Raw genomic sequence first — 57,671 nt, forward strand, 5'->3', positions numbered from 1 at the left:
CAGATGCCCGTTATTACTTCACCGATCACTACTTTCGCCAGTTTCAGGATGGGCAGCTCCCGGCCGAGTTATTAGTCGCTGAGCGGGACGGGATCATCATCGCCGGCTGTATCGTCTTGTACGGTCAACAGTTTGCGCACTATCATCTCGGTGCATCTGATCCGGCGGAACTAGGTGCCCGTCCGAATCATCTTCTGTTCGCTGAAATGATTCGTCGTGCCAAGGCACTCGGAAAAACAGCCCTTCATCTCGGGGGCGGGACGACGCGGAACGAGGACGACAGCCTGCTCGCCTACAAACGTTCCTTCAGCCATCGCCAGACATCGTTTACGCTCGGAACATCGGTGCTCCATCCTTTACTGTACCGCCAGTTATCCGAACAGCACCTCGCACACAACGTCCCGTCGTCGCAGGACTGGTTTCCGGCATACCGGACACCTGTCCGTCAACTGTCACCAAGGGGGGAGCAGTCATCATGAAACACATCCCGTTATCGATCCCGCATCTCAGTGGTCAGGAAATACGTTATGTTACGGAAGCTTTGGAAACGAACTGGGTCGCGCCGCTCGGACCAAACGTCGAAGCATTCGAGGCGGCAATGAAAGCATATAGCGGTGCAGCAGCAACACTTGCAACGAGCAGCGGGACCGCAGCCATTCATTTAGCCTTGGCGACGCTCGGCGTCACGGCAGGGGACGATGTCTTTTGCCAGTCCTTGACTTTTATCGCCTCGACGAACCCGATCCGCTATGTCGGCGCCCGACCGGTCCTGATCGATTCCGAACCTGAGACGTGGAACATGTCACCGGTCGCCTTGCGCCGGGCGATGATTCAAGCTGCGACACGGGGACGATTGCCGAAAGCCGTCATCGTCGTCCATCTGTACGGGGTCGTCGCGAAAATCGAGGAAATCGCCGCCATCTGTGAGGAGTATGATGTGCCGTTGATCGAGGATGCGGCAGAATCGCTCGGATCAACCGTCAACGCTCGGATGACAGGCACGTTCGGTACGTTTGGCATCTATTCGTTTAACGGCAACAAAATCATCACGACGTCGGGTGGCGGCATGTTGGTCTCGAATGACATCAGCTTGATTGAACGGGCCTTTTACCTTGCGACACAAGCGCGTCAGCCCGTCTTACATTATGAGCATACGGAAGTCGGCTTTAATTACCGGATGAGTAATGTCTCCGCCGGCATCGGGCGCGGACAGCTGGAAGTCATCGAAGACCGGGTCGAGGCACGGCGGACAATCTTTAATCGATACGTCCGGGCATTCGAGACGGTCGATGCTTCGCATTATCAACAGGAAATCGAAGGAAGCCGCGCAAACCGCTGGCTGACGGCACTGACGTTACCGGGTGGCATGGAACAACGGGACATGTTGATTCAACAGTTGCAGCAAAAAAACATCGAGGCGCGTCCGGCCTGGAAACCGATGCATCTGCAACCCGTCTACCGGGATGTACCTTATGTCACGGCGAATGAAGAAGATGTCAGCCGTCGTCTGTTCGAGGAAGGGATTTGTTTACCGTCCGCTTCGCAAATGAGCTTTACGGATCAGGCACTCGTCATTCGTTTTGTTCGCCAAGGACTCGTTGAAGATGTTCGACGAAATGTTCAGTTATGAATGTGTGGGAGGGAGACATCGTGATGAGCGATTTGGAGGAAGCGATTGAAGCACTCCGTCTCGCTGCGAACGGGAAAAATGAACTGACGGCAAATACCTACTTTCGCTGGCAACTGAATACCCAGTATCCAAGCGTCGCGGAAATCCTGATTTTATTCGGATCATGGCAAATCGCTCTCGAACGGGCCGGTATCGGTCATGTCCGGGTAGCCTTCACCAAGTCGGATATCATCGAGGCCTTACGAGCTGCGAAGGAGGAACTGGAACCCTTCACGAGTGCGACGTATCGTGAATGGGCTCAGCAACATCAGGCGCCGAGCTTGACCGATATCGTCCATCAATTCAACTCGTGGCAGCAGGCATTATCGGAAGCGGAAATCTTAAAAGAACGGGTGCAGGAGATGGAGCGCCGGATTATCGAATCGTTACTTGAAGCACAAGAGACGTTATCCGTCTTGACGAGCCAGACCTACACGAAATGGGCAGTCGGAAAAAACCGGCCGACGGTGGCCACGATTGCAAGACGGTACGGATCGTGGAGCAATGCCCTGGAAATCATCGGGATTGAACAACCGCGTAAACGTTGGACGGAAGAGGAAGTGTTACGTATTTTACGGGAAGCGGCAGCTGAAATGGATGGCTTGACGATTGCACATTATCAACGATTCAGTGCAGGACGGGATACGCCGAGTATTGGTGTCATTACTGCCTTATTCGGCAGTTGGAGCAATGCGGTGATGATTGTCTCCGACCAGCAATCGTAAATCGACTTGATCCGAAGGAGAAGGGGAAATCATGATGAAAAAATGGACGTGGCTGATCGTAACAATGGTTGGTATCGGGTTGCTCGTTTTTTTCGGATCAGGTGGGTACATCCAGCAGGCAGATCATCAGACGAGTAAGCAGGCGGAAGTTCCGGATCAGACACATGTCGAGGCGACGACGCCGTCTCAACCGGAAAAAGCCTCGAAGAGCAAACCGGCTAATCAACAAAAGGCGTTGTCGTTCTTATTGCTTGGGGTCGATCAACGTGGGAGTGAGGCCGGACGGAGTGATACGATCATCGTCGTGACGGTCAATCCGACAACCGGCGAAAGCAAGATGCTCAGCATCCCGCGGGATTTAAAGACGGAAATCATCGGCGTCGGTTCCAACGATAAAATCAATCATGCCTATGCCTTCGGAGGTCCGGAAATGGCACGGGATACGGTCGAGCATCTACTCGATCTGCGAATCGATTACTTTGCTGAAATCAATCTCAAAGGGTTCACCGATCTAGTCGATGCCGTTGACGGAGTGACGGTTGAAAATGATATTAATTTTTCCTACTATGAGATGCAGTTCCCGAAAGGTCCAGTTTCACTGAACGGGAAGGAAGCTCTCGCCTATGCCCGGATGCGTCACGATGATCCGCGGGGTGACTTTGGACGGCAGATTCGGCAACGGCAAGTCGTTCAGGCCGTCGCGGATAAACTGACGGCTGATTTTTCCTTGACGCGTTTTAATGATGTCTTGACGGCACTCGGTAAAAATGTCAAAACGGATATTCCGTTCCCTGTCGTCCGGAAGCTTGCGACCGATTACCGGGACAGTCTGAAACAGGTCGAGACGTTGTCGCTTGAAGGAAGCGGCGGCATCGAATCGGATCACATCTATTACTGGCATCCGACAGCCGCTTCTCTGAAACAGGTCCAGACTGAGTTACAAAAGGAACTGAAGTGATATTTTAGCTACTGAAAAGAAGCTGACTCAAAAAGGAATCACTCTTTCTTTCACGCACTTTCCTCAGGCGAGACACAAGCCAGTTTTCCTGCCTCATTCAGGCAGGAAAGCGGGTCTTGTTTGTCTCTGGCAGCGCAAAAATGCGCTTTTTCCTGTAGGAGTTGCGTGTAGCGAGTGATTCTTTTTTTACGAGATAAGGGCGGCAGATTAAAATCCGCCGCCCTTTTTTCATATTCATGCCCGACGTTGAAGCCAGGATGGATTGTTATCTTTAGTTTTTCGAACGGACAATCGTGCGGATGGGCAGGAACTTAACAGCCGCATAGATGAAATACAAGACCGTCATGATGGCGGCTGCACTCCAGATAAGCTGGTAGTTGGCACCGGTCGTCCCGAACCGGAGTCCGACGAGGGCCGGAACAATCAACGTCAGCCAACTGAGCACGATGGCGACACGTGCCGTCAAAGCATCAAGACTTATATTTAATCCCATCCCGAGGAAAAACAATCCCCAAAGGATGACCCAGAATAACCAGGTCGCACCACCGATGATATCACCGGTGCTGAAGTTGACTCCCGCATAAAACAGCGCGGAGATGGCGACGAACAGGGAGAACCAACCGACGCCGCTACCATCAAGACCGAATAAAAAGGTGATGCCGACATACAGGTACGTAAACGCAAATAAATAGATGCTCGCATAGCCGAACGTCAATGCCGGATCTCCGGCTGCCCCGATGACGAGCCAAGTCGCGATGAACGTCTGAAGTAACCCGGTTAACAGACTGAAGACACCCGCACTCTTCAAGTCGACTTTACCAAACAGCGACAGACTATTTAAAAAGAGGGCGACGCCTCCGAATAACAAACTTACATTTCCCACGTGAATTCCTCCATTAAGACGTCAGACGTCTGATTGTTATATCCACCATATGATGAATTCGCTTCCATTGCAAGTGAAATTTTTAAGGTGAAATCAACAAAAAAAGACTCTTGATTCCACTTTCCGAAGAAAGCGAATCCGAGAGTCTGTTCTTAACGATTGAGGACGGAGCGTAACGTCGTTTCCGTTTGTGGAAGGGTCCCTTTTAACGTGACCAGACCGTAACGTGTTGAACCTTTTTTGATGAAGAAGACCCGTGTATAAGCAGATTCCGGAGTGTAACCGGTTTTGCTTGCATAGACACGTGTGTCGCCCGGAAGTGATGTATTCGTGTGATACCACGTCAACGTCCGCGCATAAGGTCCTTTGACGGCCGTCTGATAGGACTTGCGTCCACTGACTGTCATCAAATAACTGTACTTGGCGTATGTGTTAGCAAGCTTCTGCATATCCGCCGCGGTCGTATAGTGGCTTGGGTGATAGAAGCCGTGCGGATTCATGAAATGACTGGACGACATGCCGATGCGGCTCGCACGGCTGTTCATGAGGGAGACGAAATTTCCTTCCGAGCCGGCTGTCCGGACTGCGATTGCTTTCGCGGCATCATTGCCGGAGCGGATCAACATACCGTTTAACAGTTGGCGCATCGTGACTTTATCACCTGAACGGAAACCGGCGGTGCTGCTGCCGGAAGGGACAGATAACATCGAATATGTCAGTGTAAACGTCTGATCGAGTGTTCCTTTTTGTGCAGCAGCGTCGTAGGCGACGACTGCCGTCAATAACTTCGTCGTACTGGCCGGATAACGGCGGGCAAAACTTTCTTTCGTCAGTTCATAACCGGATGAACCGAGTTTGAAGTAACGCATCGAGGCGACCGGATAACTGCCGCCCGTTGGAGCCGGGGAACTCGTCGTCAGTTTTTTGGCGACTTGATTCGAGACATAATAGTAGTTCGTTTTCCCTTTGACCTTGTACCAGCCATTCGAATAGGAAACAGCGTTGAACTTTGATTTGTATGTAGCATGCCGTTTGATATTTTTAGAGGAGGCTGTACTTGGTGACGTGCGGACGTTTGCGCCTGCCGTCGAGTAAACGATGATCTTATATGTCTTGACGGAACTTGACCCGACTTTTTTCGCGACCTGATTCGACAGATAACGGTAGGCGCCTCCATCTTTAATTTTGTACCAACCGTTCGAATAAGACACAGCGGTAAACGTAGCTTTATACGGGGCACGACGGGTAATGGTTGCAGATGAGCTCGTACTTGGCTTCGACCGGATGTTCGCCCCAATCGTCGACGTGACGATGACTTGGTAGCTCGCTGCTTGAGCAGGTAAGGCCGGGAGACATAAGGTAAGAAGCAGGACGAGTGTCAAACCAATCCTGAATAATGATTTCATAAAAAAACTCATTCCCTCCTTTTGCAAAATATGTTCTTATCATAAAACAAAAAAAGGAAATTATCTTCTTTTTCAAAAAAATACTTTCACTACACGAACGGCATGAAACCGGCTAACATAGGGAATGAGAGCAAAAGACGTGTTCAAGGAGGAAATCAGATGAAGATTGCAATAATTGGTTTAGGGGATATCGCCCAAAAGGCGTATTTACCAGTCTATGCGGAGCGGACAGACTTAGAAGTCTATCTCGTTTCGACGGATCAAGAAAAAGCAGAACGCTTGCGGAATGCCTATCGCTTTGCTGGAACATTATCTTCACTGGAAGACGTGATTAAAGAGGGGATTCAAGTCGCGATGATCCATTCGGCGACGAAAGTCCATGCTGAACAAGCGAAACAGCTTCTTGCAGCCGGCGTCCATCTCTACATTGATAAACCGGTCTCGCTCGAAGTCGAGGAAGTTCGGGCCTTAACAGAACAGGCGGAAGAACAAGGTCTGCATTTCATCACGGGCTTCAATCGCCGTTTCGCGTCAGCACATCGGACTTTACTTGAAGTCGAAGAACCGAACCTGATCGTCATGCAAAAAAACCGGACGTCCTTTATCGAAGATGCGAAGACCTTCATCTTTGATGATTTCGTCCACGTCGCGGATACCCTTCGTTTCCTGACGGGGCGAGGCGAAATCGAACAGTTGCAGGTCCGCGGCAAAAAAGTCGACGGATTGTTGCATCACGTGACGATTCAATTCGAATCGAACGGCATCACTGCGATCGGCATCATGAACCGAAACAACGGCGTGACGGAAGAACGCGTCGAAGTGATGGGTCCGAACGAAAAACGGATTGCGACAGATGTGACGTCGGTGGAACGACTGACAAAAGCCGGCACATTACGTCTTCCGCTCGATAACTGGGAGCCGACACTAAAACGCCGCGGATTCGTCGAGATGGTCGATGCTTTCATCGAGACTGTCCATGGAAATCCTTCGGCGTCCGTCACGGGGAAAGACAGCCTGGCGACGCATGAGTTGTGCGCAGAAATCGTTAAACGATTAGACACGTTGTAAATCTTTGATACATCCAAAAAAACGACCGTTTTCTCTTCAATGATTGAGAGGGAACGGTCGTTTTTTCGGACATTAATCAGCTTTTTTTAATTGATAGATTCGTTTGCCACCCGGACCTTCGAAGGTTAAGGTCAGACCCGCACGGCTGAAAACATAACTGACGAGCCCTTCGGAGAAAGAGAGGCGGGCCGATAAATCCGGTTCGAAGCGGACGGTCTCCGTATCACTCCGGAGCGCATCGGTCGTTCCGAACTGCTGATACTGAACCGTCGCCATCAACGTCTGCGGTTTACCGAATGACACCTTGAGTTGACCTGTGGCCGGGAAGGGTTTTTCCTCCTGACCATCATCGAGAATACTGCGCTCGATTTGGTAAGTACCCGTTGCTTGTGTTAAGCGGTCCATCATCGCTTCGGCACTGAGCTGAATCGACTTGGCACGCAAGCGAACCGGATTATCTTGTGTCAATGGTAACTGTTCAATCATTCGGGCAGTAATAATGGTGTCATCAAAACGATAACTCGCAAATTGTGTTTCCAGGCGAACCATCAACCGAGCTGCATCATCCATCGGGTCCTGACGGATTGATTGGTCGACGGCTTTCGTGTATTGTCCCAAATCCAGTTCGTCCTGGATACGTGACGGTTCCTGGGCACATCCCATCAGCAGACTACATAAAAGAAGCAGGGAAACCATTCTCATGCGTGCACCTCCGTCCGGATGATGTGCGTGATTTGCAGGTGATCCGTATGTAACCGAACGTTGTAGCGGACATCATACGTGACGAGCTGTTGATCGGCAGGGAGCTGATAGGTTTCGACCGTCCTCACCTGATAGGAATCTCCTTTTGAGACGAACCGCTTAAAATCAACCGTTTGGAGACGCGGCGGAATCGGACTGTCGGAAGCCGCATGAATCGTCCCTAACGCATCGACTTCTGATTGGAAGGCATCTAAGGTCGCAAACTGGATGGCAGAGAAAGTTTCCAGTGTATCTGTCGCTTTTGAATAATTAGCCGTTTCCGGAACCGTTTGTGTATATTGACGGACAAACTTCAAGATATCGTAAGAGGCCGGAGGGTTTTCCGACGAATAGGTTTGATTATAGGCGGATGTTTCATCGGACCAATCCGACAGGGGTAAGGCCTGGACCGGCGCAACCAGTGTCGTATGGGTCGAGTCGGTTTGTGTCAAGGCATACCACGTTCCGATGGCTCCAATGGTAATCACGAAAACGATAATGAAAGATAAGACATAACGGCTCGAATTTACGGGTTTGACAGGTAGTTCCTCATCGAATTGCCGTTTTTTGAGGACAGGATGTTTGCAGTAGGAACATGCTGTCGCTTCAGTTTCTAATGGTGTTCCGCAAAGTGAACAACGTTCCATGAATCATCCCTCCTGAGTAAAATGACATACTATTTTTTGTGGCAGATAATATTTTTGAAATTCTAATTTAGAATAACATTAATTGGAAATCAAATCAAAACGTGATTGGCTGGATCCAGTGGTTGTTCGGCTGAACAGAAAAAAAGATCCTCTCCACGGGTGTGGAAAGAATCCTTGTTCATGTGAAATAAACACGTTTTTAGACGGAATAACTGCCGTCTGGTTGCTCGGTTAACTCGAGTGTGTCTTTCGCAAAATAGCTGTCGACGACACGTGAAGCCGCCAAGCCATCTTCCATCGCACAATAGGCTTCCCGGAAGGCGTCGAGTCGTGACTGGTAGTCGTTCGTCAATTGCGGAATGTTGGCCAAGGCCTCAATAAAGGCATCTTCAGTCTCGAGAATCGGTCCCGGTAAGTCCTTGTAGTAGTCAAGATAGAAACCGCGTAATGTATCGCGGTATAAATCAAGATCGTAGGCATAAAAGAACATCGGGCGGTTCATGTTCGCAAAATCAAAGAAAACAGACGAATAGTCGGTAATCAATAAATCCGTGATCAAGTAGAGTTCCTGAATATCCGGATAACTCGTGACATCGATGAAACGTTCCCGGTGTTCAGCAGGAATCCGCGGTTTCTTCGTCACAAGGACATGTGTCCGGATCAAGAAGACATATTCATCACCGAGCGCTTCCGCGACACGGTCGAAATCAAACGGATAGTCAAAGAAGAACTTTCCGTTGCCGAGCGACTGATGATCGCGGAAAGTCGGCGCATACAAAATAACTTTCTTATCATCCGACAATTGGAGCTTCGTCCGGATCGACTCGATGGTTTTCGGTTGATTGTTCGAGAAGAACAAGTCATTGCGCGGATAACCGGATTCGAAAATCGGTCCTTCGTATCGGAAGGCACTTTTGAAAATCGTCGAGGCATAAGCACTCGGAGACAACAGGACGCTCCACTGCTTGATCGAGTTCGTGACCCGGTCGATGTACCCTTCGTCCCGTCCATGAATCTCGTCCAGGTCGAACAGCATCTTCTTGAGCGGTGTCCCGTGCCAGGTCTGAATGTAGGTCGTCTCTTTCCGGCGTGTGAAGTAATGCGGGAAGTTTTGGTTGTTGACCCAGAACTTCGCCGTCGCCAAGTAATAGAAGTACGCCGGTGACAGACGTTTGATGACTTTGGCGTTCGGATCCCCGAGATAGAGGCGCTTATGGTAAACCCAGACGACCTTATAATCGAGATTACGTCGTTTTAATTCTTCATAGATATAGCGCGGACTGTCAGAATACTGTTTGCCGAGTCCACTTTCAAACACAACGAGTTTCGGGTCGACCGGTAACCGTTGCATTAAACGATAGGCCAGTTTCATTGATGGGAAGTAGAACCGGCTCCGACGATAGAGACGGAAAAGAATATTGGCGGCTTCCGCCGTCTGGATTTGTTCGATCCAATTCCGTTCCTTCTTAAAATCGATGATTGTTTGAAGAATTTTTTCCGAATACGAGGACTCGACCGGTTGCAAAAAGGCAGCGGCACGGGTTTGATATTCCGGCGCCATCGCGAACGACCGAGCAGCCGTCGCGTCGAGATCATTAAACAACTCATCGAGTGTCGATGAGATCGGTCCCGGTAGTTCCTGTGCCAGATCCAGATAAGAACCCTTTGGTCCGATGAAGCGGACCGGGTCAAACTGGAAGTAGTGAACCGGACGATTCAAGAAACTGAAGTCGAACGCGACACTTGAATAATCGGTCACAAGGAGCAGACTTTCCTTCATCAATCCCTGTACGTCCCGTTCACCCTGATGGATGACCGTGATCGGTAAGTCCTCGAAGTGACTCGTATATTGTTGCATGTTCGGATGCAGACAAAAAACGATTTCGAGCTGGTGTTCGGCCGCAAATTGGTGTAAGCGTTCACTCGTCAGCAACGTTTGATACTGGCGGTAATATTCCGATTCAAAGAATTGGAGCGGCGTCTGTAACCAAGAACGCCACGTCGGGATGATCAACATTTGTCGTTTGACTTCGACGTCTTTGGCAAGCAAAGCATCGAAGCGGGACAGACCGGTAATCCGGACTTCCCGTTCCGGATACCCCATGTCCTGAGTTACAAGACGTTTTTCCCGTTCTGAACTGACGAGGAACAAATCTGTATCGAACGCCGGTGCGAACTTGCCGTACTGGTCGTCCATGTTTTTCGTTCCGAGGACACCGTGCTGGATAAAGACGCGATCAGCCTTCATCTTCCGTTTGAACGCTTCCGAGCGAAGCGGATAAAGGTATTCAGCATGGTGCGTCCCGATGACTTTTTTCGCCATGAGTGAATGATAAATATGTTCCTTTGATTTAAACGGCAACGCATGTCCCAACTGTTCAACCTGAGGATATTCGTTGGACTCAGGATCAATCACGTAATAGACAGGACGGTCGGGATACGTCTCGCGCATGTATTTAAAGAAATGATAACCGTTGTCTTGTGCTTTATAAGGACGTTCGCCGACGAGCCATGTATTCTTTTCGGCAAACAGGCGATAGAGCGGAGCAAACTTCATCATATGATTCAAATAGGCATAGTTGTCATTCGTGAATTCCGTCATTTCAAATGACAGATTCCGATGTCCGACCGTAAAGTACGGGATGATATGCATTGTCGTCGCGTCTCCTTGACCCCGTGTTTCGGGTGTCAATTGACGGGTGATGTAACGTGCCCGACCAAGACGAAGCAACGTCGGGACAGAACGATGGTAATAGTCAAGAGCGACGAAAGCATCATAAATGCCTTCTTGTAAGGCTTTGTGTTCACGGTGCAGACGTGTCCAATCGATGACTGTCCGGTACGTATACCGGTAGAGACCGAATTTTTCGGCACTCCGGGCATTGTCGTATACCCAGTCAATCGGGACCGGAATTTGCTCACCCGTCTCGCGGTGTACGAGTTGTAACGTTCCTTTTCGGATAAAAGCATGCCGGGTAAAGATTTTCCCTTTGATTTCCGTTTGATCGGCGATTGGAGAATCAATCGCATCAATTTGCATCTTCGGTTTAACCTTTGGTTCCTTATTTAACAAGAGGCGAAGATTGCCTTTTAAATCCGTGTACAGATGGGCAACATGTTGGAAGTCCGCATCAAGCAGTGGTTTTAAAGGCACGGCAATCCGGGTTTCCGAGAACCGTCCGAGAATGATTTCCCGCGTGAAACGATCCGCTGTCAGTGTAGCGCGACTCGGTAATCCGTTTGTTTCCCATTTTTCGAGCGTCTCGGGTTTGAAATCAGCAACGTTTTTTGAGAATTTGAGCCAAAGCGAGAAGCGTCCGGAAGGGAGTTCTGTTTCCTCTTCAGTCGTATCGTCAGCAGCATCTGTCTCTAAGTTCACCAGCATGTCGTCAGCGATCTCCGGAAGTGGCGGCTGTTCTTGTTCGGTCAGTTCCTGATTTTCAAGGACACGATCGACGAGGGCAGGAAGTATGTCGTGCGTCAACGAAAAGGAAAACTGATGTCCTCCTGAACTGTGCGTATTAGGTAATGTAATGACCTCGTTCAAAAGACGGTCGCGAACGAGTAAGGCTTCGACCGTCACTGTAGTATCAGAAAGCTCTCCTGAAAAGGTCTGTTCCTGGAATGTCGAATCCAGTTGCATGAATTGTTTGAACTTAGGGCGTGATGAACTGTTTTTTTTCGGTGTTGGCAAAATCGTTTTTCCGAATCGTGCCATCCGTAATAATGTCTTTGAAAGACTCACGGGATAGAACCTCCTCATAAAAAATCGTCTGTTTTCAACGGGAAAACAAACAAAACGTGTCGTGTGCATGACAATTATCATATCATATTTTACTTTTTTTAGATGGTCAAAAAAAAGACAAGTCACAGGAGGCAATCAAGATGCATCATTTTATCGGTATCGACAGCTTCAAAGGCTGCATCAGCTCGTCGGATGCAGCACGTGCTATCAAGACTGGAATCTTACATGCCGATCCTGACGCGACAATCGATTGGAGTCCTGTCGCGGACGGAGGCGAAGGTACGATTGACGTGTTATCCGCCAACGGATTTGAAAAAATCATTACTCCGACAATCGATTTCGCCGGTCGTCCAATCGAAGTGCCCTATGCTCAAAAAGACCGGATTGCGGTGGTCGAAGTGGCGATGATTTGCGGACTGCACTTGAAACGTCCGGAGGATGATGCGTTTTCGTTACATACACGGGGTGTCGGGCGTCTCGTCCGACACGTGTTGGCGACTGATGCATCTGATATCTTTCTTGCCCTGGGCGGTACGGCGACGACCGATGGCGGACTTGGTTTTTTGGCGGAACTGGGGGCTGACTTGTTGACGCAAACAGGCAGACCGATTTCGTGGCAAACGAATCCGTTGATGGAAACAAAGCAACTTCGTCTGCCGAAAACAGGCATGTCCTTATATGTCTTAGCAGATGTCACGGCTTCATATGCCGGTGAACAAGGAGCTGCGTGTGTCTTTGGACCTCAAAAAGGATTGAACGCATCCGACATCAATTTACTCGATGGCCGGTTAACAGAGATTGGACGCCGGCTTCAAATCGAACACATCAAAGGGGCGGGGGCTGCCGGAGGACTTGGTGGAGCGGCATACGCGCTCGGTGCTTCGATCGAATCGGGAGCATCGTTCATCCTAAGGATGATTCATGCGAAGGAACGAATCGAACGGGCAGATTATGTCTGGACGGGGGAAGGGCGGGTGGACCGACAAACCGCGATGGGAAAGCTTCCTTCACAAGTCAGTGCATTAGCTGATCGTGCGGGTATTCCTTGTATCTTACTGGCAGGAGAAGTCACGGAACGGCTGGAACAGGCGTGGATCTGCGAAGCGATTCATGATCCGGATGAAGTGAAGACACTCGATCCGTTCGTCACGAAACAGCGGCTGGCGCGACGGGCAGAGCAAATCGTCCGACGTTTAAACCCGAAATGACTTTTCTAATTTAGGGAAATGGTTGACTGGAAAAGGAATGAAGCGACAGCGCTTAGGGTAAAAGAAACTATATTACTCTATCAATTGGAAGGCAGGTCACCATCATGATCAATCAGTCGATTCAACTGTCATTTCGACAAGTCCGGGCACTCGTCGAACATACATTATTGTTATTCAAGGAGCTCGATCAACAACTCGCCAATCGGGGTTACGAACCGATTTTACCGGACGTCGTCCAAACGGAACACGGTATCAGCATTCATCAGACGAAAGACAGCGCGGAGTCGCTTGTTCCGCATTTTTTGACTCGGTCTTACACACGTCAAAATGAGAAAGTCTCGAATCATGCGCTGATTGTTTCCGTTCAATACACACATCCGCTCCACGAACGATTTGATCCAGTCGTCCTGGTCGGAGACGTCATGTTCAAAAACCCGAAACAGACGACAAAACTGTTGCTCGATAAACCATGGTTGCTAAAGTATGCCGCCTTCGAATCCACGGCTGCCGGATCATTTGAACCGACCGGAAAACGTTTCCGGACCCAGCCGATCGAAGAAATCGAATCGCTCGATGTATGGGGGCATCCGTTTACAGACATGCGGGATGTCGAGGATGTGAAAGTGTTGGCGGAAGAAATGATCAAAGGGCATTTGGATCCGGGGACACCGTGAGTTGTTTTGTATCAGCAAAAAGAAATAGAAAGAAAACAGGGGGACGGATGTTAAATCCGCTCCCCCGTTTGTCTGATGGAAAGATGTGCTTCGTACGAAGCGATGTTAAACCGGAACGACAATCCGTTCAATGGCTGCGACAAGATCCGTCGGATTAGTTTTCGGTGCGAATCGTGTGACTTCCCCGTCACGCGTCACTAAAAATTTCGTGAAGTTCCATTCGACGTCCTGCTCGCCCGTCGTGTTCGGGGCAAGTGCTTTCAATTCTGCGAACAAAGGATGTGTACCTTCCCCGTTGACTTCGATTTTTGAGAAGACAGGGAACGTCACGCCGTAGTTCATTTGGCAAAAGCTCTGGATTTCTTCGTCCGTTCCCGGATCTTGTCCGGCAAACTGATTACACGGGAAACCGAGGACGACGAGTCCTTGTTTCCGGTAGTCCTGATGAAGTTGTTCCAGTCCTTCAAACTGTGGTGTCAAACCGCATTTACTCGCTGTGTTGACGATCAGCCAAGCCTGTCCCGGATAATCTTTTAATGTTGCTTCCGTACCATCGATCCGTTGAAATGTCTGCTCCTGTAACATGTTTAAATTCCCCCTTATGGTCTTAATCCCAGTGTAGCAAATGCCTCCGGCTTTCGCCTGAAAAACGGTTGTCGTCAGATGACAATCCCTTCACAATCCGGTGTCAGCCGCTCTGAATCGTGCCGATATTTGATAAAATATAAAAGACTTTGGAAGGAAAGGAGAGATGCCACATGAGAAAGATGTTGAAACAATCGCGTTTTGTCATGATCGCGACGCTTTGTCTCGTCTTGGTCGCAAGCTGTATTACATTGCTGACCCTCGGATTCGAACGCGATATTGTGATTCTTGTTTCTGGAGTGGTCGCCCTGTGGGTGACGATGCTAGCTCCTTTGACGGTCCAGGCCAAACTGAATGAGCAATCATAACCGATGTTGATTCAAAAAAACCGCAGTCCGATTTCCTGCTGAAGGATGTTTTCCATTCAGATGAAGGAATCGGTTCCTGCGGTTTTTTTTCTTCTATAGCATACATGTTAAAAACACTATTTTTATAAAATAAGTCATCAAAAAGTCTGATTATATTTTTTTTAGAAATTCTATTTACAAGCTTGAATAATCGGAGTAATATCCATCTCATCAACGAACACTAACATGTTAATGCTTCGATCTCAAAGTACGCCGAATTCATGATTGAAGCGGGGGACCCAACCGTCACGATACGTGACACGGGGTGAATCTTCTCGAAATGAGAAGTAGGGCGAAATCCTAGGTATGCCCGAATCCGACAGCTAACCCCGCAGGCGTTTTTAGGAGGGAACGACTCTTATTCAGTGATGCCAATTTTTTAAGGCGATGCTGGGGCCGTTACTGCCTTGCATCGTCTTTTTGTCGTGTTTAATTGTAAAAATATTGAATAATATGGAGGTAATTTCAAAATGGGGGATCTTTGGAGTGTTTTGTTATTTGTTTTCTTTTTCGGAACGTCATTTTTGATGATTGGTCTGATTGAACGGATTCAATGGCGGGCAGGTGACCGGAAATGACATGGTTTTTACTCGCTGCCGGTTGCCTTGTCTTTTTGTATCTGAGTTATTGTTTGATTTATCCAGAAAAATTCTAATCGCATAGGAGAAACAAATCATGTGGACTCAATTTTTAATCCAGTTTTGGATATTGCTCATCATTGCACTCGGAGCAGCCGTCTTGCTCGGCCGTTACATCGGAACCTATTTTGCACCTGTCGAAGACCGGAAAATGGATTCGTTCGGTAAAATTGAACGGCGATTTTTACTTGTACTTGGTGTGGATGAACGAAAACAAGACCAGTCGTGGGTCGGTTATGCGAAAAGTCTGTTACTCGTCAACTTGTTATTTTTTGTCGGAGGGTATCTGTTGCTGCGTTTTCAGGGAAGTTTGCCTCTGAATCCGAACGGTGCCGCTAATCTTGACTGGTCGACCGCACTGCATACGACAATCAGCTTCATGACCAATACCGATCAACAGCACTATTCAGGTGAAGCGTTATCGTATCTGTCGCAGACATTTGTCCTCGGAACGATGCTGTTCGTCGCACCGACGATGGCGTTCACCGTTTGTATGGCAGTCATTCGCGGACTTGCCAACAAACGGCTCGGAAATTTTTATGCCGACTTTGTCCGTTTCATCGTCCGGATCCTGTTACCGGTTTCGTTTGTGTTTGGATTGTTGATGATTCTGTTTGGTGTGCCGCAGACGTTCGGTGGTGCCGTCAACGTCACGACGCTCGAAGGCGCGAAGCAGTTGATTTACCGCGGACCGGTCGCTGCCTTTGAAGTCATTAAACAGCTCGGGAACAACGGCGGTGGTTTCTTCGGAGCCAACGGAGCGCATCCGTTTGAAAACCCGAACCAATACGTCAACTTCATCCAGATGTTTTTGATGCTGTTGATTCCGATGTCACTTCCGGTGGCTTATGGAAAAATCATCGGTTCAGCGAAGCAGGGCCGTCTGTTCCTCGGTGTGATGACGATCCTGTTTGTCATGATGACGTTCGGAATGGCCGGCAGTTTGTTTGCGAATCCGACCGCACACGGTCAGGAACTCCGGTTCGGTCAAGTCGGAACCGCCTTGTACAGTTCCATTACGACAGCCGCTGAAACCGGTGCCGTCAATGCGATGCATGACTCGCTTCATCCGCTTGCCGGACTGATTCAGCTCGGAAACATGATGCTGAATGTCGTCTACGGTGGAACGGGTGCCGGTTTCCTGAACGTACTGCTGTACGCGTTCGTTGCCGTCTTCCTGACGGGACTGTTGATCGGCCGGACACCGACCTTCCTCGGCAAGAAGCTGGAGACGTTTGAGGTCAAACTAATGGCAATCACGTTACTGGTCCCGCCGTTTCTGATTCTGGTCGGAACAGCGATTTCGATGTACGTTGCACCAGGTGTCGGGGCAATTTCCAATCCCGGGTACCATGGCCTGTCACAAGTCTTGTATGAGTTCACCTCAGCGACGGCTAACAACGGCTCCGGTTTTGAGGGACTCGGCGATGCGAACGTCTACTGGAATGTTTCGACTTCGTTTGCCCTATTCTTCGGTCGTTACATTCCTTTGATCCTGATGCTTGCGATTGCCGGATCACTGAAAGCAAAACCGGCTGTTCCGCAAGATGAATTTTCGTTTAAAACAGATACCCCACTTTTCGGTACAGTTTTCCTCGGTACGGTCGTACTCGTCGGTGCACTCACATTCTTGCCGGTGCTCGTACTTGGACCTATCGCGGATTGGCTGACGATGTGAACAGGAGATAATGAAATATGATGGAACCAATCAAACATCAATCCGTTGAGCAGGAACCGAACGTTCCGGAAAAAGCGTCAACATCAGCCGTCAATCCGTCGATTGCGAAACAAGCGACACTTGATGCCTTGAAAAAACTAAATCCGGCACATATGGTCAAACAACCGATCATGTTCGTCGTCTGGATCGGTTGCCTGCTGGCAATCGGTTATACGATTTTCATCGATGAGATGCGCGGCTTTAACTTAGCCGTCAACATCATTCTGTTCCTGACCGTCTTATTCGCGAATTTCGCTGAATCGATTGCGGAAGGACGCGGGAAAGCGCAGGCAGATTCATTGAAAGCCTCGAAAGCTGATGTCATGGCACGCAAACGAGTCGGTCAAATGATCGAGAACGTGTCCTCGGCAACACTGCGTAAAGGCGACATCGTTTTCGTCCGGACCGGTGAATATGTACCGGGGGACGGGGAAATCATCAAAGGTCTGGCATCGATTGATGAATCCGCGATTACCGGAGAATCGGCACCGGTCATCAAAGAAGCAGGGGGCGACTTTTCGTCTGTCATCGGCGGCACGTTAGTCGTCAGTGATGAAATCGAAGTCCGGATCACAAGCAATCCCGGCGAGTCGTTCCTCGATCAGATGATTGCGCTCGTCGAAGGGGCAAGCCGGCAAAAAACACCAAACGAGTTGGCGCTGTCGACCTTGCTGACGAGCTTGACACTAATCTTTTTACTCGTTGTCATGACACTGCCTGTCTTTACGAATTATTTAGGATTCAGCTTGTCGGGTCCGATCTTGATTGCACTGCTCGTCTGTTTGATTCCGACGACAATCGGCGGATTGTTATCGGCAATCGGAATTGCCGGGATGGACCGAGTGACCCGTTTTAACGTCATTGCGATGAGTGGAAAGGCGGTCGAAGCGGCAGGAGACATCCAAACGATCATTCTCGATAAGACCGGTACGATTACGTTCGGGAACCGGATGGCGTCCGATATTCTACCGGTCGGTGACGCGACGACGGAAGCCGTCTTTGCCGGCGCAACGCTTTCGTCACTTGCCGATGAGACACCGGAAGGACGTTCGGTCCTAGAACTTGCTGAACTACGAAACATGCCGATTGAACAAAAACAGTTGGACGGGGCGGAAATCATTCCGTTTCGGGCGGAAACGCGGATGTCGGGACTTGATTTAGCAGACGGTCGCCGCGTTCGGAAAGGGGCCGGTCAAGCGATTCAACAGTGGGTTGCAGATCAAGGAGGAGACATTCCTAGCAATCTGCAGGAAACGGTCGAGCAGATTTCCCGTCTCGGCGGCACTCCGCTCGTCGTTGCCATCGATTCGACGATCTTAGGTGTCATTTACTTGAAAGATACGGTCAAACCAGGCATGCGGGAACGTTTTGACCGCCTGCGGGAGATGGGTATTAAAACCGTCATGTGTACCGGTGACAATCCATTGACGGCAGCGACGATCGCCCGGGAAGCCGGAGTCGATGACTTCGTCGCCGAATGTACACCGGAAGATAAAATCCGGGTCATCAAACGCGAGCAGGACGCCGGACACTTGGTCGCGATGACGGGGGACGGAACGAACGATGCGCCGGCGCTCGCCCAAGCCGACGTCGGTCTTGCGATGAACAGCGGGACACAGGCAGCAAAAGAAGCAGCCAACATGATTGATCTCGATTCCAATCCGACGAAGATCATCGAAGTCGTCGAAATCGGGAAACAGTTGCTGATGACACGCGGCGCGTTGACGACGTTCTCGATTGCCAATGATGTCGCGAAATACTTTGCGATCATTCCGGCAATCTTCATGGTGGCGATTCCTCAGATGGAACTGCTGAACATCATGCGACTCGATTCCCCGACGACGGCCATCCTGTCGGCACTGATCTTTAACGCGATCATCATCCCGATGCTAATTCCGCTGGCGATGAAAGGTGTCTCGTATAAACCGATGACGGCAGATCAACTGCTCGGCCGGAATTTACTCATCTATGGTCTTGGCGGCGTCATCGTCCCGTTCATCGGCATTAAAATCATTGATGTCTTGCTTGCAAGCATCCTATAAGGAGAACAGAATCATGAAACAGGCCATTCGTGTGACGGTTTTCGTCACAGCGTTGTGCGGGATTGTTTTTCCCGCTTTGCTGACCTTATTCGGTCAGTTACTTGTCCCGGACAAAGCAGCCGGTTCACTGGTGCAGGAAAACGGAAAATTCATCGGATCGGAATTGATCGCACAACCCTTTACGTCCAAACAGTACTTCCATGGACGTCCGTCAGCAGTCGATCAATTAGCGGGATCATCTGCTGGGGATAACCTGGCAGCATCGAACCCGGAGCTTGGCAAGAAGATGGCGGAATTCGAGAAACAGAACCAAGTGGACGGCGCTTCGCTTCCGGACGATGCCCGCGTGACATCCGGTTCTGGCTTCGATCCGCACATCTCGCTCGACTATGCACGGGCACAGGTGAAACGTATTGCAACCGAACGAAATCTGTCGCCTGATACGGTTCGACGATTGATTGACAAGGAAGCAGGGAATAATCAATACGTGAACGTTCTGATGTTGAATCTGAAGCTTGATCGGAGTCAATCATGACACGCGGGAAGCTGAAGCTGTACATCGGCTCGGCTCCCGGTGTCGGAAAGACGTATAAGATGCTCGCGGATGCACATGCGTTAGTCGGGGAAGGAAAGGACGTCGTCATCGGTTTGATTGAGACACACGGCCGACGCGATACGGCAGAGATGATTGGACGGCTCGAGCAGGTTCCGTTACTCGAAGTGCACTATAAAGAGAAGGTTTTTCTTGAGGTGAACGTCGAAGCGATCGTTGCCCGGAAGCCGGATATCGTTTTGATTGATGAACTGGCGCACACGAATGCTCCCGGATCAGTTCGAAAAAAACGGTATCAGGATGTCTCCGTCCTGCTTGAAGCGGGAATCAATGTCTATTCGGCCGTCAACATCCAACATTTCGAAAGCTTATTGTTTAAGGTGAAAGAAATGACGGGGGTAGAAGTACGTGAACGGATTCCGGATCCCTTCCTCGGTGAGGCGGACGAGATTTTACTGGTCGACGTGACACCGCAAACCTTGCGCGAGCGATTGGAACATGGAAAAATCTATAAAAAAGAGAAAATCGAACAGAGCTTGAATTCTTTTTTCTCCTTACAAAATTTAGCGAGCTTACGGGAGTTATCGCTCCGGCAAGTCGCAGATGAAGTCGACGATCAAGTGTATCAAGCCCGTCTGCTGATTGAAAAAGATCCGACATTACTACAGGAACGAATTTTGGTTTGCGTCCAGTTGAATGAAAATGCGCGAAAGTTGATTTATCGTGGATTTCGGATGGCGAGCCGGATGAAAGCGGATCTCTATATCTTGACGATTCTACCCAAACCGGAAAATCAGCTAGCGGCATCTCAAAAAGAAATACTGGCGATGTTACGCGAAAGTGGTGCCTTGTTTGACGCAGAAGTCTTAATTCGGATTCAAGGGGAACGTTCGATTGCGGAAACCATCACGGCGGCCGCAAAACATCACCGCATCACACAAATCGTGCTCGGTCAATCCGCACGGACCCGTTGGCAGGAGATCCGGCGCGGCTCGATCGTTACTCAAATCATGCGTCAAAACCGGGGCATTGATTTGCAAATCGTCTCGGATGACCAAGTCTGACAGGGTGTCTCTTCCGCGTAAATGCAGGAGACGTCTTCCGTCAGATGGCGACGATTAAAGCACACAAAAAATCCAGACAACGAATCATTTGATTCAATGTCTGGATTTTTTTGTATTCCTTAACGTGCGAAGACTGGAATATCAAAGACAGCCGTATAGCTATCCATTTGTTCATAGAGCTTATAGATCTGGGTTGTTTGTTTGACCGCCCAGCCCATATCCGTCGCATACTGGTGAACACCAGGACGCATCGGGCTCCAACGCATTTTGTAGAGTGTGTTTTGATCGTACGCATTATGGATGTATGTCGTACTGATGAATTCAGCACCACCGACGATGGCGGCTTCCGGTGTGAACCACCCTTTGCTGTACGCATACGCAGCACCTGTATTGATGGCATCGTAGTCATACGCGCCGATTCCGTACATGTTGTAGACAGTCCGTCCGTTCCAGATGACACCCGTCGCAAGTTTCGACGTCCCGTTACCGGTCTCAAGTAAAGCATGTGAGATCAGGTAGGCTTCGTTGACCGAATATTTTGCGCCTGCATCGATGAAGGCTTGTCCGCAACTGCCTGTCGTACATTTACCGAAGATTCCTTTAGTCGCGAGGATGTTATTCAACGTCGCTGCTGAAGCACCTGTTGATTTGGATAAGTCAAGGAACTGATAATAGGCAGATGATTGACGGTCGACTTTTAACGGATCAGCCGCATCACGGACATCGGATTCAAGGGCATTCAACCAATAGATTGTTGAATATCTTGTCGTCGATGTATAGACACGCGGATACGTCGTGTAGAATCCGCTGACGTTTTGATAGACCTTAATCATCGCATTTGGTTTGAACTGACCGTAAACGTGACTGGCAGTCGTCGCACCAGAGCGGATGTTAAGCGGTGTCGTTGCCGTGACAGTGGCAATCGTTCCATTGACAGGATCAAGTGCACCGCCGAGGCGAACGTAATCTGCACTGATGTACATCAGCTTGGAAGCATATAAATCAGTTTGTGGTGCCGGATTCAGTTTCATTTGGGCACTGATGAAGCTGTCAAACGTATACGGAGTCGCAACCGAATTATAGACGTTCAGTTTGGCAGATGTCATGACCATTGTTCCGTTGTACGCATAAAGCGTCTTCCCTTCATAAGAAACTTCATACCAGCTGCCGATTTTTCCAGTGACCGGTAAAACCGTGTTCGCGGGAATGGAAGCGACGAGTTGATAGGCATCCCCGACGTAAGACCGGAGTGAAGTCGTCCCGGTTGCCAGAACAAACGATTTTTCAATCGGCTCATAAGCGATTGGTGAAGTCGATTGACCGAGTTTGATGTAACCTGTTTTTCCGTTGATGATGACTTGATGCCACTGTCCGTTGGCAGATGTCGTAACAAGTGTTTTCGTCGTATAGACATTGCCTTTGTTTAAGTTGGCGATTGTCGTCGCTGAATCTTTTGCGTCACTTTTGACAGCGATCGGAGCATCGAGTAAGAAGCGGGCTTCTGCAATCGTCTTTGTTTCCGAAAACTCCGTCAAAGCGGAAGCAGCCGCATAACCGCTTTTACCAGCATAAGTGATTTTCATCCAATTACCGATTTGACCTGTCACCGTAATGACTGTTCCGTTTGGAATCGTCGTGACCGGAGCGTAAGATGGTCCGGCATATGACCGGAGCGGCGTTGCAGCTGACGTTTTATACTTTGTTGCCGGTAATGCTTTGTAGTCAATCGATGTTCCTTGGTTGACACGAACATAACCGGTTTTCCCGTTAATCGTCATGCGGTGCCATTGTTCCGACCGGCCGTTCGTGACGAGTTGTGTCGTGTAGTAGACATCATTTGCTTCTAGTTTCGTCCATGTATCTGCCGTCGACTGATGGGATTTCTTCACATCGACCGACTTCGATAAAACGAACCGTGAAGCAGGCAGTGTCTTTTTCGTAATCAATTCAGTCATCGTACCCGCAGCGACATAACCGGTTTTCCCGTTAGCCGACACTTTGTACCAATCTTGGATTTTTCCGATGACCTGGACGTTCGTACCTGTTGTGATCGTGGCGACAGTCGCATATGAATTTCCTGCATATGTACGCAGTACAGTCGTTTCCGTTGCTTTCATCGCCAGGTTCTCTGAGCTGTAGGCGACAGGTTTTCCCTGGTCGACAGGGACGTATCCGGTCTGGCCATCTTTTGTCACACGGTGCCATTTGGAAGAACCGTTCGTGACGAGTTGATTCGTTTGATAGATATCATTTGTCTTAAACGTCGTGACTGTTGCAGCTGTTACTTTTGGTGCTGCTTTCATCGCGACATCCGCTTGAAGTTTGATATCTGTTGCTGGAATCGGTTGTGTCGTCACGTAATCCGTAAACGTCGTACCTGAGGCGTAACCTGATTTTCCGTCATACGAGACTTTATACCAGTTTCCGATTTGACCCTGGATCTTGATGACGGTCCCGTTTGGAATCGTTTTGATGATTCCGTAAGAAGGTCCGGCATACGAATGGATCGCCGTCGCTGTCGTCGTCTTTAAAGAAAGATCGTGGACGGTATAGTACTTGATCGTGTTTCCTTGATTGATTTTAACGTAACCTGTTTTGCCGTCTTTTGAGACCTTATGCCACTGCTCACCGATCGGATTCGTCACGAGTTGTGTCGTATAGTAGACGTTACCTGTTTGTAAGCCGGCCAGTGTCGCACCGGATGAGAACGGAGTGGCTTTGATTTCAACCGAGTTCGTCAACAGGAACCGTGATGATGCTAACTTGATCTTTGCCGTATATTCGCTCAAAGCAGCAGTCAAGGCATATCCTGTTTTTCCGTCGTACGTGACACGGTGATAGAGACCGGAACGAGCCGTCGATTTGACGATCGTACCTTTTGGAATCGTGACGAGCGGATGTTTTGTTCCGTCCGTCGTGTCATACAGGACAAGAGCAGATTTCGTCTTGAACGCTGTTTCCGGAATCGTCGTCACTTCTTGTTTCGAAGAGCCGGCGAATGCCCCTTTATGCATATACCCTGACTTGCCTGCATACGTGACATTGTACCAGTCACCGATTCGACCGGTCGTTTGCAGGGAAGTACCTGTTGGAACGACAATCTGCCGCGGATAGGCTGTACCGGCATATTGACGGAGAATGTAACCGTCTGTCGTCTTTAAAGCGGTTTTCGACATTTTCGTATAGGCGATGGGTGTCGTGTTCAAGGCACGCGCATAAACGGTCTTACCGTCATAGTTAACGCGGTACCAGACTTCGCCAAACGAATTCGTGATTTTTTGTGAACTGTAGTACGCATCCTGTTCATTTAATGTAGCGATGACAGGCGCTGTAGCCGACGCCGACGTATGAAGGGTCGTCTTTTTCGAAACGAGGAACCGTTGTCCCTTGATCGTTTCTTTGTTATCAGATGCTGCTAGATATTTTGACGCGACATATCCCGTTTTTCCACCGTATGAAACTCTTCTGAAAAATCCAGAAGCCGACGCATACGTGGATGAAACGATAGTTCCGGTCTTGATCGTCAACAAGCGTTTCCGTGAAGATGTCGTCTTGTCATACAGATAAGTATCAGCAGACAGACGGTAGGTCGTTGCGTTGGTCGTTGCGGCCTCGAGCGATGGACTGTAAGAAACAAATATGCCGAGGACCAGGATGAAGCTGACCAGCATCTTCAAGGTTTTCGTGAATAGTGTCGTGTTCAAAGATCGTATCCTCCTAGTTAGAATTCGTCCGAAGACGTATCGGGCTCTAGGATGTCAATTCTAAGTTGTGAAATTAATTTGCCTATACTTACTATCGACAATAAAACATTTATCTACAGTATATTTAGATTTTTTTTGAAAAAAGGGGTTTAGTTTTTTGAAAAACCCTTCTGTTTTGGGAAACAGAAGGGAATTAAGTCATATGATGATTTTTTGGAGAAGTTCGGAGAGATCTGTTGTCGGTCGATCACACTGGAAATCACGACAAAGATAGGCTGTTGCCTGTTGGGTCGGAGGATCATACTCAGCAATGAACGGAGCAATTTCAAGAAGTACCGTTTTTTCACCGACGAGAAGTGACAGTTCAGGCAACCGTCGCTGGTGGAGTTGCGTCAGGAAGGACTCGACCTCCCCATAGTTTTCTGTCAGTACAATCAATTCTTTTGGCTCCATCAACGTCCGGGTATAGACGCTTATAAGACTGGCAAAGCCCGTTGGTTGTGATTTGACTTCTGAAGCGAGCGTCGTGAAATTCCGCTGTGCCTGGTCACGGTAATCTGTCCGGCCTGTCAGCTGCGATAAGCGGAGGAGATTCGAGACAGCCGTACTGTTTCCGGCGGGTTTGACACCGTCATATACATCTTTTGGACGAACAAGCAACGTTTCGTCATCGATTGAAGTGAAGAAAAAGCTACCATCCTCGTCAGAAAAGTCTTTCATCATCCGCTCCGTCAGCGTGATGGCTTGTTTCAGGTAGATGATCTGCTGTGTCGTTTGATGCAATTCCAGATACGCTTCCGTCAAAAAGCTGTAATCATCGAGATAACCATTTCCCTGCACATGACCTTGACGGTAACGGACATGCAAACGGTCGCCCTCCATCAAATGTGTTTCGAGGAACGTCAATGCCTGTGTTGCGCGTTGCGTATAGCGGGCATCATCAAAAACACGTCCGGCTTTCGCATAGGCAGAAATCATTAAAGCGTTCCAGGAGGTCAATACTTTATCATCACGGAACGGGCGCGTCCGTTGATTGCGGAACTGCAGCAAGGTTTGTCTTTCCTGCTCGAGTTGGATCAAAATGTCTTGAAGGGAAGAACCGCGATCAGCCACCAGTTGTTGGATCGATTGACCGGTCCGCCGAAAAACAATCCGTCCTTCAAAGTTGCCTTGAGGTGTCGCTTGATAGAGCAATGGGAACACGGCCTCTTTCCCGAGTAAATCCGTGAGTTCATCGAAAGTGAACGTATAGAAAAGTCCTTCACGACCTTCACTGTCCGCATCTTCTGCCGAATAAAAAGCGCCATCCGGAGAGGATAAATCGCGTTCGATATAGGCAAAAACTTCTTCTGCGTATTGTTTGAACCGTTCTCTGCCGGACACTTGGTACGTCTCGATGCATAACGTTGCAAATAACGCGTTGTCATACAACATTTTTTCGAAATGCGGGATTTCCCAGCGTTCGTCGACGGTATACCGGTAAAGACCGAAACCGACGTGATCCGTAATTCCCCCGTCACGCATCGCGGTTAATGTCCGCATGACCATCTGCAAAGCCGTCTCATCTTCTGCAAACCGGTAATAATCGAGCAGAAAAGTCAGTAAGGAAGGTGAGGGGAACTTCGGTGCTGTACCAAACCCGCCGTGCTCGACATCAAACTGACGCATTGCCTGATCAAACGTCTCATGGACCACTGCTTCGTCCAATTGATCTGATGAGTTGAAGTCTGTGATTGTCGTTAATGCTTGGATGATTTCCTGACCGACCCGTTGGATTTTGTCCGGATCCGTCCGGTAATGTTCACTGAGTTGCAGAATGACTTGCCGAAAGCTCGGCCGATTGAACTGCGGGGTCTTCGGAAAATAGGTCCCGATATAAAACGGTGTCTGATCGGGGGAGAGGAAGACACTGAGCGGCCAACCGCCTTGTCCGTTCATCAGTTGTGCCGCCGTCATGTAAATCTGATCGATATCCGGCCGTTCTTCCCGGTCGACTTTAATTGAGATGAAACGATCATTGAGCAGACGAGCCGTCTCTTCGTCTTCGAAGCTTTCGTGAGCCAGGACATGACACCAATGACAAGTCGAATAACCAATCGATAGAAAAATTGGTTTATTCGCCGCACGGGCAGCGGAAAAGGCTTCTTCCCCCCATGGATACCAGTCGACAGGGTTGGTTGCGTGTTGGAGCAAGTAAGGACTTTTTTCATTGATCAGTCGGTTCATCGCCATCTTTAAAACCTCGTTTCTTCTATAGTAATGTCAATCATCTTCTAATAGCCTTAACGATAGCGGTGTTTGAAGTGGGAATCAACAGAAGGACTCGGATTAAAAAATAGAAGCTGTAAAAAAAAGATTGACTTTATAAAATAAAACATGATATATTAGATTTTGTCATGAATCGGGGATGATCACTCATGTGAGAATCCATCACTAAAATACACAATTTAATAATCAGGTCAGGATTTTTAGACCTTACTGACAAATGAGTCAGACATAAGTCATCGCTTTTATTTTGTCCTTCTTCTGTTTAGCTAGAAGAAGTTGACCCAGCAAGATAAACCTTCCATTCGATACTTTTCAGCTCATTCCGAGCGAAATTCTAAAAATCCCAGTAAATACGCAACCCAACGCGTAACTTGATTCTCGCTAAAACGCTTGATTCAGCTGGCGCGGCCAAGGAGCCGTAACAACGAAAGAGAGGTAGGGCTTTCGTCGTTTCAGGTGTTTTGATCACCTGTATCCTCGATTCTCATGACACCTAAAAACAGACACGCTGATAAGGCGTTTTTTTTATGCTCTTTTTTAAGCGATTGTATGTCTTTCATGTTTCTTTGTAACGCAAAGACGAATGATTAATTTTTGTAAGCGTTAACAATTAATTCTTTTACGAATATTAAGGTCTTTTTTTACATAAAATATACACTATTCGTAAATATATCTGATAATATGAAGAAGTGTCAGAAAATTCATAGGGGGTTAACATCATGAAGAACGTCAGTACGTTTGGGAAGTGGGCATTGGTCGGAGCATTAACAGCAGGAATTCTTCCACAAGCAGGTATTACGGTAGGGGCAGAAGGCGAAGGCGTCATCTTGTCCGAGTACATAGAGGGTTCAAGTAACAACAAGGCAATCGAAATTTATAATGGTTCGGGTCAAATCATCAATCTTTCAGATTACACACTTGTTCAATACACGAATGGTGGGCCGACGGAGTCGAAAATCACATTGTCGGGAACGATTGAACCGGGGAAAACGTTTGTCATTGCCAATTCAAGTGCAAATGCAGATATTAAAGGAAAAGCACAACAAACAACGGGATCACTCAACTTCAACGGAAATGATCCGGTGGCTTTGAAAAAAGGTGATGTCGTTCTCGACATCATCGGACCGGTCGGCTCAAGCACTGATTTTGCGAAAGATACGACACTTGTCCGGAAATCAAACGTGACAGCCGGCTCGAAAACATACGAACCGTCACAATGGACGAGCTTCCCGGTCGATACGTTGACGGATCTCGGTACACACGCTGCTGAAGCAGGAGACGTTTTAGTCGCACCGACGGCGTCACCGGTCGGCGAAGTCGAACGTGGGGATCAAGTGACATTGACAGCAGAAGGGACGATTCACTATACAGTCGACGGATCAACTCCGACTGCCGAAAGTCCGGTCTACTCTGGTCCGATTACAATCAATGATGCAGTAACGATTCAAGCGGTTGCCGTCAAAGATGGAAAAACGTCGGCTGTTTCGACATTCAAATATTACATCGCACCTCCAATCACGAAAATCAGCAGCATTCAAGGGGTAGCGCATACATCACCATACGCGGATCAACTCGTCCGGACGACGGGTGTCGTCACATATGTCGTCGATGCGAACAACTTCTACATGCAGGATCCAAATCCGGATAATAACAGCAAGACCTCTGAAGGGGTGTTGGTCTACGCGAAAAATCACGGCGCAGCAGTCGGCCAGACCGTCGCAACGACAGGGTATGTCAAGGAATGGTTGCTTGGCGGATACAGTGACAAGTTTGATACGGATCTCGCCGTCACAGAAATCAGTACAGTCAATCTCGTTAAAGGGGCATTGAACACAGGATTGCCGGCGAGTATCGTTCTCGGGGAAAACGGTGTTTTGATTCCAACGCAAGTCATCGATAACGATTCATTTGCTGAATTTGATCCGGCTGAAGATGCGATTGATTTATACGAGAGTGTCGAAGGAATGCGTGTCGCGCTTCCGAATGCCATCGTCACGGGACCGCAAGCCAACCGGACGATTCCAGTCCGGACACAAACAGCGGATAAAGTCTACACGAAACGTGGCACACCAATTCTGACAGCGGATAATGCCAATCCTGAGCGTCTGTTCGTCGAGATGGGCAGCAGCTCGTACCGTGCGAAATCAGGGGACCGTTTCGAAGGTACAATTGAAGGTGTCATGAGCTATAACTATTCGGCGTATAAAGTGCTCGCGAAAGCAGCTGATTTGCCGAAGTTGATTACAAGTGAAGTCGATCGTCAACCGACGAACATTGAAACAGGCGATTCGCGTCTGACCGTTGCTTCGTACAACGTGGAAAACTTTGCTTCGACGGCAGATGCCGGAAAAGTCGACCGTGTCTCGGAAGGCATCGCGACATTCTTGAAAACACCGGATATCGTCGGTTTGACAGAAATGCAGGATAACGATGGGGCGACAGACAGCGGGACAGTCGATGCATCGAAATCATTTGAAACATTGATTACAGCAATCGAAGCGAAAACAGGTGTCCGTTATGCCTATACGGATATCGCACCGGAAGATAAAAAAGACGGCGGACAGCCCGGCGGGAATATCCGTGTCGGTTTCTTATATAACCCAGCGCGTGTTTCGCTTGCACCAGGTGAAAAAGGAACAGCGACAGAAGCTGTTGCCGTTGAAAACGGTAAGCTGACGAACAACCCGGGTCGTATTCAACCGAACGATCCAAACTTCGCCAGCTCACGGAAACCACTCGTCGGCGAATTCATCTTTAAAGGTGAATCGTATCACGTCATCGTTAACCACTTTAATTCAAAAGGCGGCGATGGAGCGGACTTCGGTAAAAATCAACCGGTCGTTCGTAAGAGTGAGGTTCAGCGTCACGCAATCGCTGGCATCGTCCAAAACTTCGTCAACGAACTGGAAACAGAAGTGAAAGATTCAAACGTCGTCGTACTGGGTGACTTGAATGACTTCCAGTTCTCGAAAACACTTGATATCTTAAAAGGGGACAACCTTTGGAACACGGTCGATGACCTTCCGAAATCGGAACGTTATTCTTATGTGTATAACGGAAACGCACAGGTGCTCGACCATGTCTTGATTTCGAAAAACCTGAAGCCGTATACATCGTCTGATATCGTCAATATCAACTCGGATTATATGGAAGCAGACGGCAGCGCAAGTGACCACGATCCAGCCATCATCTCGATTCAAGGAATGGAAAGCGCCGTTGCAGTCAACGGTAAAGCAGAAATCGGAAAATGGCGTGCCGTTCAAAAAGGAAAGCATATCTTCATCGAGCGTCAACTCGCCGGCAAATGGGACAAGGCAAGCGAAACACATGCCGATCAGCAAGGAGATTTACTTGAACTGCGTGTTTCTCAAGGTCGTCCGTACATCCAGGTAAAAACGAAAAAAGGTAAAACGATTTGGCTTGAACTGTCGAATGGGTACAAATTAAAAGAAACAACGAAATACTAAGCGATTGTATTAAAAAAGCGGACTTAATGGTCCGCTTTTTTGTGTATTCGGATAAAGAGCGAGAAAAAGGACAGCAGACTGATCAAAAGGGTAAGCAATAGTGCGAGGTTTAATGGGATGGCACGGAACATATACGTAAAATGAATGATGATCAATAACAGGATAATGGCAAGGCCGGGAATAAATTGTTTACGTAACAGATGACCGACACCCGGGACGAGAAGTTCGAAACCGAACCGTTGACTGATATGGACTTCCTCATGCGCATTGGCGAGACTAAACGAGACGGTCAGCAAAACTAAAATGAGCCATCCGGAAAACAGATACTGTTGAATCGGTAAAAACGTGATCGATTCATAGATAAAATAAAGTAGAATCATGGCATACTCCTTTGGAAGTAGATATTATATAGAATTTCCTTATTTTTTCCTTACGAGTTCTAATGATAGCGAGGGTTTTCAGGAACGGCAACAACATTTAAAGGGAATAAAAATAAAAGAATGTTCACACATTTTAACAACAGGGAAAGAATAGTTTATTTTATGTATGATAATGGTGTGAGAATGCGATGAATAAAGACGTCAGACCTCCTTTACACGCAAAATCTGAGATGTGTCAAAAGTGTGAAGCGGGTTGCTGAATCATGTGATTTCACTTGAAACGATAGCTTAGGCTGTTCGAACGGACGGGTTTCTTTTAAAATGAAGTCAATGGAAGAAGCGAGGAGGCAAACGGATGAAAAAGTGGTTAGTACTTGGAATAGCAGCTGTTGCTTTCTTTAGTTATGAGAACATCCCGATGGAACAAGCAGAAGCGGATTATCCGAAAAGTGGAGGAACGCTGATTGATCGATATACAAGTGAATACCCGGGTTATGACTGGGAAGTCAGGCGGACGGCAACGGAAGAGTTCGTGGCATTGACGAAAGACGGCAAGGATTATGGGAAGTACCGTTCGAAAAACGGCGTAACGACGCAAGGGGCCGTTTTAAACAAAGACACGGAAACGACCCTTGCGAAAAAAGGCTGGAAAGCCGTCAAATCGTACCGGAAAGGCAATACGAACTATTTGTTGAACCTTGATCATGCCGCTGTCTATGAAAAAAAGGACCGGTATGTGACATATTTCTTTGACCAGCACGACGGTAACAAAGTCAAAGCGACACTTGCGATACCGAAAGAAATCGAAGCGAAAAAAAGTGGATTTTATGGTAAGGCTTCAAGTGCGTTACGGACAACGGATGAGAAGTTGATGTTGCGTCTGATGAACTGGGACCGGGCCGATTATAAGCTCGGAGCACTCACTCCGTACAATGCGCTGAAACCTGTCACACGGGCACACAGTGAGAACATGGCGAAGAATAATTTCTTCTCTCATACCGATCCAGAAGGACGTGATCCGTTTGATCGGATGAAGAAAAAAGGAATTCGCTTTTCGGCAGCCGGAGAAAATCTGTCGATGGGCTATCCGAATGTCTTTGCAGCACATTGGGGATTGATGAACTCAAAAGGACACCGTGATAACATCATGAACAAGGACTTCAAACAGGCAGATACCGGTGTGGCGTTCCGGGACAATTCACCGTACTTTACAATTAATTTCCGGACACCGTTGAAGTGAAAGTTAAAACCAAACAGTGCACTTAGCCTCAATTTTGCGAAAGCAGGATTGAGGTTCTTTTGTGTGGATCAATCTGTAGATGGATGACGCGCTATCTAAATTTGAATTCTATCTTGAAAAATGAGAGGGGAATTTTGATTGACGAAGCCCTGTCTTCTCCAGGAGTCCCTATTTAATGGAAAACCCCTGAAACCGTTCCACCTCCGTTTGTAAGGGGAGGCAGCTGTTTCAGGGGTTTTATATCATCTTTAGACGAGCTAATCGACAAAAAGAATTACATCAGTTTGCCCACTCGGGCTTACTGAAGCCTTTAAAGGACTTTTCGATGACAGCGTTAAAGTCCTCTGACTCCACGACAGCCGTCAAGTCTTTCGCGAGCTGTTTCTTTTCATCTGCTGTTTTGACAGCAACTAAGTTACGGTACTGCTCGTCCATTTTCTCGAGTGCTAATGCATCAAGTAAATCGAATTTCGCAGCAAGGGCAAAGTTTCCAGGAACAGCAGAAATATCAACACTCTCGATGGCACGTGGCAACTGTGCTGCCTCAAGTGGTTTGATGACGAGTTTCTTCGGATTCTTGACGATGTCTTTTTCAGAAACCGTCAATGGATCAGCATCCGGCTTCAACTCAATCCAGCCTTGTTCAGCGAGTAAGTTTAACGCGCGGGCTTGGTTGGTCGGATCGTTTGGTGTTGCGACTTCCGCGCCTGTCTTGACGTCATCAAGCGACTTATAGGATTTACTGTATAAGCCCATCGGTGCCGTCGGAACAGTGATCAGCCCTTTAAGATCGAGATTCTTTTCCTTCGCGAACGTCTTCAGATAGATCGAATGTTGGAACAAGTTCGCGTCGATGTCGCCGCTGCCGAGCGCGATGTTCGGCTGGATGTAATCGCTGAATTCAACGATTTCGACTTTATAGCCTTTCTTTTCAAGACCAGGCTGAATCGCTTCTTTGACCATGTCACTGTAAGGACCGCTCGTCGCACCGATCTTAATCGACTTGGTTTCTTCTTTCGCACTGCTGTCGCCACAGCCGGCAAGAATCCCGGCTCCCAGTAATCCTGTTGCTAAAAAGGCATAACGTTTTTTCATTTTCATTCTCTCCCTTAAGGTTTTCTATTTGTAGTTAACGTTTATCAGCACGGCGGGCAAGTTGATTGCCGAGTCCTTGAATACTTTGGACGATGACGACGAGTACGATGATCGTCACGATCATGACGACGTTATCGTACCGGTAATAACCGAAGCGGATGGCGAGGTCGCCGACACCGCCGCCGCCGACGATGCCGGCCATGGCAGAAAAGCCGATCAGGCTGATCGTCGTCAACGTCACCGCTTGGATGATTCCGGGAAGGGCTTCCGGTAACAGGGCGCTGATGATGATACGAAACGGTGTTGCGCCGCATGCCTCAGCAGCTTCGATCAAGCCCGGTGGAATCTCACGGAGTGATGTCTCGACGAGTCGGGCGAGGAACGGAATGGCGGCAACACTTAAGCTGACAGAAGCGGCTGTCGGACCAATCGTATTGTCGAGCAACAATTGCGTCAGTGGAATCAGCGCGACGAGCAAGATGATGAACGGTAACGAACGAACGATATTAACGAAAAAGTCCAAGATGCTGCGAACGGCGACGTTTTGGAAAAACAGTCCCCGGTCCGTGATGAAAAGTAAAATTCCGAGCGGGATGCCGATGACGAGGGCAAAGCCCAGTGAAATCCCGACCATCAGGGCCGTCTCGGCTAAAGCTTTTGTAAGATCCGGTAACATGGTTTCGATTCGTTCAAGCCACATCCTGGATCACCTCAAGTGTGTGGAGTTGTTCTTCAAGCCATGTCAGGGCCTTATTCACGTGAAGCGTCGGACCAGTCAAGCTGACGATCAGGACTCCGAAGGCGACGTTTTGGATATAATCGACCTTGCCGTGGAGAATACTGACGGAGATATCAAACTGTTTGATCGCTTCCGATAACGTACTTTCGCCGGTCTTCTCACCCGTGAATTGCAGGCGAATGATTTTACCGGGTGTCGTCCGTAAGATGCGTTCCGGTAATTCAATTTGAAGTGCCGTATCGACATAATGTTTTGTGACATCATGGGTCGGCTGACTGAATAAGTCGTATGTACTTGCGACTTCGACGACTTCGCCTTGCGCCATGACGGCAACGCGGTGGCAGATTTGTTTGACGACATCAATCTCGTGGGTGATGAGGATGATTGTCAGGCCGAGTCGTTCATTCAAGTCTTTCAGCAGTTCCAGGATTTGCAGTGTCGTGACCGGATCAAGAGCTGACGTTGCTTCATCACACAACAGGACACTCGGATTATTGGCAAGGGCGCGGGCAATCCCGACCCGTTGCTTTTGACCACCGCTGAGCTGGCTCGGAAAGTTCGTCTCGAATCCTTCAAGTCCGACCAGGGCGACGAGTTCTTTGATCCGGCTTGGGAAATCACTGCGTTTAACGCCGGCTGCTTTTAAGGCGAACGCAATGTTGTCGGAAACGTTCCGCGATTGAATCAGTTGAAAGTGTTGAAAGATCATCCCGATCTTCAGTCGTAGTTCGCGTAAGCTGCCTTTTGAGAGGTCGGACAGGTTGATGCCCGATACTTTGACCGTTCCTTGTGTCGGCGTCTCCAGTCCATTAATCAACCGGAGTAACGTACTTTTTCCGGCACCGGACTCACCGATGATGCCAAAGATTTCACCTTGCTGAATCGTTAAGTTGACATCGCGTAATGCGAAAATCGGTGTCCGGTCACGAACGAACCGTTTGGTGATGCCTTTAAATTCAATCATCTGTCGTTTCCTCCCTATACAAAAAAATCGCTTTTTTCCAGTTAAGAGCAACCAGAAAAAAGCGACGAAGTGTAAGATTTCGTAACTTATCTCTCAGAATGAAACATTCTGTAGGATGTGGCACCGTTCCTTAAAGGTGGTTGCCGGACGTCGTTGGGCCTAATCCCTCGGTCGCTCTCGATAAGTAATTATGCTGTTGGGACTTACTGTAACGGAAATCATTCCCATTTGTCAAACGTTTTTTCAGAATTATTCCGCAACGGCTTGCTGAAACAGATTGAGCTGACCAATCCGTTCGGCAGCTTCGACCAATCGATCGGCATCAGCAATCAGGCTGATCCGGACATAGCCTTCGCCGTATTCCCCGAAGAAATGTCCCGGTGTGACGGCGACATGGGCCTCGTCAAGCAAATGGTCGGTAAAGCTTTGTGAGGTAAAACCAGACGGGACGGGTAACCAGACGAAGAATGAACCACCCGGAACCGGTCCTTCCCAACCAATCTCCTGTAACTTACCGAACAAGGCATCACGACGGGCTTCGTACAGAGCACTGAGTTCACGGACGCATGTTTGATCACTGGAGAGAGCAACGGTCGCTGCGTGCTGAATCGGTGTGAAGGCACTGACGTATAAATGTTCCTGGTACGTCTCGATACTTGAGATGACGGACGGATTACCAATCGCAAAGGCAATCCGGAAACCGGACATGTTAAAGCGTTTCGATAACGAAAACAGTTCAATTCCGACGTCTTTCGCCCCTTCTGTCTGGAGGAAACTTCTAGTCGGACCGTCAAAGCTGATTCCGCCGTACGCCAAATCATGGACGACACAAATATCGTTTGCGTCAGCGAAGGCAACGGTCTGCTCAAAGGCTTCCGCCGTCGCCGTCGCACCGGTCGGGTTACTCGGATAGTTGAGGAACAGCATCCGGGCCCGTTCGACATCCGTCGTATCGAGTAACGTGTAGTCAGGTAAAAAAGCATTTTCCGCAAGGAGCGGTAACGTGATCGGGTAAGCACCGGCAAGTGCTGCACCGGATAAGTAATCCGGATAGCCGGGATCCGGAACGATGACACCTTCGCCGGGATTGACGATGGTTTGCGGTAAAGCGACGATACCGGCTTTACTGCCGAGCAGAATGGCGACCTCAGAAGCGGGATCAATCGTCACGCCGAACTCCGTCTGATAAAAATCGGCAACGGCCTGTTTGAGGAAATCATGGCCGCGAAACGGCGGATACTGGAGGTTTGCCGCGTCATTAATCGCCTCTTTTAAAGCATCTAGAATATGTACAGGTGTCGTCTGATCCGGTGTTCCCTGACCAAGCGTGATGACATCGTGGCCGGCGGCTTTGACGGCACCGATCCGCTGAGCAAGCTCGGCGAAGACCGGAGCAGGTAACCGATCAATCGCAATCGATGGGGCAAAATGTTTCATCTGTTTTCCTCCTTGTTGGGTATTGTCGTCAAGGATAACGAATTTTCAGAAAAAAGAAAAGGATTTTTTAATAATTGCTGATAATTGGTAAAAAGAACCGAAGTCTTTCATGTTTTTGATACACTGAATTAGAATACGATTGAATCATAAAGGAGATGATGGGGATGAATCGGACCTGGTGGAAAGAAGCTGTTGTCTATCAAGTATATTGGCGCAGTTTTAAGGACTCGGACGGAGATGGGATGGGCGATTTACGCGGGGTGATTGAAAAGTTGGATTACATCGCATCTCTTGGTGTCGATGTCATCTGGTTAAATCCCTGTTATACATCACCCGATATTGATAACGGGTACGATATTTCCGATTACTATACCATCATGGAAAAAGCGGGGACGATGTCCGACTTGGAAGAGTTGATTACAGCAGCTCATGAACGGAATCTGAAATTGATTCTTGATTTAGTCGTCAATCATACAAGTGATCAACATGCGTGGTTTAAGGAATCCCGCAGCAGTCGAACGAACGAGAAAGCCGATTGGTACATTTGGCAGGACGGGGAAAAAGGAACACCTCCGAATAACTGGCGGTCGTATTTTGCACCGAGCCCGTGGACATGGGATGAGACACGCGAGCAGTATTATTTCCACTCGTTTGCATCGGAGCAACCGGACTTGAACTGGGAACATCCGGCTGTCCGGGAAGCTGTTTATTCGATGATGCGCTGGTGGGCGGATAAAGGCATCGACGGTTTCCGGATGGACGTCATCAACCTGATCAAGAAACGGGCGACGTATGACGATGTCGCGGATCCTTTGGATTTATCGTACTTAGGGAACCAACCGGGCATTCACGAATTGTTGCAGGAGATGCACCAAGAAGTCCTGGCGGGAACGGACCTCTTTACGGTCGGTGAAATTCCGTTCGTCGGACCGGAAGACGGATTGCTGTACGTCGGTGAAGAACGGAATGAATTGCGGACGTTGTTTCATTTTGAGGTCGCAGATGATATGGAGACGATGGATTTGCCACGTTTCAAACAAATTCAAAAACGCTGGCATGAAGCACTTTATCCAAGCGGCGTCGCGTCCCAGTTTTTGAACAACCATGACCACACGCGTCAGGTGACGCGTTTCGGAAGCGAACGGTATCGCGTCGAAAGTGCCAAGTTGCTGGGGTTGATGCTCCATACGTTACCCGGCATCCCGTACATTTATCAAGGGGAAGAAATCGGTATGACCGGCATCCGTTTTTCTGATCCGGAGTCCTATCAGGACGTTGCGTTTCGGAATCAATACGCCGAGCGGGTTGCGACCGGCGAATCACCCGGAACGGTTCTGTCATCGATGCAGTTACGGGCACGTGACAACTCCCGGACACCGATGCAATGGAATGCGGATAAAGCAGCCGGTTTTACCGTTTCGATACCGTGGATGACGGTCAATCCGAACTACCGTGAAATCAACGTCGAAGCGGCAGAGCAGGATCCGGATTCCGTGCTGGCCTTTTACCGGAAATTAATTGACTTACGGAAAGCACATCCTGTCATGGTTTACGGCATTTATCGTGATTTAGCGATTCAAGATCCGTACTTGTATGTCTATGAACGGGTCCTTGACGGGTTGGTTTGGCGGATCGTGTTAAATGTCCATGATGAACCGGTTACGACGACGTTCGGATTACCGGAAGAACAGCTGATTTTAACGAATTATGACACGTCTGACAGGAATCGATTAGCACCGTATGAAGCCCGTTTGTATCGATACGAGATGCCGTAAACAGCGGGAACAGTCAACAAAAAAAATCCGGACAACTTCTACTCTTCATTAAGAAATGAGGAGCAGGAAGCTGTCCGGATTTTTTGGTCGGACTGATGTTCAAGTATAACCATTTCGTTTTTTCGAGGACAGGACCTGTTCGAACCGATCGACGGCCTGACGCATGTCAAAGCTCGGTGCGACAACGAGCGGTCCGTGACCAACCGCCAGGACGTCCGGTGTCAATTCCGTTAACTGATGCGCCGATTGAAGCGCCACTTCCTTATCCCACGTCGCAAGGGACGGGAAGGGAAACTGCCATCTTGTATCACCCGAGACGGCTAAACCGCCTTGGGTTTGGAAGGCGTCACCGGCAATCAAGGTCCGGCTGCCTTCGTGCCAAAGGGAAATCGATCCCGGTGTATGCCCTGGAGAAGAGATGACACTTAAACTGCCGATCTGTTGACCGCTTTCGAGTAACCGATCAGGACGGGTCTTGATGTTTTTTGGAATGCCGCCTTTAAGAGGTGTCGTTTCGCCTTCGCGTAACGATTCGTCGCCACTGAGCAGGGCGGCATCCCGATAACTGATGGATACTTCAGCGAGCGGGAAGGCACTCGCTAAAAAATCAAGGGAACCGACATGATCGGCATGCGCGTGGGTCAAGATGATGGATTGTAACGGTTTATCAAAAGACTTGATGACGGAATAGATGGCTTTGGCATTCAGTGAGATTCCTGTATCAATCAAGGTAAGGCTGTCTGCTTCTTCAAATAGGTAACAGTTGACCGGGAAAAAGGACGGGGTCGTTTGCAGTTGATGAAGCCGTTCAATCGATGAAATACGCATCCGGGTACACTCCCTCGTCAAAATATTCGCTTCTCTTTCAGTATCGCCTGTTTTAGTACAGGCGTCCACAAAAAAACTCCCTCATCGAGAGGGAGTGAATGGATCAATACGTGACTTCGAAAACGGCACCTGCATGCTCTTGATCGTCACCGTCTGCTGCTGAAGTGACCAAAAGACGATCTTCATATAGAATCGGGCAGGTCGGGTTTGAAACCGGGAAGTCGATATGAGCAAGTTTTTCGCCTGTGTCAAGATTCCAACGCGTTAGGCATGATCCGGCGTAATGAGCGATGAAGACATGACCTTCCGTATCTTTTGTCATACCGTCCGGGAAACCGTCTTCGTTCTCTAAGTCGATCGCCACGCGACGGTTCGTCAACGGCTGATCCGCTGCATAGTCAAAAGCATAAACTTTTTTCGTCGGCGTATCGATATGATACAGCGTCTTGCCATCCTCTGACCAGACGAGCCCGTTCGAGTTCGTCAAGTTTTCAAGGAGGACGTCGACTGAGCCGTCATGACGCAGGCGGTAGAGTGAAGCCGTCTCACCGTCTTCTTCATTGATGCTTCCGGCAACATACTGACCCGACGGATCGAGTTTCCCATCGTTCATCCGGTCCGAAGCAGGAAGCGTCAATTTGGTTTCAAGGGACAGGTGTCCTTCCTTTAAGTCGAACGTTCCGAAACCGTGTGCCGACGTGACGCGAAGGAAATCCGGCGCATCCGTCAAAGCGATCGATGTGATGGCACTTGGTAACTGGTAAGGTTTTAAAGCCTCTGTCGTTAAGTCATATGAAAATAGAAGTTTGCCCGGAATATCGACGAAATAAAATCGTTTTGTTTTGGCGTCGTACACGGGTGATTCCCCGGTCTTACATGCAACATCGATAAAAAGTGAAACGGTCATCTGATTTCCCCCTACATATACTATGATCTCTATTTGATAATTATCCGTGAATGAACTCGAGGTGTAATTGGAACTTCACGTCACTGCCGACCAATACACCACCGGCTTCCAGGGCGACGTTCCAAGTGAGATTGTAGTCTTCCCGTTTGATTTTTCCATCGACTTCAAAGCCGGAACGGGTATTGCCCCAAGGATCGACACCGCTGCCTTCATACTCGACCTTAAACGTTTCTGTCCGCGTGACATCCTTAATCGTCAAGTCACCGGTCACTTCGTATTCATCACCGGAGTGTTTTTTGAACGAAGTCACACGGTAAGTAATGTTCGGATACTGCTCGACATCAAAGAAATCAGCTGATTTCAAATGTGTATCACGATCGTTGCTGCGCGTGTCGATTGTAGCGACCGGAATCGTTACGACAGCAGAGGCGTTTTCTAAATCGTGTGCTTCCCCGCTGACCTCAAAGGTAAAGTCACGGAATTCTCCTTTAACTTTTGAAATCATCATGTGTTTGACTGAGAATGTAATGGAGCTGTGGTCCTGATCGAGTTGATACGTAGTCATGTTCGGTTCCTCCTCATGTTCAAGTCACTTTTAGTCATGCCTTTTATTGTTCCTTTTTATCTCGATTCCAAAACATACGGCGGAAACAAAAATAAGTCCTGCACCGCACCTAAGCAGAGCAGGACTATTAACGATTCCAAGGAATCGATTAGCGGCTTTTTACCAGTAAATTAACGGCTTCCTTGACCAATTCCTCGGTCTGTCCTTCGCCGGATTGTTCCGCCTCTTTGACACACTCAATCAAATTTGAGCTTACGACGACACCAATCGTCCGGTCGATGGCGGAGCGGGCAGCAGACAGTTGGGTGATGACATCACGGCAATCCTGCCCTTCTTCCATCATCCGTAAGATACCGCGGAGTTGCCCTTCGATGCGGCTGACCCGGTTCTTCATTTTCCGATCATAATCCATGTATTTTCCTCCATTCTGAGATGCAATCCGTCTATTCGATATCTTTATGCTATGCCCATCATGGTATTGCTGTCAATCCAACCGCTTTTTGAGCTATATTTTTTAGTAGAATAGGGAATATGGATGTGGTGGACAAAAAAATGAAAAAAGATAAAAAACTAAAACGATTTCGCGTCAGCTTGCGTATACTATATGATAAGGCTGACTGATCACAAGGAGGAGAAGGATGCATACTCAATCCGATGAATCGCTTTATCATGAGATGCGCAGTGGAGATGAACAGGCTCTCGAAGTACTGTATGAGAAGTACGAAAGGCTATTGTTCTCATTCGCTCATCGCTTTACGAATAATGATCGTTTATCAGAGGAAGTCATTCAAGAAGTCTGGATGAAGATATGGAACGGACGGGTCGATTTTAATACCGATAAAGGGAAGTTTTCCTCTTGGGTATTAACGATTACCCGCAATGCAGCGCTCGACTGTCTGAGACGTGAGAAACGCCAGCCGACGATTGAAGTCGAGGAGCGGGACGGCGGATATGATGAACCGGTCGAACGGACGGTCATCGAGCGTGAAACCGCATCTGAAGTCCGGGATGCCGTCAGTGAACTGAAACCAGATCAACAAGAGTTAATTGAACTCGTTTATTTTAAAGGAATGACCCAACAGCAAATCTCAGATCAGCTACATGTACCGCTCGGAACGGTAAAAACAAGAATCAGGAGTGCCATCCAGGAACTCCGGAAAATATTAGACGGGAGGGAACGTTGATGGAAGAACGTTGTCATGATTTAATCGACTACTTCAACGGAACATTATCAGCTGCCGATCGCGACGCGTTCGAAGCACACTTGGCGACTTGTGATGACTGCAAACAGGCGCTTCAAGAGATGCAAGACTTGATGCTACCCATCGCGGAATCACTTCCGGAACGGCCAATACCAACAGGCATGAAGTCACGGATTCTCGGTGAGGTCCTTGGATCAACGAATCAAGAAAGCGAACCGGGAACAGCACCGGCTTCGAAACCGGTTGTTCAGGAGACCGACCGCGTTTCTGAACTTGATGCAGCACGCTCGAAAAAAGATAAAAAACCTTCTGTGCCACTCGGTTGGCTCATGAGTATCGCAGCAGCCTTAATCCTGTCGCTTGGTGCCAACGCATACTTTCTTTCGCAAGACGAATCTTCTCCAGCGGAAGAGTTTGCGATGGACGAAGTCAAAGGAATGGGCAACTTTGAAAGTACGGCCTCCATCAAGGGTTCGAGTATGATTTTTACGAAAGATGATAAAGAGTTCATGCTTGTCCAACTGAAGGATTTACCGCCACTTAAAGAGGGCGAGTTGTATCAACTATGGACGATTCAAGGCGATACTCCTCGTGCAAACGGTGTAATCGAACAGGATGGAGAAGCAGCAGCCGTCTTCCCGGTAAAAGGAGATGGAACGATTGATGCGGTTGCGATCACGGTTGAACCGGAACCGGACTTAGAAAAACCGACCGGTGAAGTCGTTGCCTCCGTCACGTTATAAAAGCCAGTCTCAATTCATAGAAAGGGGTGCAATTTTGATTGCATCCCTTTTTGCATACGTTTTTCCGAGTTTATTCGTCTATTTTAGAAAAAAGCCGATCTATTCTAACGAAAGTTTGTCAGAAGACTGAAGAAATACCGACAAGAAGACGATACTAATAGGAATGTCAGTTAAAAAAGAGAGGCACTTATCATGAATGAATGGATCACCTTAACGAAACACTATGAAGAGACATTGGTCATCCTATCGGTCATCGTCGCCATCGTTGGATCCTATGCCTCACTTGAATTAAATCGCCGTTTGGCAAAAGCCGTATCTTTGAAAAAAAGAGCACTGTTTGTGTCCTCCTTGACGATGGGATTATCCATTTGGGGCATGCATTTTGTTGGGATGGGTGCGTTTGAATTGGCAGTACCGGTCAAATACGACTGGGTGTTGATGTTCTTATCAATCATTCCAGCCGTGACGGCTGCCTGGATTGCCTTTTATCTCTTATATTATTCAGAGCTGACGAGGAAAAAAGTCATCGTTGCCGGAACGTTAATGGGAACAGGAATTGCGATGATGCATTATCTCGGAATGATTGCGATGCAGTTTGATGGGGATATCCGCTATGATGCGGCCTTATTCACGTTATCGATTGTGATTGCCATTACGGTCGCCTATGTCGCCCTCCTGCTGCTTTATGTGACGCGGCACGTCGATAAAAAACGAATTTTGATTCCTGTTGCGATTTTAATGGGATTCGGCATTTCAACGATGCATTATGTTGGGATGCTTGGTACGGCATTCTGCATTCCAAGTTCTTCAGGGATAGACATTACAGCCCGTCCCGTCACTTCAAACATATTGAGTGATGTGGCGGTTCCGGTCTTTTTAATCATTTTGTTGATCGTCGGACTGTATATTCACCTCGAGCGGCGCGCCTTACAGATGATGGCTTACACCGATCATTTGACAGGATTGCATAACCGGCGTTGGCTGGATTATCATATGGCGAAAGTTGATGGACAATATAGCCGAACGAAAAAGCAGATGACGATGGCCTTGCTTGATCTGGACGGCTACAAATGGATTAACGACACATTTGGATTTGATCAGGGAGATGCTGTCATTCGGCAATTTGCGGACCGGATTAAAGCGTTACTTCGAGAAGACGAGGCTTGTATTCGTTACAACGGTACGCAGTTTTTTCTGATTCAAAACATTGATCCTGATCTGTTGGAAGAGGCTTTTACGAATGTACTGGAAGCGATTCGACAACCGATTTTCCTCGACGGACAAGAGATTCATCTGACAGCGACAGTCGGAATCATCGTTCCGAACGAAGAGGATTCGCTGGAGATACGGATTGGTCAGATGGAAAGCGCCTTACGTGCTGGAAAAAATGAAGGCCGGGACCGTTTCGTCATCTATGATGAACTGCTTCATTCGGATCGTCGGGAACAACAAATTGTCGGATCCTTACGCCGGGCGATGACGGACTTTAAAGAATTTAATCTCGTCTATCAACCGAAAATCGCGTTGGCAACAGGGAAAGTGGAGCAGGCGGAAGTCCTGATTCGATGGAATCATCCGAAATTTGGTTTCATTTCCCCGGCCGAGTTCATTCCGCTCGCTGAAAAATATAGTTTGATTCATCGACTGACCCAGTGGGTGCTGCAAGAAACCGTCAAGCAGATGGAAGCCTGGCGGGAAGAGGACCACTTCATCCGTCAAGTCTCCGTCAATTTGTCGGCCATGCATTTCCGGTCGGAATCACATAACCTGATGATTAAGGAAATCGTTCATCACTCGTTGAAGAATGGTGGAGAACTGCAGCTTCAGCTGGAAATTACGGAAACGTCTGTCATGGAGAACCTTGAACGGGCCTTGTTGATGCTCGGAGAATTGAAGCAATTGAGTTTAACGATTGCACTCGATGATTTCGGGACGGGTCTGTCCTCTTTGACCCACCTAAAGCATTTACCGATTGATATCTTAAAAATTGATAAGTCATTCATTGACGAAGTACCGCATGACGAGAGGGGAACAGCGATTACAGAAATGATTATCCAGCTTGCGAAGAGTCTCGGGATTGAAGTGGTGGCGGAAGGCGTCGAAACGCTTGAACAACATGAATTCCTGAAACGGCTCGGATGCGACTATGGACAAGGCTACTACTACAGCCGTCCCGTCAAGGTCAAGGATTTGGACCAACAGACAATCGAGCGAACCGTTTTGAATGTGGTCTGACAGCACATCAGCTCAATCCAACGCATCTCTTTTTACGTATACTAGATAAGCACACGAGGAATATGTGTGCGAACATGGGGGACGCAATGGCTTCGTGAACAGATTCCGGGCAGGAATTTGTTCGACTTGTGCAAGATGCAGACAGAATCGCCGTACATTTCGATAGTTGCTAAGCTCTCTACTCAATCCAGTACCTGTCTGTCCATCACACTACAAAGGCAGCTTTCCACGAGGGAAGCTGCCTTTTTTTATCGTCTTACCGGTTGGCTGTCAATTGGCAGCCGGTCTGATCGGTAACGAGGACGTTCGTATTGAAATATTGACCGTCACTTTTTAAAATCAATGATTTTTTCTCTGCATTGTAGTCAAGTGTCATCTCCTGATCGAGAAAATGACTCGACCACCGTTTGACAAGGACGGGTCCGACATTTGAATCAATCGTCATATCTTCATCCGTTGCGGCGGAGACGAGACGAATGCTGAAAATACCTGAGTTCCCGCATCCGCATCCTTCTGTATCGTAATACAGATGCAATTGGCCTTCCGTATCACCACGTAATTGATCGATGCGATCAAGTGCAGCTTCTGTAAATGTAATCTGCATAACATTCACTCCTTTGATACCAGTATACGACGAATCAGGTAGAAAATAACGTTACTTGCTCAGTTGAACCTGACGACGCATCCGGACAAGCAAGAAGACATATCCGGCGAGCAGGACGACGACGCTTCCGAGGACAACCGTATCGACAAGTCCGTTGTCCGACTGGAAATTGATGGCGATATAAGCCCAAACGAAAACGAGTGGATAAATCGGATCGCGATTAGCGAACATGAACAACAACGCCAAAATGACACCGACACCAAGCATGATCATCGTCCAGCCGGCATCTCCGATTCCAAGCCATGAGTTGATGTTTTCCGTATCGATGGTCAAGAAGATATTCGCAATCGTCGCAACCGAGACCCAGCCGAGATAAAGCGAAAACGGTAATTTAAAACGTAAAGCTTTTGTCTCGCGGTCGATTTTGGAGTAGATGACAATCAGGGAAATCAAAAGACCGACGATGACGACAACCGACAACGGAAACAGCTTGTATGAGAACGTAACGATCCAGCCAGCATTGAACAGACAGCTGATCAAGAACCACGGTCCGATTTTTTTAGCGATATCATGTTCCTTGAACTTCGGAATCGTCTGCATGATGAGCCAAACGAGTAAAACAAGATAGATGAGTCCCCAAATCGAGAACGCATAACCTGCGGGTTTAAAATAAGTGCTGATCGTATCCGAAATCCGTCCGGTTTTTCCGCCGTCCAGTGCATTGACGGCAATCGTAAAGACAAAGCCAAGCCAATTGAGCCAAATCCATTTGTTTTTCAATACAAAAACCTCCTTTAATCTCTAAAGGAGGTTTACCCGGATTGTCGACTCTTTAGACATCAGCGTCGGCTCGTCGGGTTTAAGAAGGACATCCCGATGGCTGGATTACCTGTATGCGAGCCGAGAACAGGCGTTAAGTTATCGATGCGAACTGTGACATCGAACCGCTTTTCGAGATTCATTTTCCATTCGAGTGCCAAATCGTAAGCAGTCGCGTGGAACAACGAGACATCGGTGACCGTTCCACTCTCAAGCATTTCAACGAGGTGGTCAAAAATCTTGGCATGGGCTTTTTTGAAGGTTCGAACCGTCTGATACGGAACGATTTTGCCATCTTCAAAATGAAACAGCGGACGCAACTGAAGTAAATTACCGACAAATGCCTTCGTCGAGGAAATCCGTCCGCCTGCCTGCAACTGATCGAGGTTCGCGACAGTGAACTCGATGTGATGGTCGAAGCGGCGCTCTAGAATATACTGCTCGATTTCTTCGACCGGCATCCCGTCTGCTGCCAGTTGCATCGCTTCCGCAAGCAATTGGCCTGCCGGATAGATGCCGCATCGGGAATCGATCGCAATCAAACGGAAGCCGGCAATTTCAGCACCTTGAACAGAAGCGTTATACGTGCCGCTCAGCTCGCTTGAAAGATGGATGGCAAAGCCGACATCATACTGTTCTTTTAACCGCTCATAGTGCTCAGTGAACGTACCGATGGACGGTTGACTGGTCGTGACCTTATGTTTCGCATCAATCCATTGATAGACGGTCTCGGCCTGGACATTGACACCGTCCGTAAAACTTTCGCCATCTTTCATGACGAGAAGAGGGACGACAGTCAAGTCTTCGTGCTGAGAAATCGAATCGGGTAAAATCGTCGTGCTATCTGTAATCCATGCAATCTTCATGCTGTTTCCTCCTTATTTTAGTACCTGATATTAATTGTAGGTGTAAGCGTTATCGCTGTCAAATGAACCTTTAAAAGTTCAAACATTTTAGTTGATTAACTGACCCAATACGCTATAATCGGTACGTGATTAGTAAACTTGAAGTCGTCTTATACTAAACTGTTATACAAAAAGGAGGGCGTGGATTGCGGACGATCGGAAACAAAATTAAAAATCTGCGTCTTCAAAAAGGCTTAACGCAAGAGGAGCTTGGGGAGCGAACGGATTTAAGTAAAGGTTACATCTCGCAAATCGAACGCGAAATCAGTTCGCCGTCGATTGAGACGCTGTTCAGTCTGCTTGAAGTACTCGGTATCTCGGCAAAAGATTTTTTTGACGAGGATACGTTGAATCAAAAGGTGGTTTATTCGCAAAAGGACGTCACGCGGTATGAGGACTTGGAACAAGGGTATCATGTGACATGGCTGATTCCGGAATCGAATGAAAAGGAAATGGAGCCCGTCTTGTTGCACTTGGCACCGGGCGGACATTTTAAAGCATACGAACCGTCCGGGTCGGAAACGTTCGTGTATGTACTCGAAGGATCGGTCACGTTGCGGCTTGGTCGGGAATCATTCGTGGCAACGCAAGGCGAGACACTCTATTATAAAGCTTCAGAAATTCATCAACTACGAAATGATTCAAAGGCAGAAACGAGAGTACTCGTGACAGCCACGGATTCGTATTTATAAGGAGGAATAAGATTTGGCAGACAACAATACGATCATTCAATTTACAGACGTGACGAAACGTTTTGACGATCAGACGGTTCTGGAACGAGTCAGTTTTGAAATCGAACGGGGAAAATTTTACACGTTGCTCGGACCGTCCGGTTGCGGGAAGACGACGGTCTTACGGCTGATTGCCGGATTCACTGAGGCGACAGAAGGCGATATCCTGTTTAACGGAAAACGGATCAACGATGTTCCCGCCAACAAACGGCAAGTCAACACGGTCTTTCAGGATTATGCCTTGTTCCCGCACCTCAACGTCTTTGAGAACATCGCCTTCGGGTTACGGATTAAAAAGATGAAGGAAGCGGAAATCAAGACGCGTGTGCTCGATGCGCTGAAGTTCGTCAACTTATCAGGCTACGAGAACCGTGAAATCACGGAGATGTCAGGCGGACAACGCCAGCGTGTCGCGATTGCCCGGGCCATCGTCAACGAACCGGAAGTCATCTTACTGGATGAACCGTTATCGGCACTCGATTTAAAACTCCGGACAGAAATGCAGTATGAGCTGCGTGATTTACAACGGCGTCTCGGCATCACATTCATCTTCGTCACTCACGATCAGGAAGAAGCACTCGCGATGTCGGACGAAATCTTTGTCCTCAATCATGGTCTGATTCAACAATCCGGTACACCGACGGATATTTATGATGAGCCGATCAACCGCTTCGTCGCCGACTTCATCGGGGAGTCGAATATCATCCCGGGACGAATGTTGATGGATTACCGCGTCTCATTCGCTGAAAAAGAATTTGAGTGTGTCGACCGTGGTCTCGAATTAAATGAACCGGTTGAAATCGTCATCCGTCCGGAAGACTTGGAAATTACGAGTGTCGCGCAAGGCAAGCTGCGTGTGACGGTCGATTCGCAGTTGTTCCGCGGCGTACATTATGAGATTGCCTGCATGGATGAAGTCGGAAACGAATGGCTCGTCCACAGTACGAAAAAAGCGACGGTCGGTGAACAGATCGGCTTGACGTTTGATCCGGAAGCGATTCATGTCATGCGTCTGAATGAGACGGAAGAGGAATTTGATAAACGACTTGAATCATATGACGGGGTGCTGTGATGCAGAAGACACGCAACTGGTACCTGATTCCGTATAGTTTTTGGATTGCGTTGTTCGTCATCGCACCAATCGTTCTGGTCGTCTATTATTCGTTCCTTGATCTCGAAGGGCACTTCTCGCTCGTTAACTATCAGAAGTTCTTTACATCGACGTATTTGACGATGACGCTCAGCTCGTTTTGGTATGCCTTTTTGATCACGTTGTTTTCACTCGCCATCGGTTATCCGACAGCTTATCTGTTAACGAAAACAAAGCACAAACAATTGTGGTTGCTACTGATCATCTTACCGACATGGATCAACTTACTGTTGAAAGCATATGCGTTCATCGGTCTGTTCAGCACATACGGATGGGCGAACCAGACGCTTGAAGCGATCGGAATCGGCCGGAAACAGATTTTGTTCACGGACTTCAGTTTCGTGTTCGTTTCCGTCTATATCTTTATTCCGTTCATGATCTTACCAATCTTTAATGCGATTGAAAAACTGAACCCATCGCTCGTCTTTGCAGCCCGTGATCTCGGGGCGTCGAATTTCATGACGTTCCGTCGTGTCGTCTTTCCGTTGACGCTGGACGGGGTGAAGTCGGGCTGCCAACTCGTTTTCATTCCGGCGCTGTCGTTATTCATGATTACGCGTCTGATTGCCGGGAACCGGGTCATCACACTCGGAACAGCGATTGAACAACAGTTTCTTGTCACGCAGAACTGGGGCATGGGCGCGACGATTGCCGTCTTCCTGATTATTGCGATGGCCATCATTCTGGCATTGACGAGTACGAAACGGAAGAAAGGAGCGACGACATGATGAAACGATTAAAATTAGCGAATCTGTACTTGATCGGTGTCTTCATCATCTTGTACGCACCGATTCTCTATCTGGCCTTCTACTCGTTTAACAGTGCCGATAACATGACGAACTTTGATTCCTTTACGTGGGATTGGTACAAGGAAGTCTTTCAGGATTCCCGACTCTTGATTATCGTTTTAAACACGCTGGTCATCGCACTTCTGTCTGCAGCGATTTCGACGATCATCGGTGTCCTCGGGGCCATCGGGATCCAGGCGGTCCGGAAAAAGCGGATCGAGACGTCGCTGTTGACCCTCAACAGCATCCTGATCGTCAGTCCCGATGTCATCATCGGTGCATCGTTCCTGATTTTCTTTACGATGCTCGGCATTAAGCTCGGCTTTACGTCTGTCCTGTTGTCACACATCGCGTTTTCTGTCCCGATCGTCGTCATTCTAGTCCTGCCGAAACTGCAGGAGATGAGTCCGACACTCGTCGATGCGGCCCGTGACCTCGGTGCAAGCCGACTCGATGTCCTGACGAAAGTCATCTTGCCGTACATCACACCCGGTATCTTTGCCGGTTTCTTTACGGCATTGACGTATTCACTGGATGATTTCGCCGTAACGTTTTTCGTCACGGGAAATGGATTCACGACGTTGTCCGTTGAAATCTATTCACTCGCGCGTCAAGGAATCTCGATGAAAATCAATGCCTTGTCGACCGTGATTTTCCTGTTTACGTTCTTACTCGTCATCGGCTACTACTTCCTGAACCAGCGTTCTGCGATGAAGTTGTCCCGACCGGAGGTGAAATGATCGATGAAAAAGCTCATTCAATTATTTGTCGCGATTTTTTTAATATCCGGCATCATCCTGTTTGCTTTGAACCGGTTGAATGCGACACAAGGTTACTCAGGAAAAAACGTCTTGAACATCTATAACTGGGGCGATTACATCGATCCGGAACTGATTGACCAGTTCGAAAAAGAGTCCGGCATCAAAGTCGTCTATCAGACGTTTGATTCGAACGAAGCAATGCTGACGAAAATCGAACAAGGGGGCACGACGTATGATATCGCGGTCCCGTCCGATTATGCGATTGCGAAGATGATCGAAGAAAAGTTAGTCTTACCGATTGATCAGAAAAAAGTCCCGAACTTAAAAAATATCGATCCACGGTTCCTTGATTTATCGTTTGATCCGGGCAACCGGTACTCGATTCCTTATTTTTGGGGAACGGTCGGGATCGTCTACAATCAAAAGTTGATTGACGGGAAAGAACCGACCAGTTGGAAAGACCTGTGGGATCCGGCACTGAAAAATCAAATCCTTCTCGCGGACGGAGCACGTGAAGTGATGGGGATGAGCCTGAACAGTCTCGGTTACTCACTCAACGAGACGGACGAAACCAAGCTGCAGGAAGCGAAAGCGAACCTGATGGAGTTGACACCAAACGTCAAGGCCATCGTCGGGGATGAAATCAAGTTGTTGCTCGCGAACGAAGAAGCAGGGATTGGTGTCGTCTGGTCCGGTGATGCGAATGAAATCATGAGTGAAAATGAAAATTTGAACTATGTGATTCCAAAGGAAGGATCAAACGTCTGGTTCGATAACATCGTCATTCCGAAAACGGCTAAAAACGTAAAAGGTGCCCATGAATTCATCAACTTCATGTTGGATCCGAAAAATGCCGCCAAAAATGCGGATTATGTCGGATACTCGACGCCAAACGAAGCAGCTTTAAAATTGCTTGATCGTGACGTGCGGGAAGACAAACGCTTTTATCCGGATAAACAGGTGACAGATACACTTGAAGTATATGAAAACTTAGGTAAGGAAATGCTTGCTCATTATAACGAACTATTTTTAGAGTTCAAAATGCATAAGAAATAACAAGAAAAGTTGTTGTCCGAATGGGCAATAACTTTTTTTTAAAATATTTTTTGAAGAAATGTATCTAAAGTGAATATTATTTCGAAAATGGGGGAATGAGATAATTATCAAAGCATTTCAAGGGGGAGCACATCATGAAACAAATTTTTGGACTTATCTTAACTGCTGCACTTACCATGAGCCTCGTCTCTGGTCCTTCATATAATCAATCTGTCGAGGCGGCGAAGCCGACGGATATCGATTGGCTGAAACAGGTCAAGACGACTGCGGCAACAGCTAAATCGATTGATGGAAAAGTCACATTGGAAAAAACAACATTGGCGCAAGTACATACTGTGTACAAAGGGGAAAAGAATTCAACATGGTGCCAAAGCGGTAAAGGATTGGTCACACCAAACAAAGCCGTTCATTATTGCTCAACATTCGGTGTGCCTGACCGCAAAGCGAAAGTTTCGGCTATCGTGTACAGCCCTAAAATGATTGACCGGACGATTACAGTCAAAGAAGTCAAAAAAGCGTACTCGACTGCGAAGCTCGACAAAACGTTTAACTTGATGACCGTTTCGACAAAAGAGGTCAACATTTATCTAAATTTAAATTCTGACCGTACACAAGTCATGTCAATTCTAGTAAAATATAACTAACGAACAAAGGATGACCTTTTAGGCCATCCTTTTTATTTAATCTTTTTATAGATTGGGACGAGTTGTTCGTAGGTATTTCGAATCATCTGGACTAGGTCATCATGTGACATCGCACTGACTTGATCTGCCGAGATATGGCGACCCACTAAAAACTCTGCCTTTTTTACATCCCGGAAGCGGACAAGGCCTTGCTCGAGCGTCGTCTCATCAATCGGCTGTGCGTCCTTTTTCATATGATCATAGGAAATGACGAAGTCAGACGGGAGCGCATGCAGGAGTTGTTGCTGTTCCAACAACTTAGTAGCGTACTGTGATTTGTTCGGAAGCTCGTAAATGTAGGCTAACCAGATGAATAAGTGGTCATCGAACAGACCGACTTGAAAATGAGGATGTTTTTTATACCCTCTTTTGTTAGGGGAAAAGGCCATCCACGTATCGTTGGGTGGGTTTACTTTCCGACGTGCATGTTGTGCAATATGCACGTACATATCTTCCGCAAGATGAACGGTTAAATCAGGAGCAACGTCTTGGCCGATCTGTCTGAAGACGGGCTGTATCCGTTCCCGAATCGCCTCCATCCGTTGTTCCAGTCCATCGATTTGAAACGCATTGAATGCTTCTTCTGTAAATTGATTAGTCACTGAATGATCACCTCTACTGTCAGTGTATCAAATTAGCACGTTAAGAATAGACTTCCATGCTCAGGTAAGGAATAATAAAATTGTGTTTTCCATTTATATACAAAAATGTTTTGGGAAGGGGAAGTCAACGTGCGTCGCTTTCAACAATATCTCCTTCGAAGCTGGATTGTCTTTTTTCTTGTGGTCATTGGGATAGACTTACTGGCGAAATCAAGAGACTACAGTCCGAGCATCGATTTTTTTACATTCATGCTGGTTGTAGTCTTGGCTACGATTTTTGTCATTGATCCGGTTCGCAGAAGACATATGAGTTTTACCTTTCATTTTGGATTCGTTCTTTTTACTTTTTTAACATATGGCTTATTATCAGCCGTCTGTGTCGGTCAATTAACGATGTTGATTTATCAATTACGGACTGTTCACACGGCAATCGGACGGAGACGTATGCTACATAATTATCCGTTTAACGTCACGCTCGAATTATTACTGATCTTGCCGGCTGGACTTGCCTACAATGCGTTAGGCGGAACACACGGGCAAGACTTCACCTTGATTCAGAATGTGGGACCATTGCTCGTGATGGTCGTGATTTTATGGTGCGTCTTATTGTTCCAATACAAATTATCGAATTTTTTACTTGGTGAAAATATCCCGAGCAGTGTCATGTTACCGTTATTACGTTTTGAGGCGGTTGTCATCGCGGCAGAGTTACTATTTGGTGTTTTCAGTACATTGATGGTGCAAAACAACGGAAACAGTGGTCTGGTCATGACAGCCTTTGCCCTCTTCATCATCAAACGTTCGCTCGGCAGTTCCGTTCATGCCAGTGACCGAATCGAACACTGGGAACAAATTGAACGTTTAAAAGAAGCAGCCTGGAAAGACGGCGACGCCCAGTTCATCATCGAACGGTATCTCCGGCAATTAAATCATTTTGTTCGTCCTGATATTGCTTGGATCAAGTTTGACTTCAGTGATGGTCATTCCGTGTACTATTCGTTGAAGGATGGACGGAAATTAAAGGCCGATCATGTCCGGGGGATTGTCATTGAAGAAATCATTGAAGACAAAGAAGAAGTCCTGTTATATGGCATGCAACAGGAATGGGATATCCGTCTCTACGATTGTGTTCCGGAAGAAACCCAGTCCATTTTATTCATTCAGCCGGAAGCGACAGAAAAAATCAACTGTTCCTTATTCTTGGCATCCGAGGCAAGCGGTGAGTTTACAAAAGATTTTGGCTACGAGCTGTACCGGGCTTTACGTGTGCTGTCATGGGCAGTCGAACGGGCGCAGGAACGGGAACGCCTCTTGACGGACAGCCGGACCGATGCGATGACGAAATTGCCGAACTACCGTGCCTTACAGGAGTGGGGCGACCGCCGGATCAGACAACGGGATCTATATCCGTTCTCAGCCTTGATGATTGATTTGGATCATTTCAAGCAGATCAATGATACGTATGGGCATGAGGTAGGGGACGTCGTATTATTCGAAGTCGCCAAACTGTTAATGCAGGCGACACGGATTACGGATCTCGTCGCCCGGTATGGCGGCGAAGAATTTGTCGTCTTGTTACCGAATACGGATCTAGAATCGGCGCAAATCGTGGCGGAACGGATTCGCGAGACGTTACACGCCAATCCGATTCAGGTGGAAGAAGGTTCGTTAAGTATCACGGCGAGTATCGGTGTCGATACGTTAAACGAACTGGGGGATTTGGCGAGTCTGATCCGTAATGCCGACCGTGCGATGTATGTCGGTGCCAAGTTCCAAGGGCGCGATCGTGTCGCATCGTATCAAGAATGGAAAGAACGTGTTGTTTAACTTTCACTACAGGAACCGTTGACGCTCTGTCAATGGTTTTTTGACGTCCTTGCGTCATTGTAAAGCGCGTTCGATGGATTCAAATGCCGCGGGTAGGTAAAGCGGAGAAACGTGTGTGAGACGTCATATCATGTAAAAAAACCTCATTCTACAGGAGAAAGAGGTTTGGAATAAATAAATTCTGTTTAAGAAAAAAGATGAAGGCAGGATTATTGAGCTTGTTGGTTACTGATACGGATTTCACTTTCAATGGCGTGAATGGCGGCGGACCAAGAACCATAACGGTGTAACAATGCTTTTGTAGATGGTTTGTTGTTTCGTTTCGCCCATTCACGGTACGCTTCAAATGAGAGCGAAAAACCGACTTCTTCGATGGCTTGGCGGAGTGAAGCGGCAAGTTCCGCTTTGGAATACGTGACGCTGGCTTCTAATCCGGCAGCGGTACACGCATCATGCCAAGATCCGAACATCTTCACGATATGATAATGACTCGGCGCATGATGAACCGATTTTCGCCAGATTTGATATTTTTTTAAAGTAATGGTCGATCCGACATCCTGAGCATACCGGTGAAACGATTTCAGGATTTCATCTTTCGTATATTTCGGCGCACGCTCGAGTTCTTCCGGTTGTTGATCGATGTGCCATTCATAACCGGCTGCTGATAAAGCTTCCGGCCAAGATCCGAACTGACGAATGATGCTCTCCGGTTGTGGCCAACCATGTTCGATGGCATAGCGACGATAAATCGTCCGGCGGGGACGATCTTGAATGAGCTCGCCTAATGCCTGGATGGCTTGAATCATTTCCAATTGTTCTTCCGTCCATGTCTGCTGACTCGTAAGTACACGTTGTTTCAAGGGTGAGTCCTCCTTCCTAGTGAATCGTAATAGTTGAGGCAAAAGTCCTCTGTATAGAATATATCGGCACTTTTCCATTAATTATGAATAATTACCGTGAAATATTGTAAATAAAGTGAAAATCATTCTTCTGCTAAGTATAAATGGAAGTAAATCAAATGAAAACAGAATGTTACCAATTTTTAATGAACAGGATAAAAACAGTACATTTGTCTCATATGGAAAAAAAGACCAGACTCGCATGGGGCGAGGCTGGTCTTAAGTCATGCTTATTTTCCTTCGATGTACGTCCACTTGAACGAAGTATCCGCACCGACTTTGTGGTTGACGATTCCTTTGACGTAAGGTTTACGTAAGAGGGAAGCACCGCGTTGGTACATGACTGAGATGGCTTGGTCGTCTTCAAGTAAGACTTTCTCCGCATCTTTCAGTGACTGCCAACGTTTTGCAGCATCTGTTTCTTTCATCGCCGACTTGATGAGTGAATCGTACTTGTCGCTTGAGTACTTACCACGGTTGTACGGCCCATCAGTCATCCACATATCGAGGAATGTCATTGGATCCTGGTAGTCAGGGCCCCATCCGGCGAATGAAAGTTCGAACTGACCTTTAGACTCAAGGTCCAATTTGTTTTTGAACGGTTGCTGTTTGATTGTAACTTCAAGACCTGGAAGGTTTTTCTCCCACTCGCCTTTGAGGTACTCGGAGATTTTCTTCGAGTTGTCGTCATCGTACGAAAGAAGCTCAAGCTTGACGGATTTCTTACCGATATCCTTGAGACCTTTTTCGAACGAAGATTTAGCTGACGAAGCATCGTATGATCCGAAACCTTCGTTGCCGTCACGGAAGTCTTTTCCGTCCGGACCTTTAGCGAATTCTTTTGGTACATAGTAGTAAGCAGGGATCGATCCGTTGTTTAAGAGGACTTTCGCCATCTGTTCTTTGTCGTACCCGGAATCGATTGCTTTACGGATGTCTTTATTTTTGAGCAGTTCGTTCTTGAAGTTCATTTGGATATAGTACATTGAAGCGTCAAGACGTGTATCGAAATCTTCACTGTCTTTGTACTGATCAACGAATTCACTTGTCAGACCGACTGTATCGATGTCGCCTTTTTCATACAGGTTGACGGCAGTCGAGACTTCTTTAACAACTTTGTAGTTCACTTCTTCCAGTTTGACCGTATCGGCATCCCAGTACTGATCGTTTTTCTTGTAGCTCCAGCCGACCTCTGTTTTCCAGTCCGTCAGTTGGAACGGTCCGTTGTAGAGGAAGTTCTCCGGATTCGTCGCGAAGTCTTTTCCTTTTTCTTCGACGAATTCCTGTTTCAGCGGCATGAATGAACCGAAGCCAGTCAGCGCTTTGAAGTACTCGGCAGGTTGTGTCAGTTTGACTTCGAGTGTCTTGTCGTCAACCGCTTTGACACCAACGTCAGCCGGTTTTCCTTTTCCTGTATTGTAGGCTTCAGCACCATCGATGATATACATGATGTACGCATATTGCGATCCGCTTTTCGGATCAAGGACACGTTTCCAAGCATATTCGAAGTCTTTTGCCGTGACGTCACTGCCGTCCGACCATTTCGAATCACGCAGTTTGAATGTGTATGTAAGACCATCTTCAGAGACGTCTACACTTTCCGCAACACCAGGTGTCGGCTCTTGTTTCTCATCAAGACGGAAAAGACCTTCCTGCACGTTGTTTAAGACTGTGAATGAAACCGAGTCCGTTGCGACAGTCGGGCTGAGTGCCGGGATGTCTGAACCGCTTGTCAGGTTGAGGACCTGTTTGTCCGACGCCTTTTTCGTGTCTTTCGAACCTGAAGTATCTTTTGAATCATCTGTCGATGTACAAGCAGCGAGGCTTGATCCGGCGATGGCTAGCGCACCAACGAGTGCAAGTGTTTTTTTCGTCTTCATAATAATAAGTTCCCTCCCAAGAATGAATATATATGATTGAAAAATGAGTACCGATTAAAATAGCGATCCGGTGTCCTATTAAAAAAATAAGAGGGGTCATCGCCTTTTATTTTGTTGAAGGAAAGCACCGGATCAACTTGTTACCAATAATAAATACAATATTCAGAAAAATCAATAGCTTATTTTCAGATTATTTCAAATTGATTAAAATTTCGTGTAATATCAACGTTTTTTTTGTAAAAATAATTTTTGGAGAGGATAATATTGGGAGGTGAAAATGATTCCAAAATTAAAACACGCTCATTAAAATGGCGTGTTTTAACTCGGTCAATTCGATTGTTCGAGGAAAGAAAGTGCTTCTGAGACGTGATCTTTGACCTTAACGGAGCGCCATTCCTGAATCAATTCACCGGATTCATTGATTAAAAAAGTGGAACGGACGATTCCATAATATTCCTTTCCGTAATTCTTCTTCAGTTGCCAGACACCGTATTGTTCACAGATGGCATGATCGACATCAGACAATAATTCGAACGGAAGTTCGTATTTTGATATAAAATTCTGGTGACGCTTTTGACTGTCAGCCGAAATGCCGAGAATGACCGTGTTCTTTGCAGCGAATGCTGCGGAAGCATCACGGAAATCACAGGCCTCCGTCGTACAACCGGGTGTCGAGTCTTTCGGATA

General features: G+C 47.8%; 49 protein-coding genes and 2 riboswitches (2 of these 51 cut by a window edge). Of the genes, 25 read left to right on the top strand and 24 right to left on the bottom strand.

Annotation, left to right across the window (positions count from 1 at the left end; genetic code table 11):
• The 4 genes in view from P402_RS0103495 to P402_RS0103510 are tightly spaced (at most 34 nt apart) and all read left to right on the top strand, a layout consistent with a single transcriptional unit that may run on beyond the window.
• Window positions 1–479, top strand: the 3' portion of a protein-coding gene (locus tag P402_RS0103495; protein ID WP_026827436.1) for a lipid II:glycine glycyltransferase FemX. 589 nt of this gene lie to the left of the window's left edge; only the last 479 of its 1,068 coding nucleotides appear in the window; its start codon lies beyond the left edge, outside the window; its stop codon occupies window positions 477–479.
• Window positions 476–1,630, top strand: a complete 1,155-nt coding sequence (locus P402_RS0103500) for an aminotransferase class I/II-fold pyridoxal phosphate-dependent enzyme (RefSeq protein WP_026827437.1) — start codon at window positions 476–478, stop codon at window positions 1,628–1,630. Before P402_RS0103495 ends, P402_RS0103500 begins: the two co-directional genes overlap by 4 nt.
• A 23-nt stretch (window positions 1,631–1,653) precedes the next feature.
• A complete protein-coding gene (locus P402_RS0103505; RefSeq protein WP_034769678.1) occupies window positions 1,654–2,394 on the top strand; it encodes a hypothetical protein in 741 nt (246 codons plus the stop codon).
• 34 nt (window positions 2,395–2,428) lie between these two features.
• Window positions 2,429–3,352, top strand: a complete 924-nt coding sequence (locus tag P402_RS0103510; protein WP_026827439.1) for an LCP family glycopolymer transferase — start codon at window positions 2,429–2,431, stop codon at window positions 3,350–3,352.
• Between the two features lie 271 nt (window positions 3,353–3,623).
• Here P402_RS0103510 and P402_RS0103515 read toward each other — a convergent pair whose 3' ends face one another.
• Both P402_RS0103515 and P402_RS0103520 read right to left on the bottom strand, forming a co-directional pair.
• Window positions 3,624–4,235: an AmiS/UreI family transporter gene (locus tag P402_RS0103515; RefSeq protein ID WP_026827440.1), complete on the bottom strand. Its 612-nt coding sequence runs from the start codon at window positions 4,233–4,235 to the stop codon at window positions 3,624–3,626.
• A 152-nt stretch (window positions 4,236–4,387) separates the two neighbouring features.
• The gene (locus P402_RS0103520) at window positions 4,388–5,641 is read right to left on the bottom strand and encodes an SH3 domain-containing protein (RefSeq protein ID WP_235188815.1); all 1,254 of its coding nucleotides are present in this window, start codon (window positions 5,639–5,641) and stop codon (window positions 4,388–4,390) included.
• A gap of 159 nt (window positions 5,642–5,800) precedes the next feature.
• On the opposite strand from P402_RS0103520, the gene P402_RS0103525 reads away from it, so the two are divergent.
• Window positions 5,801–6,709, top strand: a complete 909-nt coding sequence (locus P402_RS0103525; protein WP_026827442.1) for a Gfo/Idh/MocA family protein — start codon at window positions 5,801–5,803, stop codon at window positions 6,707–6,709.
• 72 nt (window positions 6,710–6,781) lie between these two features.
• Here the strand turns inward: P402_RS0103525 and P402_RS0103530 are convergent, their stop codons facing one another.
• The 3 genes from P402_RS0103530 to P402_RS0103540 form a co-directional block, all read right to left on the bottom strand.
• Window positions 6,782–7,411, bottom strand: coding sequence for a hypothetical protein (locus tag P402_RS0103530; RefSeq protein ID WP_026827443.1), 630 nt, complete (start codon window positions 7,409–7,411; stop codon window positions 6,782–6,784).
• Complete coding sequence (locus tag P402_RS0103535; protein ID WP_026827444.1) at window positions 7,408–8,097, bottom strand: zinc ribbon domain-containing protein; 690 nt, start codon at window positions 8,095–8,097, stop codon at window positions 7,408–7,410. The genes P402_RS0103530 and P402_RS0103535 overlap by 4 nt, the downstream gene beginning before the upstream one ends.
• A gap of 199 nt (window positions 8,098–8,296) precedes the next feature.
• Complete coding sequence (locus tag P402_RS0103540; protein WP_026827445.1) at window positions 8,297–11,842, bottom strand: CDP-glycerol glycerophosphotransferase family protein; 3,546 nt, start codon at window positions 11,840–11,842, stop codon at window positions 8,297–8,299.
• 140 nt (window positions 11,843–11,982) lie between these two features.
• Between P402_RS0103540 and P402_RS0103545 the strand changes: the two genes are divergently transcribed.
• Window positions 11,983–13,050, top strand: a complete 1,068-nt coding sequence (locus tag P402_RS0103545) for a glycerate kinase family protein (protein ID WP_026827446.1) — start codon at window positions 11,983–11,985, stop codon at window positions 13,048–13,050.
• Window positions 13,051–13,154: 104 nt separating this feature from the next.
• Window positions 13,155–13,724, top strand: coding sequence for a hypothetical protein (locus P402_RS0103550; protein ID WP_026827447.1), 570 nt, complete (start codon window positions 13,155–13,157; stop codon window positions 13,722–13,724).
• A gap of 105 nt (window positions 13,725–13,829) precedes the next feature.
• On the opposite strand, the gene P402_RS0103555 is transcribed toward P402_RS0103550, so the two are convergent.
• On the bottom strand, window positions 13,830–14,309 hold the full coding sequence (locus P402_RS0103555; RefSeq protein WP_026827448.1) for a glutathione peroxidase: 480 nt from the start codon (window positions 14,307–14,309) through the stop codon (window positions 13,830–13,832).
• Between the two features lie 173 nt (window positions 14,310–14,482).
• On the opposite strand from P402_RS0103555, the gene P402_RS0103560 reads away from it, so the two are divergent.
• From P402_RS0103560 to P402_RS0103585, 5 genes are all read left to right on the top strand, one after another.
• Window positions 14,483–14,677, top strand: coding sequence for a hypothetical protein (locus P402_RS0103560; RefSeq protein WP_026827449.1), 195 nt, complete (start codon window positions 14,483–14,485; stop codon window positions 14,675–14,677).
• 240 nt (window positions 14,678–14,917) lie between these two features.
• Window positions 14,918–15,069: riboswitch (cyclic di-AMP (ydaO/yuaA leader) on the top strand.
• Window positions 15,070–15,391: 322 nt separating this feature from the next.
• A complete protein-coding gene (gene kdpA / locus P402_RS0103570; protein WP_026827450.1) occupies window positions 15,392–17,032 on the top strand; it encodes a potassium-transporting ATPase subunit KdpA in 1,641 nt (546 codons plus the stop codon).
• A gap of 17 nt (window positions 17,033–17,049) precedes the next feature.
• Entirely contained in the window at window positions 17,050–19,113 is a 2,064-nt protein-coding gene (kdpB, locus tag P402_RS0103575; protein WP_026827451.1) for a potassium-transporting ATPase subunit KdpB, read from the top strand.
• Between the two features lie 13 nt (window positions 19,114–19,126).
• Window positions 19,127–19,648 carry a potassium-transporting ATPase subunit C gene (locus P402_RS0103580; protein WP_026827452.1) on the top strand — a complete coding sequence of 174 codons (522 nt, stop codon included), beginning with the start codon at window positions 19,127–19,129 and terminating at the stop codon, window positions 19,646–19,648.
• Window positions 19,645–20,730, top strand: coding sequence for a universal stress protein (locus P402_RS0103585; protein WP_026827453.1), 1,086 nt, complete (start codon window positions 19,645–19,647; stop codon window positions 20,728–20,730). The genes P402_RS0103580 and P402_RS0103585 overlap by 4 nt, the downstream gene beginning before the upstream one ends.
• Window positions 20,731–20,849: 119 nt before the next feature.
• Here the strand turns inward: P402_RS0103585 and P402_RS0103590 are convergent, their stop codons facing one another.
• Together P402_RS0103590 and P402_RS0103595 are read right to left on the bottom strand one after the other, a co-directional pair.
• Entirely contained in the window at window positions 20,850–24,434 is a 3,585-nt protein-coding gene (locus tag P402_RS0103590) for an SH3 domain-containing protein (RefSeq protein ID WP_026827454.1), read from the bottom strand.
• 198 nt (window positions 24,435–24,632) lie between these two features.
• Complete coding sequence (locus P402_RS0103595; RefSeq protein WP_026827455.1) at window positions 24,633–26,666, bottom strand: thioredoxin domain-containing protein; 2,034 nt, start codon at window positions 26,664–26,666, stop codon at window positions 24,633–24,635.
• Window positions 26,667–27,421: 755 nt separating this feature from the next.
• Here P402_RS0103595 and P402_RS0103600 point away from each other — a divergent pair.
• Window positions 27,422–30,169 carry a chitobiase/beta-hexosaminidase C-terminal domain-containing protein gene (locus P402_RS0103600; RefSeq protein ID WP_026827456.1) on the top strand — a complete coding sequence of 916 codons (2,748 nt, stop codon included), beginning with the start codon at window positions 27,422–27,424 and terminating at the stop codon, window positions 30,167–30,169.
• Between the two features lie 23 nt (window positions 30,170–30,192).
• Here P402_RS0103600 and P402_RS0103605 read toward each other — a convergent pair whose 3' ends face one another.
• On the bottom strand, window positions 30,193–30,549 hold the full coding sequence (locus tag P402_RS0103605) for a hypothetical protein (protein ID WP_026827457.1): 357 nt from the start codon (window positions 30,547–30,549) through the stop codon (window positions 30,193–30,195).
• A 355-nt stretch (window positions 30,550–30,904) separates the two neighbouring features.
• Here P402_RS0103605 and P402_RS0103610 point away from each other — a divergent pair, with 355 nt between their 5' ends.
• Entirely contained in the window at window positions 30,905–31,789 is an 885-nt protein-coding gene (locus P402_RS0103610; RefSeq protein WP_026827458.1) for a CAP domain-containing protein, read from the top strand.
• 279 nt (window positions 31,790–32,068) lie between these two features.
• On the opposite strand, the gene P402_RS0103615 is transcribed toward P402_RS0103610, so the two are convergent.
• The 4 genes from P402_RS0103615 to P402_RS0103630 form a co-directional block, all read right to left on the bottom strand.
• The gene (locus P402_RS0103615) at window positions 32,069–32,884 is read right to left on the bottom strand and encodes a MetQ/NlpA family ABC transporter substrate-binding protein (protein WP_026827459.1); all 816 of its coding nucleotides are present in this window, start codon (window positions 32,882–32,884) and stop codon (window positions 32,069–32,071) included.
• Between the two features lie 34 nt (window positions 32,885–32,918).
• Window positions 32,919–33,584, bottom strand: coding sequence for a methionine ABC transporter permease (locus tag P402_RS0103620; protein ID WP_026827460.1), 666 nt, complete (start codon window positions 33,582–33,584; stop codon window positions 32,919–32,921).
• Window positions 33,574–34,587: a methionine ABC transporter ATP-binding protein gene (locus tag P402_RS0103625; RefSeq protein WP_026827461.1), complete on the bottom strand. Its 1,014-nt coding sequence runs from the start codon at window positions 34,585–34,587 to the stop codon at window positions 33,574–33,576. Before P402_RS0103625 ends, P402_RS0103620 begins: the two co-directional genes overlap by 11 nt.
• 83 nt (window positions 34,588–34,670) lie before the next feature.
• A riboswitch (SAM riboswitch) is annotated at window positions 34,671–34,774 on the bottom strand.
• A 62-nt stretch (window positions 34,775–34,836) separates the two neighbouring features.
• Window positions 34,837–36,024, bottom strand: coding sequence for an aminotransferase class I/II-fold pyridoxal phosphate-dependent enzyme (locus tag P402_RS0103630; RefSeq protein ID WP_026827462.1), 1,188 nt, complete (start codon window positions 36,022–36,024; stop codon window positions 34,837–34,839).
• 164 nt (window positions 36,025–36,188) lie between these two features.
• Between P402_RS0103630 and P402_RS0103635 the strand changes: the two genes are divergently transcribed.
• Window positions 36,189–37,799, top strand: a complete 1,611-nt coding sequence (locus P402_RS0103635) for an alpha-glucosidase (protein WP_026827463.1) — start codon at window positions 36,189–36,191, stop codon at window positions 37,797–37,799.
• Window positions 37,800–37,898: 99 nt separating this feature from the next.
• Here the strand turns inward: P402_RS0103635 and P402_RS0103640 are convergent, their stop codons facing one another.
• From P402_RS0103640 to P402_RS0103655, 4 genes are all read right to left on the bottom strand, one after another.
• Window positions 37,899–38,627: an MBL fold metallo-hydrolase gene (locus P402_RS0103640; RefSeq protein WP_026827464.1), complete on the bottom strand. Its 729-nt coding sequence runs from the start codon at window positions 38,625–38,627 to the stop codon at window positions 37,899–37,901.
• A gap of 103 nt (window positions 38,628–38,730) precedes the next feature.
• A complete protein-coding gene (locus P402_RS0103645; protein ID WP_026827465.1) occupies window positions 38,731–39,534 on the bottom strand; it encodes an SMP-30/gluconolactonase/LRE family protein in 804 nt (267 codons plus the stop codon).
• Between the two features lie 40 nt (window positions 39,535–39,574).
• Window positions 39,575–40,099 (bottom strand): YceI family protein, encoded by a 525-nt coding sequence (locus P402_RS0103650; protein ID WP_026827466.1) that lies wholly within the window; start codon window positions 40,097–40,099, stop codon window positions 39,575–39,577.
• Between the two features lie 148 nt (window positions 40,100–40,247).
• Entirely contained in the window at window positions 40,248–40,511 is a 264-nt protein-coding gene (locus tag P402_RS0103655) for a metal-sensitive transcriptional regulator (RefSeq protein WP_012371399.1), read from the bottom strand.
• Window positions 40,512–40,737: 226 nt separating this feature from the next.
• On the opposite strand from P402_RS0103655, the gene P402_RS0103660 reads away from it, so the two are divergent.
• The 3 genes from P402_RS0103660 to P402_RS0103670 all read left to right on the top strand — a co-directional run bounded on the left by P402_RS0103660 (window position 40,738) and on the right by P402_RS0103670 (window position 44,279).
• On the top strand, window positions 40,738–41,283 hold the full coding sequence (locus P402_RS0103660) for an RNA polymerase sigma factor (RefSeq protein ID WP_026827467.1): 546 nt from the start codon (window positions 40,738–40,740) through the stop codon (window positions 41,281–41,283).
• Window positions 41,283–42,044: an anti-sigma factor gene (locus P402_RS0103665; RefSeq protein ID WP_026827468.1), complete on the top strand. Its 762-nt coding sequence runs from the start codon at window positions 41,283–41,285 to the stop codon at window positions 42,042–42,044. Before P402_RS0103660 ends, P402_RS0103665 begins: the two co-directional genes overlap by 1 nt.
• Window positions 42,045–42,236: 192 nt before the next feature.
• A complete protein-coding gene (locus P402_RS0103670) occupies window positions 42,237–44,279 on the top strand; it encodes a putative bifunctional diguanylate cyclase/phosphodiesterase (protein WP_026827469.1) in 2,043 nt (680 codons plus the stop codon).
• Between the two features lie 256 nt (window positions 44,280–44,535).
• On the opposite strand, the gene P402_RS0103675 is transcribed toward P402_RS0103670, so the two are convergent.
• The 3 genes from P402_RS0103675 to P402_RS0103685 are packed head-to-tail and all read right to left on the bottom strand — an operon-like array spanning window position 44,536 to window position 46,568.
• The gene (locus tag P402_RS0103675; protein WP_026827470.1) at window positions 44,536–44,883 is read right to left on the bottom strand and encodes an iron-sulfur cluster biosynthesis family protein; all 348 of its coding nucleotides are present in this window, start codon (window positions 44,881–44,883) and stop codon (window positions 44,536–44,538) included.
• 51 nt (window positions 44,884–44,934) lie between these two features.
• Window positions 44,935–45,663 carry a TspO/MBR family protein gene (locus P402_RS0103680; RefSeq protein WP_026827471.1) on the bottom strand — a complete coding sequence of 243 codons (729 nt, stop codon included), beginning with the start codon at window positions 45,661–45,663 and terminating at the stop codon, window positions 44,935–44,937.
• A gap of 59 nt (window positions 45,664–45,722) precedes the next feature.
• The gene (locus tag P402_RS0103685; RefSeq protein WP_026827472.1) at window positions 45,723–46,568 is read right to left on the bottom strand and encodes a DegV family protein; all 846 of its coding nucleotides are present in this window, start codon (window positions 46,566–46,568) and stop codon (window positions 45,723–45,725) included.
• A 185-nt stretch (window positions 46,569–46,753) separates the two neighbouring features.
• On the opposite strand from P402_RS0103685, the gene P402_RS0103690 reads away from it, so the two are divergent.
• The 6 genes from P402_RS0103690 (at window position 46,754) to P402_RS0103715 (ending at window position 51,737) form a co-directional block, all read left to right on the top strand.
• Window positions 46,754–47,299 carry a helix-turn-helix domain-containing protein gene (locus tag P402_RS0103690; RefSeq protein WP_026827473.1) on the top strand — a complete coding sequence of 182 codons (546 nt, stop codon included), beginning with the start codon at window positions 46,754–46,756 and terminating at the stop codon, window positions 47,297–47,299.
• Window positions 47,300–47,312: 13 nt separating this feature from the next.
• Window positions 47,313–48,410: an ABC transporter ATP-binding protein gene (locus P402_RS0103695; protein ID WP_026827474.1), complete on the top strand. Its 1,098-nt coding sequence runs from the start codon at window positions 47,313–47,315 to the stop codon at window positions 48,408–48,410.
• Window positions 48,410–49,216, top strand: a complete 807-nt coding sequence (locus tag P402_RS0103700; protein ID WP_012371390.1) for an ABC transporter permease — start codon at window positions 48,410–48,412, stop codon at window positions 49,214–49,216. The genes P402_RS0103695 and P402_RS0103700 overlap by 1 nt, the downstream gene beginning before the upstream one ends.
• Complete coding sequence (locus tag P402_RS0103705) at window positions 49,213–50,016, top strand: ABC transporter permease (RefSeq protein ID WP_026827475.1); 804 nt, start codon at window positions 49,213–49,215, stop codon at window positions 50,014–50,016. Before P402_RS0103700 ends, P402_RS0103705 begins: the two co-directional genes overlap by 4 nt.
• 3 nt (window positions 50,017–50,019) lie before the next feature.
• On the top strand, window positions 50,020–51,093 hold the full coding sequence (locus P402_RS0103710; RefSeq protein WP_026827476.1) for an ABC transporter substrate-binding protein: 1,074 nt from the start codon (window positions 50,020–50,022) through the stop codon (window positions 51,091–51,093).
• A 134-nt stretch (window positions 51,094–51,227) separates the two neighbouring features.
• On the top strand, window positions 51,228–51,737 hold the full coding sequence (locus tag P402_RS0103715) for a hypothetical protein (protein WP_026827477.1): 510 nt from the start codon (window positions 51,228–51,230) through the stop codon (window positions 51,735–51,737).
• A gap of 32 nt (window positions 51,738–51,769) precedes the next feature.
• Here the strand turns inward: P402_RS0103715 and P402_RS0103720 are convergent, their stop codons facing one another.
• On the bottom strand, window positions 51,770–52,378 hold the full coding sequence (locus P402_RS0103720; RefSeq protein WP_026827478.1) for a YktB family protein: 609 nt from the start codon (window positions 52,376–52,378) through the stop codon (window positions 51,770–51,772).
• Between the two features lie 129 nt (window positions 52,379–52,507).
• On the opposite strand from P402_RS0103720, the gene P402_RS0103725 reads away from it, so the two are divergent.
• The gene (locus P402_RS0103725) at window positions 52,508–54,205 is read left to right on the top strand and encodes a GGDEF domain-containing protein (RefSeq protein WP_026827479.1); all 1,698 of its coding nucleotides are present in this window, start codon (window positions 52,508–52,510) and stop codon (window positions 54,203–54,205) included.
• 209 nt (window positions 54,206–54,414) lie between these two features.
• Here the strand turns inward: P402_RS0103725 and P402_RS0103730 are convergent, their stop codons facing one another.
• The 3 genes from P402_RS0103730 to bcp all read right to left on the bottom strand — a co-directional run.
• Window positions 54,415–55,065 carry a homing endonuclease associated repeat-containing protein gene (locus P402_RS0103730; RefSeq protein ID WP_026827480.1) on the bottom strand — a complete coding sequence of 217 codons (651 nt, stop codon included), beginning with the start codon at window positions 55,063–55,065 and terminating at the stop codon, window positions 54,415–54,417.
• A gap of 269 nt (window positions 55,066–55,334) precedes the next feature.
• Window positions 55,335–56,984 (bottom strand): peptide ABC transporter substrate-binding protein, encoded by a 1,650-nt coding sequence (locus P402_RS0103735; RefSeq protein WP_026827481.1) that lies wholly within the window; start codon window positions 56,982–56,984, stop codon window positions 55,335–55,337.
• 327 nt (window positions 56,985–57,311) lie between these two features.
• On the bottom strand, window positions 57,312–57,671 hold the 3' portion of the coding sequence (gene bcp, locus P402_RS0103740; protein WP_026827482.1) for a thioredoxin-dependent thiol peroxidase. The gene runs 90 nt beyond the window's last position; the window shows 360 of its 450 coding nt (coding positions 91–450); its start codon lies beyond the right edge, outside the window — the gene reads right to left on this strand; it ends in the stop codon at window positions 57,312–57,314.

The sequence above is a fragment of the Exiguobacterium sibiricum 7-3 genome (assembly GCF_000620865.1).
Taxonomy (GTDB): Bacteria; Bacillota; Bacilli; order Exiguobacteriales; family Exiguobacteriaceae; genus Exiguobacterium_A; species Exiguobacterium_A sibiricum_A.

Bases quoted from the DNA above. Each gene is read 5' to 3' on its own strand.
- P402_RS0103500 (WP_026827437.1), top strand. From the start codon at position 476: ATGAAACACATCCCGTTATCGATCCCGCATCTCAGTGGTCAGGAAATA.
- P402_RS0103505 (WP_034769678.1), top strand. From the start codon at position 1,654: ATGAGCGATTTGGAGGAAGCGATTGAAGCACTCCGTCTCGCTGCGAAC.
- P402_RS0103510 (WP_026827439.1), top strand. From the start codon at position 2,429: ATGAAAAAATGGACGTGGCTGATCGTAACAATGGTTGGTATCGGGTTG.
- P402_RS0103520 (WP_235188815.1), bottom strand. From the start codon at position 5,641: ATGAAATCATTATTCAGGATTGGTTTGACACTCGTCCTGCTTCTTACC.
- P402_RS0103525 (WP_026827442.1), top strand. From the start codon at position 5,801: ATGAAGATTGCAATAATTGGTTTAGGGGATATCGCCCAAAAGGCGTAT.
- P402_RS0103530 (WP_026827443.1), bottom strand. From the start codon at position 7,411: ATGAGAATGGTTTCCCTGCTTCTTTTATGTAGTCTGCTGATGGGATGT.
- P402_RS0103535 (WP_026827444.1), bottom strand. From the start codon at position 8,097: ATGGAACGTTGTTCACTTTGCGGAACACCATTAGAAACTGAAGCGACA.
- P402_RS0103545 (WP_026827446.1), top strand. From the start codon at position 11,983: ATGCATCATTTTATCGGTATCGACAGCTTCAAAGGCTGCATCAGCTCG.
- P402_RS0103550 (WP_026827447.1), top strand. From the start codon at position 13,155: ATGATCAATCAGTCGATTCAACTGTCATTTCGACAAGTCCGGGCACTC.
- P402_RS0103555 (WP_026827448.1), bottom strand. From the start codon at position 14,309: ATGTTACAGGAGCAGACATTTCAACGGATCGATGGTACGGAAGCAACA.
- P402_RS0103560 (WP_026827449.1), top strand. From the start codon at position 14,483: ATGAGAAAGATGTTGAAACAATCGCGTTTTGTCATGATCGCGACGCTT.
- kdpA (WP_026827450.1), top strand. From the start codon at position 15,392: ATGTGGACTCAATTTTTAATCCAGTTTTGGATATTGCTCATCATTGCA.
- kdpB (WP_026827451.1), top strand. From the start codon at position 17,050: ATGATGGAACCAATCAAACATCAATCCGTTGAGCAGGAACCGAACGTT.
- P402_RS0103580 (WP_026827452.1), top strand. From the start codon at position 19,127: ATGAAACAGGCCATTCGTGTGACGGTTTTCGTCACAGCGTTGTGCGGG.
- P402_RS0103585 (WP_026827453.1), top strand. From the start codon at position 19,645: ATGACACGCGGGAAGCTGAAGCTGTACATCGGCTCGGCTCCCGGTGTC.
- P402_RS0103595 (WP_026827455.1), bottom strand. From the start codon at position 26,666: ATGGCGATGAACCGACTGATCAATGAAAAAAGTCCTTACTTGCTCCAA.
- P402_RS0103600 (WP_026827456.1), top strand. From the start codon at position 27,422: ATGAAGAACGTCAGTACGTTTGGGAAGTGGGCATTGGTCGGAGCATTA.
- P402_RS0103605 (WP_026827457.1), bottom strand. From the start codon at position 30,549: ATGATTCTACTTTATTTTATCTATGAATCGATCACGTTTTTACCGATT.
- P402_RS0103610 (WP_026827458.1), top strand. From the start codon at position 30,905: ATGAAAAAGTGGTTAGTACTTGGAATAGCAGCTGTTGCTTTCTTTAGT.
- P402_RS0103615 (WP_026827459.1), bottom strand. From the start codon at position 32,884: ATGAAAAAACGTTATGCCTTTTTAGCAACAGGATTACTGGGAGCCGGG.
- P402_RS0103620 (WP_026827460.1), bottom strand. From the start codon at position 33,584: ATGTGGCTTGAACGAATCGAAACCATGTTACCGGATCTTACAAAAGCT.
- P402_RS0103625 (WP_026827461.1), bottom strand. From the start codon at position 34,587: ATGATTGAATTTAAAGGCATCACCAAACGGTTCGTTCGTGACCGGACA.
- P402_RS0103630 (WP_026827462.1), bottom strand. From the start codon at position 36,024: ATGAAACATTTTGCCCCATCGATTGCGATTGATCGGTTACCTGCTCCG.
- P402_RS0103635 (WP_026827463.1), top strand. From the start codon at position 36,189: ATGAATCGGACCTGGTGGAAAGAAGCTGTTGTCTATCAAGTATATTGG.
- P402_RS0103640 (WP_026827464.1), bottom strand. From the start codon at position 38,627: ATGCGTATTTCATCGATTGAACGGCTTCATCAACTGCAAACGACCCCG.
- P402_RS0103645 (WP_026827465.1), bottom strand. From the start codon at position 39,534: ATGACCGTTTCACTTTTTATCGATGTTGCATGTAAGACCGGGGAATCA.
- P402_RS0103650 (WP_026827466.1), bottom strand. From the start codon at position 40,099: ATGACTACGTATCAACTCGATCAGGACCACAGCTCCATTACATTCTCA.
- P402_RS0103655 (WP_012371399.1), bottom strand. From the start codon at position 40,511: ATGGATTATGATCGGAAAATGAAGAACCGGGTCAGCCGCATCGAAGGG.
- P402_RS0103660 (WP_026827467.1), top strand. From the start codon at position 40,738: ATGCATACTCAATCCGATGAATCGCTTTATCATGAGATGCGCAGTGGA.
- P402_RS0103665 (WP_026827468.1), top strand. From the start codon at position 41,283: ATGGAAGAACGTTGTCATGATTTAATCGACTACTTCAACGGAACATTA.
- P402_RS0103670 (WP_026827469.1), top strand. From the start codon at position 42,237: ATGAATGAATGGATCACCTTAACGAAACACTATGAAGAGACATTGGTC.
- P402_RS0103675 (WP_026827470.1), bottom strand. From the start codon at position 44,883: ATGCAGATTACATTTACAGAAGCTGCACTTGATCGCATCGATCAATTA.
- P402_RS0103685 (WP_026827472.1), bottom strand. From the start codon at position 46,568: ATGAAGATTGCATGGATTACAGATAGCACGACGATTTTACCCGATTCG.
- P402_RS0103700 (WP_012371390.1), top strand. From the start codon at position 48,410: ATGCAGAAGACACGCAACTGGTACCTGATTCCGTATAGTTTTTGGATT.
- P402_RS0103705 (WP_026827475.1), top strand. From the start codon at position 49,213: ATGATGAAACGATTAAAATTAGCGAATCTGTACTTGATCGGTGTCTTC.
- P402_RS0103710 (WP_026827476.1), top strand. From the start codon at position 50,020: ATGAAAAAGCTCATTCAATTATTTGTCGCGATTTTTTTAATATCCGGC.
- P402_RS0103715 (WP_026827477.1), top strand. From the start codon at position 51,228: ATGAAACAAATTTTTGGACTTATCTTAACTGCTGCACTTACCATGAGC.
- P402_RS0103735 (WP_026827481.1), bottom strand. From the start codon at position 56,984: ATGAAGACGAAAAAAACACTTGCACTCGTTGGTGCGCTAGCCATCGCC.